The following is a 57,671-nucleotide window of genomic DNA, read 5'->3' as shown; positions in this document are numbered from 1 at the left end:
GCTTCACAAGCCAAATCATCAAGTTATGCTAGGATATGGTGCACCATCCCTGGACGAAATTCAAAAAGGTGTAAGTTTATTAGCTACTGCATGGAAAAATATCTTAAGTAATTAGCATTTCACTAAGCTATTTGATTTAGTAAGTTGGATGTTTAATTCTGACAAGCCTTCTTGAGCTATCCTGCCCCGTTAGTTCATTAAGGTTCGTGTAATTATAAATTTTTCTTCATAACTATCCTATGTTCATTAACTACATAATCGTTTTTTCGATAAAATGCTTCTGCAGGCCCACCATTCGCAGTTAATAAATAAAGACTTTTACTCTCTCTCTTTTGTAGTTCGTCTTCTAAAGAATGAAGTATTTTCGAACCATAACCTTTACCTTGTATTTCACTATTCACACTAAGTTCTGCTAAATAAAAAGTTAAACCTTGGTAGGATCTCTTACTATTTCCAGCAATAAAACCAACTAGATTGTTATCAATATGAAATAAAAAACCAAGAAATTTAGGAGTATGTAATAAGTCAGTAAGTCTCTCTTTAGCAGTTTCGTATGTCCAACTTTCATTCCATGGTTCACTATTAAAAATGTTCAAGTAGAGTTCGATACATTGCTCTAAATTCTCTGGTGTAATGGGTAACATTACCTCTGTAATAATCATGCTTTTTTTTTTTATATAATTTTTTTTATTCCATTCCTGGTCAGATTTCTTTGCTAAGGGACAGAGCAACGAATAAACAATCACACGATTTGTTTTTTTGCTTGTTTATCAAGAAGAATAATGAGCATTTCACTCGGTTTCTTTTTCTTGATCATTCTATTAATTGAATAGCGTTGTCCTAAGTAACCTCTAATTTGTTTGTCGTGATTAAAAAGCCTAGTGTATTTAGGGTTGTAATACAAAGCCGTAAACCAATCGTATTCTTTTAGAATTTCAAGGTGTTTGTCCGTATGTTTGGTACTATTATGCAATGACATTGATGCAACGAATAAAAAATCTAATGCTAACGATAATAATTCACCCATATGAACGTGCCTCCACTCTCTAGTACCCGTCAGTTTATTAATCTAAATTAGATGGTTTTTTTAAATAAGAACTAAGTATGTAGCCACAATCTGAACAATAGTAAGAAATAATCTTGGAAGGTTTATTCCTTAAATTATCATAAGAAAACATTTGAACAAATTTTAACCCGGTTCCAAGAGCTCCTTTCTTAATATTGTTTGAGTTACATTTAGGGCATTGTTGGTCGTTCATTCTCTTTTACACACTCCTCATTTGGATAATATTACTAATTAGAAGAATAACACATTAATTCATTTTTTTACTACTCTTTAGGAGTATTAATGTTTACCGCACAGTTCGAATACACTGTGCTTGGGGAACTATCCTGCCCCGTTAGTACCATAAGAAAAAGCTATCTTAAAGACAGCTCGATCTTCAGCTAACGCACCCGTTAGTTCATTAAGCGATAGGGGCTGCCTTTACGACAACCTCTTTTTTCCTTTAAAAATTGTCATAAAAAAGCATTTGAATAATTAAATTTACATTCTCTTTGACAAGAAAATCCAACTTGTCCAAATGGTAATAATTATTACAGAAATCATTACACTAACAATTTCTATTGTGGTTAAAGTTAAAGTGTTAAATTGGATTAGCACCATTAAAGCTATCAATACAACCAACACGATATATAAGGAATGATACATTCCTTTTTGTCTAATCGCTTCTGTTCGTTCATCTTTATCTTTAAATTGTGGATAAAGGTAACTAATTGCAAATCCCATATATGCTAAGGCTCCCCAATTTAGAAGTTCTACCACCGATACAGCATCAGTCATTAAAGAAAGAATAAGTCTAACTATAAAAATAAATGAAAATAATAAACCCACTATTAAATAGTTCTTTTGAGATGCCATTCTAAAACCTCCTAAATTTTAAAATTCATCTATAATCTTCTTCATCTAAGATAAAAATTTTTTCCACACTTGTTTGAAATATTTCAGCGATAATCATCGCTAAAGGAAGAGATGGATTATATCTACCCTTTTCAATAGAAATAATGGTTTGTCTGGAGACCCCTAACTTTTCGGCTAACTTATCTTGGGAGAAACCGAACTTTTTTCTATGTTCAGTCAACTTATTTCTCAAATTCATCACCTCTATTTCATATAGTATACTGTAAAGCTCGCTTTACGTAAAGTAAGCTTTACATTTATTTTGAATTACTTATTAAAAATCCTTCTCTTAAACAAAATAAACTGTACCATTTTCTTTGAAGGTACAGCCTGAACATATATTAAATCACTAACCTGCCCCGATAGTTGCATAAAGAAAAGCTGCCTTAAAGACAGCTCTGATCTTCAGCTAACGCACCTTTAGTTGAACAAGCAGTGCTTTTAACCTTACCCTTTTAAACCTTTTTTATCGCAACAAAGATGTTCGTGGACAAGGAGTTCTAGAACACTTTCAATATCTATCCATTTTATAAAGTGGTCAGCTTCAATTGATTCTTGTATTTTATCTAACAATTCTGCCCAGTAAAAATATCCGTCATTTATTAGTGGATCATTATTAGTGGATTGAAAATATCTCTTTGCATTGCCTATAAAAGAACCTATCGACACTTTATAACCCGTTTCTTCTTGCATTTCACTTTCCAGGCATTCTTGACAACCTTCATTACTTTTAATTCCACCACCAGGTAAAAAATAATGTCCTTTGGAATTTTTGACAGTTAAAATTTTATCCTTTTCAGAATTGAAAACTATTGCATAAACTGCACCCCAATTGTTAGACAACATCTAACAATTGGAGGTGCAGTTTTTTTGACTAAATATACGATGGACGAAAAATCACATGCATGGAGCATTTCAAACAAGAACTAGAAGAATATATCCATTACTACAATCATCAACGAATCAAGGTAAAATTAAAAGGCATGAGCCCAGTAGAATACCGGGTTCATGCCCTCAAGGCTGGCTAATTAAATAAAGTGTCTAACTTTTTGGTTTACTTCAAAGCAACTCCCTTATTGAAGTAAACCACCCTTTAGTTGAAGAAGAAGTCATCATTTTAATAACTCAGTCTTATACCTATATCGTACATTTTCAGGAATTTGGTTAAAAATATGCAAAGGGATTCCTACTTTATCTTTAATTTCTATTTCTTTTCTCGAATCAAAGTATGTAAGGAATCCCCAATAAGAAATGAAAAAGTTATAAGTTGGTTCGTAAATAAACTCCATCCAGCCCTCTGCAATATGTTTATCTTTTTCATTGAATATATTAATTCCTGAGAAGTTTTCCACTACCCCATCTAAAAAAATAGCATCATCTTCTTCTATACAACTTTCAGACCAGTCAAATTTAAACTTATTTGCCATTATTCCATAGATTTTCAGGTCATCGCATAGTTGTTTTTCTACTAACATTCTTAATTTAGGTCCCATTTTGTCTGAGTATCCTAAGTCAGTGTAATTTGGTTTCAAATTTTCCCACTCCATATATATGTGCTTTGTTACTTTACACTGCTTACTTTACTGATTAAAACCTTCTTCAACTAATCTGCCCCTTTAGTTCCATAAGAATCAAACAATCTTGAATTCCCAGAGTTTAAATTTTGTAATATTTCGATCTGAAATTTATCGGCTATTTTAAACGTAAATTTATAAATGAAGTATCCAAGAATAGCACCTAATACATTACAAATTACGTCATCAATATCAACTGTTCTTCCCCATCCACCTGCTATTAGTTCAATAAATTGTATAGATTCTATACTAATTGATATAAAAAATCCGAATAGTACAATACTTTTAAAATCCTTAACTTTATTCCATATTATCGGTGATAATACACCCAAAGGCATCAATAATAATATATTTCCACCCACATTTCTAATAATTAGTCTAATCATAAACACCGTATCACCATCATATGCAATACCTATTTGTTTAATATCGTTTATAATTCCAACAAATGGAGTAAGATTTAAGCCAAACTTAATATTTTGCATATTAAAATCAATCCATAAAGCTAATGGAAACAGTGTAACGGAAACAACCATAAGTATGTATAAAACAAAAAGAAAATTAATAACTTCTCTTAACCAATATACTTGTTTTTGTTTTTTAAATTTAAACCCTATTAAAATACCTCTTCCAGCTAAATAACATATAACTCCAATTCCAATAATCAAACTACCATTAATTAAATACACTCCATCGACCCTTCCTTCCAGCTCAAACAAACCTTATTTTACCATAAAATATTACCTTGGTTAGAAACTAATTCTGCTCGTTCATTATCACCAATAAATCCAAAATCTTATTGCGTTTCTTAATGAACCATCCTGCCCCGTTAGTTTAAGTACATTTCTTGACAATCTTAATAGTGACACTAACATAAATATCCAATAAAAAAATCATCTCACCTCTAAGAAATCTATAGTGGTGAGATGATTTTAATCAATCTTTTTTATAAAACTACACTTCGTGGGAATCTTACGGCAATGATACGTCAACAGGGTTACTCAAGTGTAACAACAGATTATGTTTTCTATCTTTATGAAATCGGTTCAACAAAATAGTATTTCTCTTAACTTCCATTCAGAAATAAGGTAAACAAATTTTCAGCAATCGGGCGCGATTGTGAAAGAAAAAGTAAAAGGGCCACAACATTTTAGATATGTCTAAAATGTTGTGGCCCGATTTGTTTTCTATTTTCACTAACTCACCCGTTTCTGGAAGATAGCCATTTATGAATAATTGTTTCCTTACTTGCTATAAATTTCATAAGCAAAAAATCCAAATAAATAGCCTATTCCAGCTCCTAAACTAACTGTAATTACTAGAGGGATTGGGAAAAACATGCCAAAAATCACACCGATAGCACACCCAAAAAGCATCCCAATCGGTATTAAACTATCTAATAAATTTTGAGCACCTTTTGATTTTTTCTTAGCTAGGTTGCCTTGGTTATATTTATGTTTAAGCCTTTCAATTACATATACTACAATTCCTCCCACTATTACAACAGGCGCAATTGCCATGACTAACCCCATGTTAGAATCTCCTTTCACTTTTTAATCAGATCCTACCTACTACTGTGTATTGATAATAAAGTTTGATAATTATAAAGTTACAATTGCTTATTTAGGAACCAACACAAAAACTCCATTTGCCTAAAGTTTGATCAAAATACAAAGAAATGGAAAGATAGAATTAATTCGTGAAATTTATTCCTCTTTTTTGAGTAACAATCTCAATAGTAAGTATCGGGTTTTATTTCTAGCTTATTAAGGTTTTCACTGTTACAAGATGGAGAAATTCTTTCCTTAACTAGATCATCTACATAATCATTATGTTGAGAAGGGACTTGAATTCTTACAGTAACATCAAAAGAATGATTGTCATTGTATTTTATACCGGCTATTCGCTTCCATTTCCATCCTATCATATTATCACTATATTCTTTTTGAACTTTCTTATCTATGGTTAAAAAAACAATATCTGAAATAATGTCCTCTGTAGTGACATATATTTCTTGTTCTACTTTTGAAACCGATTCTGCTTTAACTGTTTGCAAAGGGGTAATGGCAAATAAAAAAAATCCTAATAAGATTAAATATCGCTTAGCCATCAAAATTTCACCTCATATTTCTGTTTACTTTTATTCTTTAGATAAACTCAATAGTCATGCCTTATTAAACTCCCTAAGTTTGATAGCTATATCTCTCGAATGCTAACCCTCCCCGCTAGTCCATAAGAAAAGGAGCTGTTTCCAGCCCCCTAAAGAAATATTGCACCTTATTATTGATAAAATCTTAATTCCACTGAATTAACACTTTGAGTACATATCCATAAAGAAATAAATTCTTTTGTGACTATCTCAATTAGATACGATGGATGCGACATCTTGAATCGCCCTTCGTCCTGCTTTACTAATGCCGGCAAGCTGAAAGAAGCCGTGATTTACTCCAAGATACCTTCTGCATTGTACCTCAACACCCGATTCCAATAAACGGCGATATAATGCCTCTCCCTCGTCGACAAGAGGATCAAATTCAGCAGTAATAATATGGGTTTCTGGAAGGCATTCGAAATCATCACGGTATAACAGGCTTGCTTCTGGATGATCAGAAGGCAGATTTGATAAATACGCCTCAAAACCACTTAGTAAAGCATCCCTTGTAATCACATAATCATCGCCAAATTTTTTATAACTGTTGCTTGTACCTTTGGCATCAAGCATTGGATAAATGAGAACCTGCCGTTTTGGCATCCAATGCCCTTGTTCTTTTAATCGTAGGCAGGTAACTAGAGCGAGGTGCCCGCCTGCACTGTCGCCAGCGATTGTGATGTTATCCGGATTTCCTCCCCAGGATGAGGCATGTTCACGGACGATGTGGGCAGCCTTGGCTGCATCGTCGTGAGCGGCCGGATACACATGCTCCGGTGCCAGCCGATAATCAACTGCGACGACAAGAATCCTGCCCAAATTGGACAACTGACGCAATTGACGATCGTGAGTTTCAAAATCACCGCTGACAAAACAGCCTCCATGATAAAAAATCAAAATCGGGAGATTAATTTGTTCCGATGGTCTGTATATACGAAGCCGTATGCTTTCAATAGTTTGTTCAAAAATATCCCCTACCGAAACTACTTCTCCGCCTAAGTCGATCGTACTCAAATATCCTTGCCTTCGCTCCTGGATACTTTGCTTCCTTGCCGATGGACGTCCACTCTCAATAAATTGGGCAACCAGTTTTCGAATACCCGGCTCCAGATAGTTTAAACGTGTCATTTTTAATCCACTCTCCGAATTTTTTTCACAGAAATTTATTTTTATAAAGTTTCAAACACACTTATTAATAAAGGAAATTTTGCTTGTTCCTGCACAATATTTAACTTCTTACACTGCGTCTGCACATATAGGGGTAATTCAACAATGTCTAGATAGCGGAAGAGAAGAATCTCCCCAAGAAATGGCTCCTATCCTATCTACTACCATTACAGTTAATGGCCCCTTCTTTGCAGCTGGTTTAAAAAACTAAATCCTTCAAGGAAAAGGGACATTACCTGAAAAAAATAGGTACTGTCCCTTTATCTGTTCTAAAATCAATTAAAGACCCCAAATTTTGAGGTGCACCTTCAAATAAATTCTTAATATCTTCAACGAATACCTCTCCTCTTAATATACGGAACCATTCGTTTTGATTGTAGGGTAATTCAACAACAACATCAAAAGGAGGGCTGTGCTTATTAAACAGCCCTCCTTTTTTGGTATCAGATTCAATAATTAAGCCTTTTTGGGTGATTGGGATGCACAGGCACCGAAACAAAAATTTTTGATTATAGTCAATAAATCAAGATCTTGTCTTGAATGATTATATTAAGTTTTCCTACCATGATTCCTAACAATAAATTGTTTAATCTTGCTTTCTCAATCAAATTCAGAACCCACTTACACCATGAAATTTCTTCTTTATCTAACATACTCCTTCTATTAAAAAGAATATAACTACCAAAATGTTTAGATGTCTTTTCTAACCTATTCTTCCCATGTGTTTGTTCAATTCTGGCTATATTTTCATCTCGCAAGGCCACGGTTTGTTCTAATTTAGAAATTCGGTCCTGAATTAGTTTTTTCGCATTTTCTTCATTGGATAACCAAATCGAATACATCTTAATAAGAAATTCATCACGAATGATGGGATCAGAGGGCGATTCAGTGACCCATTTTTCCAGAGTTTCTCTTCCCTTTTCTGTGATTGAATATATTTTCTTATCAGGTTTACCCGTTTGTTCAATATGCTCAAATTCCAAAAGCCCATTCTTCTCCATTTTAGTTAACAGAGGATATATTTGACTATGCTTCGCAGGCCATAATACCTCTAAATATCCAGCTAATTGATAGCCAGAACATGGATTTCTACCAAGCGAACTAAGTATCGCATATCCAAGAGTATTCATCTAATCCCCCTTCATTTATATATAGCGTTCCTTACTGACTTAAAACCAAAGGTTAAATAATCCTTCATTAACCCCTAAATTATACATATAATATATTCCAAAAACCATACTAATTGTACCCATTGTGAATACAAGTGTTCGACTAATTTTAGCACGTTTCATACTAAACACAAACGGGATACCAATAATCGTAGTGAAAAAAAGCATACCAATGACCGTTCCTACTCCAAATAAAAGGATATAAATAGCCGCTTCCCAAACACTCTTAACTGTACTCATCGTCAATATAACCATAGCGCCGCTTCCTGCAAGACCATGGACTAGACCAATAAACATTGATTTCAAATATGAAACATGTTTATGTTTGTGTTTATGCTCATGTTTACCACCATGTTCATGGGTATGGACATGTTTATGTTCATTTCCATCATGTGCATGCGTATGAACATGGATACTTTTGAAAGAAAGGATCGTTGTAACACCTAGATAAACAAGCATGATTCCTACTAAAAATTCTAAGGACATAGACCATTTCCCTGGTATTTCACCCTTCATAAGAATAAGAATAATACCAACTATAAATAATGTTATCGTATGACCTATTCCCCAAAATACTCCTGCTAGAGAAGCGTGCCATAACTTTTTGCTTTGACTTGCAATTGTTGATACTGCAATCACATGATCAGGCTCAATTGCATGCCTGATTCCCAAAACAAAACCTATCGTTAAAACTGAAAACAATGTAACATCCATAAATATTTCTCCTTCAAACTTTTTGTCACGTATAAAGTGAAACTTCCATAAGTGGCGTTTTTTCACAGCCTGATTAACCCGGATAAAAGCCCGGCAACCTTTTGATTGCCGGGTTCTAAGTATTAATACTTTCTTAGAAAACACGGTTTGGTTATAAACCACTCTTGACTAATAATTCGGTGACACTCAGTAAAGATTTCCTCTATTACTTGTGTCGAGTTAGCTAATACACGAACAGTAAATCCTGGTACAGATAATAAAGAGAGTCCAATTTTATATCGATCTGTATTCTCATTAATAGCCTGATATAACCGATCAAGGAGGTCAGGGCTTGTTTGTTCGCCAACCACAAGCATGGAACCTAAATGCGAAAACCCTTCCATGAAGCCAATCTTCTCTATATTTTGGGCAGCAGGATTCAATTGGATATGATCATAGGCCACAAGCTCATCGTCCATATAAATTTCATTGATGAATTGAAGCCGATTATAACTGAAACGATCTCCATCCGGAGACCACCCCGGGGTTAAAATGTCTGAATAAAGGAAAGTCGCCCCTTTCTCCATGCGAATGACATTTTTTTGTTTATAGCGCGCGTCCTGATACATAATTAGCGGATCCGGAATATATTCGAGATAACATCCAGACTTTAGAAAAATCTCTGTTTCCTGGTAGGCATGAGTGTTAGGTGTCTTATAAACCTTTGTTGCGGATTGTGTCGTTAAGGTTAGTCTCGCTTGCTTCTCGAGCGTAATTTGTATTTTATAGCGATCTCCGTCTAGATAGCCTCCACCGGGGTTCAAAATATAATAACAAGCTTGTCCAGAGTCATCATGATAAACCGGACGCATCACTTTCAATGCGCCCTGAAAATATACATTTTTCGCTACAGTCTTTCCATTCCGATCTTCGACATCTAGACACAAAACTCCAGTCCAGTCTTCCATTATTCCAATCCTTTTAATAATGCATTCTTCATAAGCCAGTTAATGACCTGGTCAAGCCCCGTGTTATCTTTTAAATTGGTGAAAACAAACGGTTTATTTCCGCGAAAAACCTTCGTATCAGACTCCATCACTTCGAGGCTTGCGCCAACGAAAGGAGCTAAATCCGTTTTATTAATGATGAATAAATCTGATTTAATCATCCCTTGGCCGCCTTTACGCGGAATTTTTTCGCCTTGAGCTACATCAATAATATAGATGGAAAAATCCACAAGCTCTGGGCTGAAAGTCGCCGCTAGATTATCGCCTCCACTTTCCACAAAAATGAGCTCTACGTCCGGATGCTTCTCTTTTAATTCATCGATAGCCGCAAAATTCATGGAGGCGTCTTCACGAATAGCTGTGTGTGGACATCCGCCTGTTTCAACCCCAATAATACGGTCTGCCGGTAGGACTCCATTTTGCATTAAAAATTTGGCATCTTCTTTTGTATAAATATCATTCGTCACAACGGCCATGCTGATTTCACCTTCTAAATGACGGGTTAGCCTTTCAACCAACATCGTTTTTCCGGCTCCAACAGGTCCGCCTACTCCAATTTTAATCGGTTCCATATAAAAACACTTCCTTCTATATTAAGACATGAAAATACGAATATTCACTCGCTCATGTTTCATTTGAGATAACTCTAAACCTGGTGAAATGATTCCAAAATCCTCTTTATCCAAAGTTTGAATTTTTTCTGTTGCCTCTATTAAAGCACTTTGAAACTCATGAATTGTCTTCTGTCCCGCGGTTTGTCCTAACGGAATCGCCCGAACGGCATTTTGAACAAGACTTGAAACAGTAGAATACAAATAATAGAGTATGGTAGTTGATTTCGGAACACCAAGATGGTGCCCTATCATCGTAAAAGCAATAGCTGGATGTCCAAAGGAGTGCTTCTCCTTAATCCGTTTTTGATATTGCGAGTGAACAGGAAACTCATATAAAGATCCCAGAAGGTTTACCATGCGTTCTCCCATTCTTTTGGTACCTTCTCTCGTTTCACGCGGCAAATTTTGAACTGTCAGCATTCGATCGATCTTCCACACCGTTTGTACATCCTCATTTTCCAAGGCATCATAGACAAGACGCGTTGCCAGCCCATCTGAATAGACGAGCTGTTCATTTAAATATACATGAAGCCACTTGGAAAACGATGCTTGATCATACACTTGATCTTCTTGAATATACGTCTCTAGACCATATGAATGACTAAAAGCACCAGTTGGAAAATTCGAATCACATAGTTGGAATAAAGAAAGAATATTAGGATTCATGGCTATGTCCAATATGACGAAAAGCCTGTTTTACTTTCCGATCTTCACGTGTAAAAGGAATTTGAAGCTCTTGCAGCAATTCTTCAACAAGATAATCATACTGAACGAGCATATCGTTCTCTTCAAATTGAGCTGGAAGGTGACGATTCCCCAATTGGTGGGCAATCGTTCCCATTTCATTTAAACTTCGCGGACTAATGACCAATAGATCATCGGAAAGGACATCTATGACAATCATATTTTTATCATCCATATATAAAACATCGCCCGCCTTAAGGTCACGCAGTTCTTTTAAGCGAATGCCAATTTCGTGGCCGTGGTCGGTGGTCACTCTTTGAATCCGTTTCACTAAATTAGCACTTTCCAGGTACACCTTTTCCATATGGCGTTTCACAATTTCTTCTCTGTCCATTGCTTCGATATTTGTAACAATTTTTTCAATGATCAATATTTTCACCTCAAAATAAGACTCAAAATAAGAAATAGCGTTGTCCCATCGGTACTATATCCACAGGTTCACAAGTAATGAGTTTCCCGTTTACTTTTACCTCATACGTTTGTGGATCAACCGTAATCTCAGGCGTTTCGGAATTAAGCTTCATATCTTTTTTCGTTAAGTTTCGAATACCATGAACTGGAAGAACCGTTTTTTCCAAGCCTAATTTCTCATGCACTTTATCATCAAAAGCGACTTGAGAAACAAAGGTAATTGAGCTCTTAGACATGGCTTTTCCATAAGATCCATACATTGGACGATAAATAACTGGCTGTGGTGTCGGAATGGACGCATTGGCATCACCCATTAAGCTTTCTACAACAAAGCCATTTTTAAGAATCATTTCAGGCTTCACGCCGAAAAATGCCGGTGACCAAATGACAAGGTCCGCCATTTTTCCAACTTCAATCGAACCGACATATCCAGAAATACCATGAGTGATAGCGGGGTTAATCGTATATTTAGCTACATAACGCTTCGCGCGATTATTATCAGAAAGCTCGCTGTCACCTTCCAACGCTCCTCGCTGTTTTTTCATTTTATCTGCTGTTTGCCATGTACGTAAAATAACCTCGCCAATTCGTCCCATTGCTTGTGCATCTGAGCTAACCATACTGAATACACCCATATCTTGAAGAATATCTTCAGCCGCAATCGTTTCGCGTCTAATCCGTGAATCAGCAAAGGCAAGGTCTTCAGGGATAGATGGGTTTAAATGGTGACACACCATTAACATATCCAAATGCTCGTCGATCGTATTAATTGTATATGGCAAAGTCGGGTTTGTAGATGATGGAAGAACATTCATAAAGCTCGCTGATTTAATTAAATCAGGAGCATGTCCGCCCCCTGCCCCTTCCGTATGGTACATATGAATAACTCTGTCTTTAATCGCCGCTAGCGTGTTTTCCAAAAATCCGCCTTCATTCAACGTGTCTGCATGAAGGGCAACTTGTACGTCATATTGGTCCGCTACTCGGAGAGCGTGGTCGATAGCAGAGGCTGTAGCTCCCCAGTCTTCATGCACTTTTAATCCAATTGCTCCTGCACGTACTTGCTCAGCTAACGCCTCTTCGTTCGCAGCTTGTCCTTTTCCAGTGAAGCCTACGTTAATTGGAAATCCTTCCGCTGCTTGCAGCATTCTATGAATATTCCATTCACCTGGAGTAACAGTTGTGGCTTTTGATCCTGCAGCAGGACCTGTGCCTCCTCCGATTAAAGTTGTAAGACCAGAAGCTAATGCAGTCTCAACCTGTGCTGGATTAATAAAATGTACATGGGAGTCGATTCCACCAGCTGTGACGATCATCCCTTCCCCAGCAATAATTTCTGTAGAAGCACCAATTACAATATCCACATTATCCATTACTAAAGGATTTCCGGCTTTTCCGATTCCAGCAATTTTCCCGTCACGGATTGCAATATCCGCTTTATAAATTCCGGTATAGTCTAGAATAACAGCATTTGTAATGACTACATCCGGAACTCCATCTTCGCGAGTTGCAAGAGGATGTTGCCCCATCCCGTCACGGATTACTTTTCCACCGCCAAAAACGACTTCTTCACCATATGTAGTATAATCTTTCTCAATTTGAATCACTAAATCTGTATCCGCTAAACGAATGGAATCTCCTGTCGTTGGACCATACATCCCAGAATATTGCTTTCTTGACATTTTGAAACTCATTGATTTCCCCCTCTTTCCACGGATCCATCTGTTTTATTATTTAACCCATACACACGACGTTCTCCACCAAAATCAATCAATTCTATTTCTTTTTCATCTCCAGGCTCAAAACGAACGGCAGCACCCGCAGGAACGTTTAACCGTTTCCCAAACGCTTCTTCGCGATTGAATTGAAGAGCTTCATTGATTTCATAAAAGTGGAAATGAGAGCCAATTTGAACAGGCCGATCTCCTGTATTAATTACAGACAGCTTTGTGACTATTTTCCCGGCATTACAAATAATTTCTTCTTCTTTTAAAAATAGTTGCCCTGGTATCATTTAAGCATGCCTCCTTGTCGATTCTTATCTGATTGGATTATGAACCGTTACTAGTTTCGTTCCATCAGGAAAAGTAGCTTCTACTTGAATATCGTGGATCATCTCTGGAATACCTTCCATAACATCTTCGCGCGACAAAATCATTGCACCATATTCCATCAATTGTGCAACTGTTCTTCCATCCCTTGCCCCTTCTAACACTTCATAGGTGATAAGTGCTACGGCTTCTGGATGGTTTAATTTTAATCCTCTTTCTTTTCGTCGCTTAGCAAGATCAGCTGCCACTACAATCATGAGCTTATCTATCTCACGCGGTAATAATTGCATCGTAAAGCCTCCTCATTTTTAAAATGACCAAGTATAGCGAAAATTCCATCAATTTTCGAGACCTTTCTCCCAAACCCATTGATGATTAGTTGAACCAATTGGGACGTATGAACTGTTTATCCCCCACCAAATGCTCGCCTGACTCCCCAAAGATATAAGGTAGACATTACACCCTGTTATCTGAGATAAACGGAAAAACCCCTTTTTATATGGCCTGCTTTTTTACTAATGGAGAATCAAATATTCATCAATAATGTTACCTGAATTATCTGCAATCAAATGTTCATGTATCATTTCATGATAAAAAATATCATTAAACGAATATCACTATTTTAGAAAAAAATGATATTGCAATTAACCTTATTTTCCATTTTCTTTACAAAAAAAATCAGATTTTACAATAAAATGAAGGATTGATTCCCTTGAAATATTAATATATCATAATATATATATATATCAAATTATATATGATTTTATGTATTTAATAGTTAAGTGAATGGACTTTGTAAGGAGGAGAGCTAAAGGATTATATTCAAAGGCGGGAGAACTCTTTCCGGAAACATAGGACTTGCAAAAATCCCCTATAAAAAAAGTCGGAAAAATGATTATCTTACATTTTTCGTTTAGGTTTTTACATTGCCCTTCTGCTGAACTAAAACTCTTAATGCATGATTAACAAGTTATGTGTCAGAGGATATTTTTTAAAACTGTAGAAAATGAAATGATTGTATCTGAACCTATTTTTCTAAATATCTTAATTGAGGGGTAGTATTATGCAAAAAGACAAACGTACTTCATTGACCGATGGAATGTTTCTTTCTTTAATGAAGTCATCACTGAAAGGAATCTCTCAAGTCATATTGATTGAGAATGCTGTGACTGGTTTCATTATTCTAATGGCGATCACGATTTACTCTTATCCTTTAGGGATTATTACTCTATCTTCCTCTATCATAGGAACGCTAATCGGAAAACTGGGAGGTGCTAATGAAAACAGTGTGAATTCAGGTTTATACGGATATAACTCCGTGCTAACAGGCATTGCACTAACATTGTTTTTAACTGGACCCTCTCAGTGGTTTATCGCTTTAGTTGGAGCTGCTTTAGCCGCAATCTTTTCCGCAGCAATGATGCATTTCATGAGAAACACAGAGATTCCCATCCTTACATTCCCTTTTATCATTCTGACCTGGTTTATGTTGCTTGTATCTTACAAGTTAAAGGCTTTCCAGTTAAGTCCGGGACTAGTTCCTCAAGACTTATCACACTGGACCTTAAACATCTCTGGAAAGGTTAATTGGCTGGAAGGGAGTTTTAATGGGATAGGGCAAATTTTTTTTCTAGATAGTACCTTAGCTGGCATTCTGTTATTTATTGGCGTATTTTGGGCCGGATGGAAATATGGCCTTTTTTCCATTTTAGGTAATGCTTTTGCATTACTCATATCATTCGCACTTGGAGGGGAACACTCGTTAATTATCTTGGGTCTTTATGGCTACAATGCGATTTTAACCAGCATTGCCGTATCTATAGTTTTTAAAGAGGACCATAATCGATTTGCGCCTATAACAGGGATCATCGCAGCTTGTGTGACAGTACCCTTAACGGCAAGTGTAGCTACCTGGCTTTTACCCTATGGACTTCCAGCCCTGACAATGCCTTTCGTTCTTAGTACCTGGCTTTTCCTAGGCGCGAGAAAAGTCCTTCCTAGGTTGTAATAAATTTGACTTTTCAGAATGGAGCATGAGGGGGCATTACTTCCAAAGTCCGCTACCTTTGCAACATTAAGTAACCATCTGGAAATCTGAAGTAATTCTCATGTTATGGCTTGACCAATAAATAAAATAAAAATCGCCCCTTTAATTCGCATTCCCTAACGCATCGTCAATTGCCTTGTAGCCATTGTTTAGATAGGTTTTTTCAAATGAACTTAATTCTCTATTCATCGAATTAGCTGGTTAGTTCAATTAGAAAAAGACTGCCGCTGCAACCCCTGTTATAATGCACCCGGTTAGCGAAAGAAGGGAGCAATTTGTTATCAATTTCGCTCCCCTTTATAAGCCTTATATTCTCTTGGATGATCCTTGAGATAGCTTTATAATCATACTTATGGTTGACAACATCTACAACAAAACCCTTCTTCTTCTATTCCCATTGATAATGATTAATCTTCAGAAACATAATAAGGGAAGCGATTAAGGAACACGTTTTATAAAGAAGATGAAACTCTACCAATTATATTAAAAGAAGAAGAGCAAGCTCAAATTCTTTCTTGCTCTTTTTCTTAAGCTATTATTCTATAACAAATATATCTCTGTGTACTTTTTCGTCCTTTTCCCAAGTAACGGAAGCTTTATAAATACTTTCTTTTTTTGGTGCATCACCTAAATAAAATGACTCATAAGAAAAAGGATGTAATTTAGTCTCTGTTCCATCTTCTGCTCTTCCTTCGTTAAAACTTGTAAGAGTTATTAGAGTTTTATCATTCTCTAATAGCGCGATTTCTTTGACAACAACTTTGTCATCATTAAGTTGTTTAATTGAGGCATCCCAGCCAGTTGGTTCACTTGGATCTCTATTTTCTTTATAACGTACTTTCCACATATTGTTTACTTGGAATAAAGATTGATGAAAAGTATGCTGCAAACGTTGATTTTATATATAGTAAAAACCCACTCATTTTGAAAAAAGATTGATCAAAATAAGTGGGTTTGGTTTTTAGGTGGAGTTAGTTTTTATAAAAAAGATTGATCATTTTGTGAACCTTAATCAACTAACGCACCCGTTAGTTTAAGTACAAACCTTCACAATCTTGCTAACCTGCCACGTTAGCTTAATAAGAAAAAACCTAATAATTAAAATAAATTACATAGGGCATATTAACTTTAAAATGGTAGGTCCTATATGAAAATAAAACGATTTATTATGATAATACTTTTAGTATCTAGTTTCACAATAAGTACAAACGTTTCTGCATCAAACAATAATAAGGAAAACGAAATACCTAATTTTCCCGAAGCAAAGAGCTTCAATAACAGATACTTCAGCTATTTTATTACGGATTTATACAACAAGGAAATAATGGAAGCTTTTCAAAGTTATTATAAGAGCAAGGGATTAAAACCTACTGGCTATGGTCCGTCAAGTGAAGACCCCGATTATGGAATGGTTTCTATCTATTTTGGTAATGATTTTAGCGATAAATTCTCATATATGCTAAAAGTGTCATTGTCACCTACAACAGATAAAAAAGTGTTAGGTAGAGATACTCTTTATTTTGCAGTTGAACCTAGTCGCCAATTGATGAAAGACTTACCGAAAGATTACCCTCCAATCAAGTTGGTGAAATATGAACACAAAGAGCCGTAAAAAAGGACACATTTGTGTTCTTTTTTTATTGACGGCTTCTAGAAATCTTATTTTATCCTTCTTCTTATGCAACTAACCTGCCCCGTTAGTTGAACAAGTACCACCTTTATTGCACATATCCATCCAGAAGCGTAACAAAAGAAGCCAACATCAATTGTTGACTTAATATTTATCGACATTTAAGTTTATTAAAATGTATACCCTATTATTCTAATTCAATTCTGGAATTCCTAATTAAGTTAACAACCTGCTATTCCTATGGGCTAAGCAATCTTTTACTAACAGAGATAAAACATTTAATAGTACTACTTATATATTTCATTTTCTAAGATAATCACTTTTTCCCCATGCGCTGCTTTCCCAATTTGTTTCGTATTTTCAACCAGCCGAAAAATATTATCACAGCATTGTTTGGCACCTATAACCAATAAAGGTACACCTATAAAATCAATTTTTAATGCTCTTGATAAATATCCCCCGATAGACATAGCAATAGGTACAGTTGGTGATGTATTGGAGAATACTATTTTTTCGTTAAAATGAAATTTCTCTTCTAGTAGTAAAGTCAATTCTTTTAATGCTGGAACAACAAGTTTGTCTCTTTTATGTCCAATTGTATAAACTGAGTCGCCCTCTTCATCGGTCCCGCGAAAAATCAGCTTTCCAAAATCTTCTTTCGTTAATTTATTAAAATATTTTACATTTAATATTTCTTCCGAAGTTAATTTTCTTTCCGATTGAGGTAATTGTTTTAAATGATATGCGGCAGCCAAAGACGTGGTATGTGTACCCCCATAATCATTATAGATATACATCATGACATCATCCCTAATAGTTTTTTTACTACTATTATGGTCATATACTCCATTTCCAATTCAGTTGGTTATTTTAGCTTTTATTACACCATATGTGTCAAATGCGACATACTCTCCTCTACAACTAAACTGCCCGATAGTTCCATAAAGAAAGAGGTGCCTTCAAAGACAACTCTGTTCTTCACCGCACCTGTTAATTTAAGTGTACTTATTCACAATAATAGCAACTACCTTTAGAAATGCTATTTGTATTTACATTTTACCGATTATATTTCCAACATTATCTAAGAAGTCTATATTTATGTTAGAGAAGTTTTTTTGATTATTATTGTTCATCAATATCCAAATTCTAGTTTTTTCATTGAGTATAACAATATCTGCATCTATTCCATTAACTTTTATGGTCTTCGTTTCAGTAACTATATCTTTTGGTATGACACCGTGTAAAAGAATATCTTCATTTAACTCATCAACAACACTAGAATATGAATAATCTCTATCTTCATCTTGAGAATAATATGTATCTTTCCAACCAAATATCCCTTTTTCAAACTGTACGAATGAAACATTATTACCAACTTCAAATGGCACAAATGTATAATTACCAATTCGGTAAAATTCTTTATCGCCAATTTCACTTTGAGCAACTTCAGTCTTAAATTCGCTATTTATGAATTTTTCAAATGCTTCATCGACAGTTTTAGAACTTAGATTTACGGTTTCTATACTTGCAAATATTGCATATATAAAAATCATTGATATGACTAAAATTGAGATTGTTTTTGTACGTTTCCCCAAATTATCTCTTCCCCCATTATTATTTTTCATTTCCACTCTTAAACTTCTTGAATTAACTTATTGTTATTTTATCAGTTGTTCTTGTTAAACTATCCTGCCCCGTTAGTTTAAGTACATTTCTTCACAATCTTTATAGTGATATTAGCATAAATATCCAATAAAAAATCATCTCACCTCTAAGAAACCTATAGAGGTGAGATGATTTTAATCAAACTTTATTACAAAGCTACAACAACCTCAATTTTTTCACGCACTAGTTAATTCTATAAAATGGAAAAAGGAACAATTTTAACTAGTTTTCTAGTTGTGAATAAAGTACTATTAAATTAGTAATCATAAAGTTAAAACAACAATAAAGAATGGGGATTTTTATGCATGAGTATAATGTGATTGACCATCCTAAACACAAGATTTTATTTGGGATTGCAATAGCATCTATAGGTTTATCTAATCTAGTTTCAAATCGTATCCAACCTTGGGTTCAAGAAGCCCTTAATGCCCCTATTGTTGCTACTATCTCTGTAAGTGGTTTGACTATATTTTACGCACTCTATCTATTGTTTAATCTCTTAGTCTGGAAAGTCCCTCTGTTCCGGAAAATCTTTAACTTTCCGAATTTAGATGGTGTATGGGAATGTTCCGGGCTATCAAATAACATTAGATTGAATGAGCAATTTAAGTGGGATGGAACTATAACTATAAGGCAAACATGGGACAAAATCTTGATTACTTTAAAAACTAAGAATTCTAATTCTAATTCATTAAGTACCACGGGTGGAATTAAGTACTATACAGGGATGGGATATAAGTTATCCTATCATTATGAAAATAATCCAAGTGCTAACTCAGAAAAGGATCTAAGAAAACATGATGGGTATTGCATTTTAACCTTTAGCGAGGATGGAAAAACAGCTGAAGGCTGCTATTTTAATAACATGAAAGATAGACAATCTTATGGGGATATGAAGTTGAAAAGGAGGAAAGAAAAAAAATGGCGAATTTTGACTACTTTAAAAGGCTGGATAACCTTAAAAAAAGAAGACAAGAAGATGGCGAGTTAATTAAGTCGGAATTTGGTGAGTATGAAGTAATAAAGGAATCCTATGAAGAACTAAAAGAGTCTTCCACTATAAAGTACGTAATCGGTGCAATGAATCCGGTTGATTTAAAGTATACCAATAATACGATTACAGAAGGGGAAAGAGTAAAGAATCAACTTTCAAAACTTAAAGACAGTGGTTTTAATGTTGAGTTTCGATATCAGGGATCAGTCACCAATAATACACATATCAAGGCCCACAGCGATATTGATGTATTAACGCTGCATTCAGGTTTCTATTCACTGGAAACCCCTCAAAAACCTACATATCCGTATGCAGGAGATCCGGTGAAGGATTTGTGTGAACTGAGAGAGGAATGTTATTCTATTCTATCAAGTGCTTTTCCGGCAGCAGAAGTTGATAACTCAGGCGCGAAATCAATTGGGTTACAAGGAGGCTCCTTGAGAAGAAAAGTCGATGTAGTACCATCAAACTGGTATAACACAAATTTGTATAACCAAACGAAAGAAGAATACCATCGAGGGATCATGGTCCTGGATTATCATAATAAAACACGATTAGCAAACACACCTTTTTACCATAATAAGCTTCTGAATGATAAAGATCTTCAAACAGCAACAAATTATAAAAAGGTTGTGAGATTATTAAAGACATTAAAGGCTGACAGTGATGCAAAAATAAATCTCAGTAGTTATGATATTGCTGCGCTTATGTATCACCAGGATAATTCTTCATACTTAATTGGCCAATCACCGTTGAGGATTATTACAAACTCCCTTTCATTTTTGAAAAATGTTTATGACAATGAATCATATAGAACTGGTTTGTTAGTCCCTGACAAATCAAGAGCTATATTCGAGAGGGCAACTGTTGATGATTTAGAATTAATGATATTTGAAGTAGATAAGGTGGCCCAGGATATCATAAATGATCTTTCAGCATCAGGAAATACAATTAATAAAGAAATTGTTGCGTAATAAAGTAAAGACCGGCTAATGAAACCAAGAAATTTATGCGAATTCTTGGGAACATGTTGTTAGATTAGCAATTGAAAATCGACAATTGAAAAATAAAAACATACAATTAATCTAAAAAGATTAATATCAAAGTTAAACAAACAGCTGCATACTCAATAGCCCTTACTCGTATTGAGTATTGGCTATTTTTTTGATGTAGCTTTGAAATAAAGTTTGCTCAAAAGTATCCCGCAGAACCTAATTTTAGGGCAAATAAAAAGAATCCATTTTGAGAAAAGATTGATTAAAATGGATTCTTCTCTTGTGAATTAGTATACATTTTTTTATAAAAAAGTTTGTTCATTTTACACAGTTTCATTTTCCGCAATCGCGCCCGATTGCGTAGCAGAGTACTTGTCATATTTTTGTTAACCAGTAAATTTTAGCCTTTATACCGTTTAATTAAAATCATAATTAATTAAATATTTTCCTGTATTTACTAGTCGTTCTGGTATTGTATAAATGTTAGTTGAAATGGCGCCGAAAATTATAGCTATAACCCAGAAAGTAATTTTTTGACCCAAAGTCAAATCTGAAAAACTAAGTATGATTGCCATAAGAAATAAAAATCCAGTAATAACATTCATTAAACAGCCTGAAATTGTTGTGAGTAATATTAAACCCTGTCCTAAAATTACTAATAAGAAACCAACAATCTTAAGTATAAATTTTATTATTGCTTTAATAATCATGTTTATCCTCTTTCATTGTTTAATGTTTCATCTTGTACTGATGGAACCTTATTTTACCATAAGAACCCCTTAATAATTACATCCATTCGGGTAAAACAGTGCATCTTTTTTCAAAACAGTTTAACTTTTTTACAAACGGTACATCTTTTTTATAAACAGTACTACTTTATTTGAAACTTACACATATCGTTATCCGATTTCCCAGAAAATAGATCCAGTGGAGTTATACCAATAAATACCTAACAAAATTACTAATAGCGGTATAACGAAAACTAAATAACTTTTTTTTCATTGGATTCTCTCCAAGTTAAAATTTAATGACGCGATATTTTACCTGAGTATTAATATTTTCAAGGTACTCGAAGGTGATATTCATCACGTCTAAGCATTGATATCCTTGTTAAACTCCCTCAGACAGAAAAAGGTGCTCCGAAGGAGACTGAATATCGTCAACATGATAAGCAGAAAACTCGTTTTTACTTATTTCTATTGTAAAATACTTCATTAATTCTCCACACAATGACCGTTCAGATACACCACTTAAAGGCTTTCTGTTCTTTCAGAAAACCTTCACCAGTCTTCCTAAAAATCCCAACAATCTCCTGTATTATAACGTACACACACTTACTTATAAACTAAAAATCCCCAAAATATCTAAAAACCTCATTTACTTATGGTACGGTTCTCCGTAATTTATCTTATAACGTTATTTAATTTTTATAGAAATAATCGACGATAACTAAGCAAGGGTTTTCCTCATAAAAATGTTTTATGGTATGATAATTAGATTGTTTATCTGACCTGTGACACATTTACATTCATCTAAGAAAAGAGGTATTTATGCACGCCACAGAATTATCCAAGCGACATTGGTTACTCATCTTAACACTTACTTTATTAACATTTGTTCTCGGGACAAGCGAATTTGTTATCATCGGGATCTTAACCGATATTTCCTCGAGTCTCCATATTACAAATGCAAAAGCAGGAACACTCGTTTCTGCGTTTGCGATTACGTTTGCCATTGCCACACCACTCGTGATGTCGGCAACAAGCCATTTTCCAAAGCGTAAATGGATGTTGTTTTTGATAGGTTCGTTCATCATCCTGAATGCTTTGTGCGTGATTTCGACAAGCTACATCATGCTCCTTGCACTTCGGATGATGACTGCGATTGTTACAGGAGTTTTAATTTCTCTTGCCATGATTGTTGCAAGTGAAACCATGCCTATCGCAAAACGTGGACTTGCTATATCATTCGTTTTCGGTGGTTTTACTCTTGCAAACGTGATTGGAGTACCAATAGGCACTGTCATCGCTGAAATGTACGACTGGAATGCAACCTTCCTGTTAACGACTTTTCTCGGTGGAATTGCGTTTTTGGCATCTTTCTTCATTTTGCCTACTATGGACAGTCCATTTCGCAGTTCGATGCGTGATCAATTTTCTTTGTTAACACACCCACGAATCTTAATGGCTTTTTTCATTCCATCTCTTGGATTTGGGGCGACGTATGCCGTTTATACGTATCTTGTTCCAATCCTGAAAGTAATGGAAGCACCAAGTAGTTCAATCAGTTTGATTCTGTTTTGCTATGGATTTATTTCCATTTTCAGCAACATACTCGCTGGTAAAATTGCCAACTACAATGCTATCGGACGTCTCCGGTTTGTTTTCCTCGTGCAAGCAATTGTTCTGATCAGTTTATATTGGACGACAAATAATTTTATCTTTGGATTGGTTAACATTGGCTTGATGTCATTAATGGCCATCCTTTTAACAACATCTACTCAGCTTTATTTGATAGATCTTGCCGGTATTTATCAACCAAAAGCTACAGGACTAGCGGCTTCACTGATGCCAGTAGCAAGCAATGTCGGTATCGCCTTTGGTTCCGCATTAGGAGGAATTGTTTACCATCAGGGAAATTTGATGAGTGTGCCATTGGTCGGTGGGCTGGTTGCTATCTGTGCAAGTCTTCTCACTTTCCTAAGTTATCGCTTAGACCAAAAACAAAAGAAAGCAGCATAACAGTATCAAGAACGTTGAGTTGTTCTTTGATACTTCTTTAAAAAGTAGAACTAGGTGCTTACCTCTAAAAATAAAGGCGACAATTGCAAAAGAACTTATCAAGACCAATGTTTCTGGTTAAAGGAAATTTTGATCTAAGAATTGAATTTTTGTTCTTTAAAATTACATTAGAAAACCTCATTTACTTATGGTTCGGCTAACCGTAATGTATCTAAATGAGGTCTTTAAGGAAAATAAAACACTCATATTAATTTTTTGCTAAGTCTATAATTAAATGTCTTTATAACACTCATACCTTAGTCTATTATTTTATTTTGTAATAAAGCTGGATATCATATGAGTGAATGAGTGTCGGGTGTCTAACATCTATACTAGTTTTAGCTTAATCTCATCTATGAAATCTATAAATATTCCCTCAATTTTTTCACATTAATATAATCATAGATTTCATTTTATTTTACTTTCCAAACTTTATCATATAAGACCTATTTAAAATCATGCTGAGAAGAAGTCATCTCTGTTCTCTCTCATAAATAGATTCCATTACCTACTAAACCAAATTCAACAGGTTCAGCAGTATAATAGTCCTGTGATAATTTAACTGCCTTTTTTAAAGTTTTTTACATTTTTGTTAGCTTTCACGGTAATATAGTATTGTTATATTTTCATTAATAAACTTTTATAAGAGGAGACAAAAAAATGAAAGAAATCGAATTTTCAACTAGTTTACTTTTCTTTTGGGTAAAAGGTAAAGTAGCGGTCGATAATAGATTTGTAAAAACAAACTTATCAAACACATTATTAGGATTTATCCCTGCTGGTAAAGACCAACAAAGTATCCCTTTTAAAAATATTTCTGGAGCAATGTTGTCTACCAAATACTTTATTAAACCAATGATTTTTGGTTTAATTTTATTTTTCATGGGATTGGGTTCTTTGGGCAATAGCTTTATCCTTGGTTTGATACTACTAATCTTAGGTATAGGGATTGCTGGTAATGGAATTCAAACAATATTAAACATTGAAAAGTCAGGAACACCCTATTTGATAAGTGTCCCATTTTTTGAAAAACAAAAAATGCAATTATTAAACACTAGTATACATAATGCTTTAGCAGAGGATACAGACAAAACTGATTTAAATATGTTTTTTGAAAAAAAATCTCAATAATACTAATAAATTTACCTGTTAAAAAAGTTCAAAACGCAGAAACGGATTATTTAAATCCTTTCTGCGTTATTTATTACCTACTAGTAAAAACAATGTAAGAACTTTCTTTAAACTGATTGATTTAGTGGTGACAATCCAAGGCTTCCCCATTGTTATTAATGTTTTTCAAGAGGATGCATTCCAGGCAATCTTTTGGAGTCGGTGGGGAGTATTTAGTCATTCAACTACTCCCGTACTATGAGAACGTCTAACCTTCTCCACCCGTTAATTGAACAAAGTGCAATCACCTTATTCAGCCATAGGTCTCATGCCATACATTTTTAATGGCTAATTATCAATAAAGTTTATGTTATTGTCTAGACACCATTTAATCGCAATTTGTTTATATCGTTCGTCACGATAAGAATACCATTGGTCCTCCATTTCAAAGTCAATGATTTTATCCTTAAACCTTCTAAAAGCGCCCTTCCCCTTAATTGAACTTAATAATTTATCTTGCTTTCTTTCATCACTAACAGTAAAGCAAAAGTCTTCTATGATCCCATATTCATTTACTTCATATTTTGTTGGGAGTTCCTTGTAATTCTCAAAGTTCTCAAATACATCATTAGCAATTTTTCTATCTTCTTGTTCCCACTCAGGTAAATGCCCGAATTCTTCTTCATCTTCAGCTGCTCTCAAGTCATCCAAAGTTACTGAAATGATTTCACCAGTTTTTACATTTAAAAATGTCCGAGACTCATCAAACTGCATTTCCAATTCTTCAAAAATGGCCTGAATCTTTACTGGATTTCTCAATTATTGATCACCCTTTAATTTTTTTACTAATGTACCTGTTAGTTCTTTTTTATTACCAGTAGTGTATTCTCATATAGTTCAATGTCACAGATACCTTAATTATTAAGTATGATAGTTTGGTCAAATTCAACATTTCTATCTTCTAATTCATTACCAACCAACTTGACAATTATTCCCTTACCAAAGATGAATATCCAAAAGATTACATAATGCCTTGGATTTTCATTTGCCTTCTTTATGGCTTTTTGGATATGCACTTTTGTAATAATTATTAAACCATATACCTACAAATTCATTCGTATAAACTTTCATAACATACTTATACTTGAAAAGTGTTTCCTCACGTTTTCCCTATCTTGAGCTTCAAAAAAGTTAGTACCAATCAAAATTACATCAGAACAATTATCATCACTTAAAGGCAAAATAAAATCTTTTTCAGTTCTTTATTTTTATTTTACCAGTTTCAGCTCCTGATATTGAAGTAACGCATCTGCTATCTGATTAAGATGGTCTTTACACCATTAGATTATCAATTATAATTCCCGAACAAATTAACAAGATCCCAAAAATAATATGTACTTTTTTTTCGTTTACTTTTGTATTTTCTAAAATTGTAAAGATGATTCCAATTAGGCCAATAAATACAACACTTCTTATAAAATAAGATGTATGTACAAGAAAAAGGTCAGGAAACTTTTGATAAAGACCAGATGTAACACCCATAACAAACAAAAAAAGAGGAATCCTTAATTTCCAATACATTCCTTCACCCCAATTAATAAGGAAATTATTTCCTTGTTTTATCATTAATCAATTCTTAAATGAGCTATTAAAACCCTTATCTCCTTTAATGAACTACACTTCCCCGATAGTTGCATAAAGAAAAAACTCTTATACAAAGCTCCAATCTTAAGCTAACGCACCTGTTTAGTTCATTTAGAAACTAAAGTGAAGGAGTTGTTTTTGTACCTTGGTGAAAAAACATTTTCCATCTTCCATATCTAAATTTCCAAATTGAACTTCGCAATGAATGTTGTTTTTTTACTTCGTTAAAAATTCGGTAGGTAGCTAACACTATTTCTTCAGACAATGGATGTATTTCAAAATCACTCATTGTCATCTTTACCTTACCTATTCCTTCTTCACCAATGCCCTCATCTTTGTACAAGAATTTACCAGAACTTCCAAATTCAAAAAAATTATCTGCAAGTAAATTATTAAGCTCTTTTTGTGATGTACGAATTTCTGGTTTTAACAACTTCTCTTTCAGTTGACGTAAATGTTCTCTTAACGAAGATTCACTTTCCATTTTCCACTTCCCTTTTTTACTGTCCATTATAAAAAAAGGCCGCCTCAGCAACCTTCTAAGCCTAAATTTTCATTGGTTCATGCTTTTTCTACTATTATGTGACTCTTCAAATATATTTAGAAATAGAAACCTAAACAAAAGTAAACCAAACAGTAATGAGTATAATACGTGGAATACTACATAAATGAAATTTGCACTTAATAAGCCATCATAAAAATAGTATTCAAATGAGAGTATGTCCGTACTTAATGACATTATTAAGGCACCTAATAGTTCAATTCTAGTTGTTGATTCTTTTAAAGAGAAATCGACTTTATGTATGTTAAATATCTTTTTAAAATCAGAACCGGTTTTAGTACCTTTATAAAGCCCTACTAATCCAGCAGCAATTATAAATGGAACAATTGACTCTATTTTATACATAAATACTAAGACATTAAATATGACAAGTCCAAAAATTATTTTATATTTCATTCCTGCTCCACTTATAACCGCAATTCTGACAAGTTGACATATTAAACTATCTCCTTTTTTATACATATCTCCACCATTATTTTAACATAAAATTACATTTTTTTATGCAACTATCCTGCCCCTTTAGATTATTAAGAAAAGCTGCCTTAAAAGACAGCTCAGATCTTCAGCTAACGCACCCGTTAGTTTAAGTACATTTATTCACAAAGTTAAAAAGTTGGTAAAACAAGAAACGAAATTCTTAATATTATTAAAAACTCCGTCAATTATGTAAAAATTTATTTGATTCTTTAGTATCTCTTTTAAATTGCCTATATTCCCAAAAGAACCTTATTAAATATGCGATTATTACACCAACAGGACCTCCCCAGGATGCGGGTCCATTAATAAGTATATAACTTGAAATCCATCCACAATATTCGCTGGTGTATCAGTTTTAATTAACTCCAAGATTTTACCGATTTTCATTTAGTACGCTCACGGGAAAACCAATACTTTGTTTTGATATTTCGATAAGTCCCAATGTCTTTGATCAGCTCGGCAATAAGATCATAACCGCAATATGTGTGCCTCAGCGTGCTAAATTCATCCAATGTGACATAATCATCACTCTTTAATTCAACGTGACACTCTCCACAACAAATTCCCATATCCAACACCTCCAAAAAGTATATTGATATATTCGTCGAAACTTGGTGGCCATCCTTCTTTCGTACAAAAAACAGGTCTATTGACGGTCCTTTAATGTTTGTTAGTTTTCAAAATTATCTAGACCTAATTATAAAAAACCTTAATAAATAAAGGAGAGTACATATTAGCCATGTATAATATGTACTCTCCTTTACTCTTTTAGTGAACTAACGCACCCGTTAGTTTAAGTTATTTATTTCACAATCTTACTTCCTAAGATTACTCTTTAAATTCAGTTACCGTAACCCCTTCAATTGTTACATTAAATGTTAATGTAACAAATCCCTCTGGAGGGTTAAAAGGTCCTGTATAAGTATCATATTTAACTTTTACGTTAAAATCATATTGAGAATAGCCACCTGTTTTTCGAGTTACTTCTAAAATTTCTGCGTTCCATAGTGCATAACTACGTTCAGGATATTTTTTTCTAATTGCTTCTTCTGCATAGGGATTTAATAATGCTAAAAATGCATCATAAATATCAGTGTGTTTTTTTTCGATTGCAGACGTATTTGTTTCTGCAAACACTTGATTTTGTACGGTTAATCCGAATGTCAGTATAATAGCAAAGATAAAAATTAATTTAAGTTTCATTTTTAGATACCACCTAGTTTTATAAGGTAGTCTGTCAATATTCCTAAAAAATATGTGCTTGTTCAACTATACTGCCCATTTAGTTCAATAAGAAAATGGAGCTGTTTCCAGCCCCATATAGAAGTAAAGCAACTGTTAGTTTAACAAATAAATTTAAAATGAAAGTTAGTTTTTAAGTTTATTCAGGTCAAATCTTGCTATTTCTTGATTTTCGATTGTTACAACTAAAAAAGCATTAAATGCATTCTCTTTAAGTTCATCTAATTTTTCTTTTGAAGGTACAAGTAGTGGAACTTGGGAATTTTCTTCGCTTACACCTAAATCGTAGTTAAGAGTATACTTACCCTTTTGGTCAGACTTAAGATCTGATGGAAAAGTATGACCGAACCCTAGACCACTCTCTTTATAATCTTCAGGATTATAAATATTGAAGCCTATTACGTCTTCAGACACCGATTTTAATTTTTCTTTGGGCTCAATCTTAAGTTCAATTCCTTTATCAACTTCTCCAATTCCTACTGTTTTATTACCAGTATTTTTAATGGTGAATTCATAAAATAAAGCTGTCGGTATCAGCTCATCTCCCTTTCCTTCTCCTTCAGTTATCTTAATTGAACCAAGTAAACTTTTATCTTTAACAATATCTACATTCGCATCTACTAGTTCCATAGAAGGTTTTCCCTTTATATCCATAACCAATGTATCGAATAATTTGCCATCAATATAAACTAAGAGCGCCCATTTCCCTGCTTTTGGTAGCGCGACATTCGAAGGCAAACTCGCATCTGCTCCATTAATTTTACCACCACCGACACCAGTCCTAGACCAAACCCCATCACTTAAAACAGGACTTATATTTGAAGTATCTTGGTTGTAACCAACGATTGTTAATTCACCTTTATCAATCCCCCAAAAATGCCACAACCACTTTTCCACTTTATTTGGTTTTAATGCTGGTCCTATTATGCCAAGTTTATTTTTGTTTCCAACCATATCACTACTACTTGTACCTGTATCAAATTCGGTAGCCGTCCTATCCCAATCTATCTTTTCAAAATCTTTTTCCGTTACAAAATTGGGAATATCTTCAGGCAGACTGAGTTTATTTGGATTTTGAGGTTCTTGCACCTTGGTTGATGTACAACCACTTACAACAAATAAACACAAAAATAGTGCAACAAAAAGGCTTTTTATTTTCAAGAAGATTCAGCTCATTTCTATTTTTCTCTTGATTATACCACTAAATACCAAATATTCAGAATAGTTATATTACGTATGATTTTGCACTATCCTGCCCCGATAGTTGCATAAAGAAAAAGTTGCCTTAAAGACAGCTCTGATCTTTAGCTAATGCACCTTTAGTTGAATAAAAATTATTTTGTTAAAAGCCAAATTACAAATAAAACAATAGTGATTATAGCCCAAATAATAACCTGTCTATTTTTCGAACCTCTTTTTTCTCTACTCAAATAACCATCTCCTTGATTTATTTTACCATAAAAATCCAATGTTTTTATGCAACTAAACTGCCCCTTTAGTTCTATAAGAAAAGGAGCTGTTTCCAGCCCCATATAGAAGTAATGCACCCTTTTGGAATTATGTGCTTGTTAGTAATATCAGAAAGTTAACTAGTTATTTCCTTTTAAGACTGTTTATTAAGAAATGAATAATGCCAACAATCAGAAAAATATAACCAAATCCAATTGACAATTCAGGATTATTCATTTGCGTAGTAAGTTCTTCTAATAGATCTTGAGCAAAACTTGAATAACCAATTGCTAAAAATAGTCCTCCTCCTAATAGATAAAGAATTGCTACACCGTATTTTTTCAATCTGAAGCTTCCTCTCAATTTACAATTTTCAACATTAAAAATTCATTATATTTCATCTTGTATTTCCTTAATGAACTATCCTGCCCCGATAGTTCATTAAGAAAAGCTGCCCTTAAAATATCTGTCCAGATAAGTGTAGACGATTCAAAGTTTCCTACGCTAAGGAAGGATCGGCTTTTATTTGTATTGGATAAGGGGGCCTGCGACTCCAAAACTTTTTAACGGAGATTTATCCCGATTAAAAAAAGAATTATAATATGAATAGGATAGAAGAAATAAAAGAAATATTTTAATCCAGTACCTTTTTTCCCATTGTAGAGTAATAATAGTGGCAGTGCAGAAATCATCATCCATTGGTAATCACTAAACGGAAATAAATGATTTATAATACCGTCCTTGACAACTCCCCATTTAGCGTAAGCAGTAAAGATAATCAAGTGAAAAATGATATATACAATAGTAATTCCTACTTTACTTCTACTTAAATAAAGTAGAATACCCAGCAATACAAAGAACATACCACCCTCAACAAAGAATATATTTCCTAATATTGCTCCATAAAATAAATGGTCTGCCTGAAAATTAATCACTATAATCTCTGAAAAAAGTACACATAAGATAGTACTAATCAGTTGCCATAAAATAAAGTACACATATAGTCTTACCTGCCTTTTATCCAATAAATAAATTACTAGAACAATTACAAATAAAGTTGCAAAGAAATTGTTTGTTATAATGACCCCTGTATGGCTATAGGCAATGTTAATTCCTAAATTAATAAAGGCCATAGCAACTCCTGAAAAATACAAACGTAACATGTATTTCTTTCTGTTAGATGTATGCTTGTATCCTAAAACAACACAATATATGAAAATTGGGATAGCCAACCTGCCAATCCATCTAAAATATTCTGGAGTATCAGGGATGAATTGCCCGGTATGATCAATAAACATAGAAACTAATGCAATTAGTTTAAGTAGTGTAGTAGTCATTTGAATACTCCCCATTTTGTTTCATGTAAATAATCCCCACTTTTATTTTTTTCTTTATTGTACCAAAAATAGAACAATTAACATCTTAAATTGACTACAATCTTATACTACAATCCTGCTCCTTTAGCTCCATAAGAAAAGAGCTGAACGTCACAGCTCTTTAAAGAACTAACGCACCCGTTAGCTTAATAACTTTATTTTCTTTTTAAATCTTCAAGAATAAACTTTTTATTCATAAGATAATCAATTAAAAATTGAAGAGCTTCAGATAACATCCGATTATTAGTTTTAACAAAATATCCCTTTTTCCTGTGAATTGATCAATAATCAATTTTTGGAAATTATGTTATTGTTGAGTAGAGGTGACCTATTTTGAAACTAAAAACAAAAGGAATTAAAAATAACGTTTACTTGTTTTTTATTTCTTTATCAGTAGTTTATTTAACTCTACGGTTTGTAATGTTGATTCTACTTTCTTTAAAATTTGCTCTTATCTCTCCTGATGGAAAAGAGTTTATTATGGGAACACTGATCCCTGATTTCTTCTTTTTAACTATTTATTGGATAGCTTCATTCTTATATTTCAGAAATACAAAAATTCAACTAATTATAAGTCTTGTCATATTTATTGTCCTTGTCATTTCTATTTTACCTAGACTTTACATTGCCCAAGAGTATCATATAATAGAAGATCGAAATTTAAAGGATGACTACGCAGTAAGCTATCATACTTACAAAATCATTGGAGAAAAATACAGAGGAAATTCAGTTCAAGTATATAAAAAAGTCTTCCCTTTTACTTATAAACCTCAATCCGAATATAAAGACAGCACAGATCAAGCTGGCGATATTATGATGGAATTATATCGTAAAAATTACAAAATAAAAGATGGGAACACTTTGACTATTGGAGATTTCGAAATCCCATTAAAATAAAAAAATCGATTTCCTTTACATTAAGAAATCGATTTTTTATTTTTCTTAATAAACTAACGCACCCTTTAGTTCAATAAGAAAAAGCAATTCTTACTCAAGAATCGTACCCCATTGACTAAAGACCTAGGATATTACATAATTTGAGTACTATTTTTTCTCGTGGTATGGTTCTCCTTTACTGGTCTATTTGCGGTTACTGACTTACCCTCATAGAATAATGACATTTTCTCTAGATCTTACTTGTTTCTAATAAGAAAAAGAATCTGTTATTTCTCCCAAATTAATACTGCACGTTCTAAAATTGAATCCCAAGAATCTTTTCCAGCAGCGATCTTTTCTATATCATAATCTACATAATATACAGCATCAATTTTTTCACTTTCAGAAAATTCCCAGATATAATCCTGTTCATTAAGATTCTTCTCGTTATTAATTAGGCTTCTTGAAGGGGAATCAGCAATTGTTTCTTTATAAGAGATAAAACTCACATTCTTTTTCTCTCCGTCAATTTCAAGTGGCATAGGATGGGTCTCATTAACACTAGCATAACTTTTACCGTAATAATGAGAAACCAATTGATTATCATTTTGCATTTCAATTTTAATTAGATTTTTCGAGTATGGAATAAGCCTTTCATAATAAAAAGTATATGAAAACGCTCCTAATAAAATTATAGCCGTAGCAAAAATGGAAGCAATTGAAATTATCACTTTTTTCTTACGCCATTTTTTATTGATTTTTTCAAAAATAGATGCTTTATTTTCTGCTGGAATATAGAGGTCATGTTTCATTACTTCATATTCTTTTTGACATTTTTCACATTGCTTTAAATGCTTGTCTACCATTTCTTTTGTATCTTGACTAACTACCTCATCAATATAAAGAGGTAAAATATCTTGAATGATTGTGCATTTAATCTCTTTCATGATTCATCTCCTCCATATACTCAACAATTTGTTTTCTCGCTCTGTAAAAGGTCACCCTTGCCCATCCTGCGCTCTTTCCAAAGAGTCTCCCTATTTTCTCATAAGGTAATTCTCCAAAAGTGCGTAGTGAAAAGACTTCCTTATATGGCTCATCCATCAAGTGAAGAAACTGATGAACAGTAAAGGCAACTTCCTCATTCATCAAATGCTTTACAATTTGAACTCCTGTACTTGGTTCGTCTATTAAATCTGAATCTATTTGTCTTTTCTTTTTTTTGTAATATGAAAAATATGTATTTTTTGCGATTGTAAAAAGCCACGCTCGAATATCTTTAGAACCATCGAATTTTTCAATTGCTTTTAATGTTTTAAAAAAAGCCTCTTGCGTAATTTCTTCAGCTATACTTTCATCGTGACTTAATGATTTGATAAACAAATAAACTTCTTGAAAGTATTCTCGATAGATTTCCTCAAAGTCCAACTCTTTTCACCCCTTTCACTTATATAACTCCTAGAATTTAATTACGTTACAAAAAATATTAAATATTTTACACTTTGAGCAATTATATTATTTTCTCGATTACCAATCTCCAAATAATTCAGGAACAATTTAATATATTTAATTTTCATCAAAATAAAAATAGGCATATTCGAATGAAGAATATACCTATCTCTCTTGTTCATTCACAATAACCTCATTTACTTATGATACAGTTTATCGAAACTAATATTAAACTGTATTACTTCTTTTTCTTCAACCATATATCTCTATTGTTAAATAGATAAAATTAACACCGTATTCAACTAATAGGCCCCTTTAGTTCATTAAGTTACTTTTTCATTTCAATTTTTGAATGTATGATAATATAAAAAATCGCACATTTAAAAGTTCACATAATGTGATTTCTTTCTAATTTATATTAATCCTCTATATTTTGCTGCTCTTTTTAAGTCTTTGATATCCTCATTTGAAAGTTTTTTTCTTCCAGAAAGATGGTCAAGTATTTCTTTATAAGTAAATTCTTTTGTTTTATTTGCCTTTTCTTCACTCATATCTGGATCAAAAACACTACCAAAGGTGCCCCTTGAAGAAGCCTGATAAAAGATCGTCAGGTAACTATTAATAAAAAGACTAAAATGTGCCTCTCCCCTCAATAAATTAAGGTCAAGTCTCAGATAAAATGGGAGAGCGATTATTAAAAGGGCATTTTAAGACAAAAAATACGGACAAAACCTGTAATGACATGAATTGTTGTATTTCGTTTTTCTTAAAAAATCCGCAAATACTCCGATTACAGCCGATTATCCCTGATTAAATGGCTTGACTGGCATGTAAGCACCAAATGATAACGCTTCCCTTCACTATCTCGGCCTTTTCCTTGTGAATATCCTCTCTTCCCTTGAATCTGAATCTCAGCATGTTACGATAAAATGACTAAAAAATACGAACGGAAATACGAACGATGAATTTTTAGGAGGGCATAATGTTGAGAGATAAAACTGTGGCATTTTTAGGAGCCGGTTCGATGGCAGAGTCAATGATTTCAGGAATTGTGCAGATGGGGAGCATACCAGCAGAGAGAATTTATGTGACAAATCGCTGCAATCAATTACGACTCAAGGAAATGAATCACGTGTATGGAGTTCATGCGGTCCATAAGGATGCATTGCCATATGAAGAAATTGATATCTTCATTTTGGCAATGAAGCCCCAGGGAGCAGCAGATGCTCTCAATGCATTGAAAGATAAAATAAAAGCGGATCAAGTTGTGATTTCTGTTTTAGCGGGCATTTCCACTGAATTCATGGAAAGTCATCTACAGCTTGGACAGCAGGTTGTGCGGTTGATGCCAAATACGTCGAGCATGATCCGGGAGTCGGCAACTGCGTTATGTCCGGGAAGACATACAGCGATGGACAATGTGATAGCAGTGAAAGAACTGTTTGGCTGTTTGGGAAAAGTGTTCTTAATTGAAGAAGAGCAAATGGATATTTTTACAGGAATTGCAGGAAGCGGACCTGCTTACTTCTATTATTTAATGGAGCATATGGAATATGCCGGCGTTAAAAAGGGTATGGATGAAGCGATGGTCCGTGAGATTGTCGCCCAAACGATTTTAGGCGCAGCCAAGATGATTATGGTGAACGACGAGACACCTGCAAGTCTCAGAGATAAAGTCACTTCACCAAATGGAACGACAGCATCCGGACTTGAGGCTTTGCGAAAAAATAATGGCGGCAGAGCCATTTCACAAGCGATTCATCATGCAGCGAAACGTTCGAAAGAGATGAATGAAGAGATGTCAGCAGCGTACAGGAAATCGACTAATTCCCGAGAGTATTGTGGCACTTCAGTACCATAAGAGGAAGGTATCCAAGTTAACTATCGCCATGGATCCTCCTTAGTAAAATATATGTAACAAAAGATGTGGTTATCAAATGATAATCCTATCAAATAGTTAGAATAAATAAAAACGTAAGAAAAACGGAGGACAACATGAAGAGAATCCTTAAGATCGCTAGTGCTTTTATCGGAATTCTTATCGGAGCAGGGTTCGCCTCAGGACAAGAAACCATGCTTTATTTTGTAAGCTTCGGGAAATTGGGCACAATTGGAGCTATCATTTCAGTCGCTATTTTTGCATACCTTGGAATGATTCTGATGAAGATTGGCAGTCGTACACAAACAGATTCGCATCAGGAAGCAATTTATAAGATTTGTGGTCGCTTTCTCGGCGTTATCATTGATTATGTTCTGAACGCCATCCTATTTGGTATAGGAATTGTCATGATTGCGGGGTCAGGCTCAATCTTTAACCAGCAATTCGGATTACCTTCCTTTATAGGCACCATTCTTATGACTGTGCTTGTTATGATAACAGTTATGCTGAAAGTTGACCGTGTGATTAAGGTAATTGCAACCCTCACACCATTTCTGATTCTTGTCGTACTTTTTCTATTTATTTATAGTATGTTTACAATGAATTCATCGTTTACGTCACTTGAACCACATGCAGTGGAACAAAATTCAGCTGCGGGACATTGGCTTATATCTGCAATAAACTATATTTCAATAACCATAGCAATGGGGGCTTCCATGACACTTGTTATGGGTGGAAATGAACCTGATGAAAGGATATCATCCATTGGAGGACTTGTCGGAGGGGCTGTTTTAGGTCTACTTGTTATGATTAGTCACCTTACTATTTTCTCACATATTCATACTGTATCGGACTTAGATATGCCAATGCTGGGAATCGCCAACAGTGTTTCACCTCTCTTAGGTATTCTGTACTCTCTCGTTCTGTTCGCTATGATTTTCAATTCGGCAGTCAGCATGTTCTACTCATTTGGAACACGCTTTTCAAATCCGCATACCACAAAATTTAAAGTAATCGTCTTTTCATCACTGTTGATAGGATTTATAGCAAGCTTCTTTGGCTTCACTAAACTTGTTTCCTCCCTCTATCCAATCTTTGGCTATATGGGAATTGTTCTTATTATCGTTCTCATCATTACTCCATTCCGAATGAGTCGATTAACGAAAGAAAATTAAATGGATAACTGTAAGCTCTCTGGTAAATGATATTTACACAATTCTAATGCATCTGTATGTTCTTCTTACACAGCTATTGTTTTTGGATGTCGCTTCCTATAAATAATAGGATAATCATTTTCCTCATATTTCTCTTAAATTGTATAAACTAGCTTTCTTCATTAATTGAAAATTGGGCATCAATTCCCTTTTTATTTCCACGAGCATCAAGCCGTTGCCATTTATTAAGTGAATAAAGATTATTGCTAATGAAGCATACAAGAAAAAGGATTGCAGTAAGACGCGGGGATACTTCCTCTTTGATAGCTTTATTCCTTTCGAAAAATAGACTACTGAACTTTGCCTTACCGCCCCGAATATTTTACCATAAGATATGGTCATGATAAGATCACTCTCGTACTATATTCACGCTGAATTTAAAATAATGTGTTTAATTGAATATAATGTTTGACTCTTATCAAGAGAGGTGGAGGGACTGTGCCCTGTGAAGCCCGGCAACCGTTAGTTAATTAACTGAAATTGTGCCAATTCCTGCAAAGCAATGTGCTTTGGAAGATGAGAGAAAGAATTGAGGATTGTTTAACCAACCTTTCTACACATGAGTAGAAAGGTTTTTTTGAGGAAAAAAACCTTTCCTTTCCCCTGTATACTTCGGACAAACTAACATACTAGAGCTGTTGCCAGGGTCTTACAGTTACAACAATCACTCTAAAAGGTTATACAGCTATTGCTGGGTAAATGGTGCAGATATTTTAGGTAATTTGTTATATTATTTCTAATCAGACGGCTCTGTTAAATTTAAATACGAAAAAATGAAACCGAAGTATAATGGAATTTCCCCTTTTCTTTTATTCTATAAGCTTCAGTTAGTTTAAACTTTTTAATTGTTTCTTAGCTTCTTTCACGATAGTTGTTGTTATCACCATATCGAAAGTCATCAATTTTTTCACTAATATCATACCATCCTGGTAATTCTTCATTTGTGAAATGTTCACGGATTACGTTGTATATCTCATAAGCAATTTCAAGAACATCATCTTCATCATTTAATATTTTTCTTAATAATTCATAAACATAATATTTTACACATTCTTCGTGTAAAGGTTCCTACAAACTTAATTCTCTTATAGCTCTTGAAAAATAATCTTCAACTTCAAAAATATTTAGTGGTTCATTAAATGAAGATAGAATACTTAATGACTGTGTTGAAAAATCATTCTCCTCTTAGTGAATAAAGAAAATCCGCCTTAAAAACAGCTCCGACCTTAAGTTAACGCAACCGTTACTTGAATAAGAACAGACTACATTTGCTATGAATCTCGTCCAACAATAGTTTTCCAGCCTGTTTTTTGTTTCTCAACAGGGAAAGTTAATTCAGTTAATTTACCATTATTAACAATTTCGACAGTTGCCTCAAACTCAGTTTCACTTACTTTTTTAAGCTCTACTATTTTAGTATCAGTAATATCATCGTCAATATTTGAATATTGCTCTTTTTGATCAACTTTATCTGGAAATCTTATATCATCAGAGTATTTTACCATTGATGTTATATCCTTTGTTTCTAAAGCCTCTAAATAATTATTTACAAGGTTTGCAACTTCTTTATCATTGGTTAAAGTTGTTTCAGTTGAGCAACCAACTAAAAGGATTAATAATAAAATTCCTAAAACTATAAACTTTCTCATTCTATCCCCCCATCTTTTTTGCAATTATAAATATGTTAAATTATACCATTAACACTTAAGCTAAACTGCCCTGTTAGTTCCATAAGAAAATGGAGCTGTTTCCAGCCCCATATAGAAGTAAAGCACCTGTTAGGTCTATAAGAAATCATATATTTATTAGACAATAAATTTAGTAAACCACGCAATATATCCTGCCCCTGGAATAAAAAATACTTGAGCTAGTATCGTTCCTAATAAACGAGAAGTAACCATCATAAGAGATACACTCTTGAGATTAAGGTAACTTCCCTTTTGATTTATTACGTCATCCGCAAGAATAGATATTTTAGGGTCAATAAAAATTATAAGTAAAATTGTAGCTATTCCATTTATAAGACCCGATGCCATAATAGCTGTTGTTGCTCTTTCTGGTGCTATTAAAGCAGCATATAACGCTGATAACACTCCAATCGTATAGATTGCAGTTATTACCATATTAATTAAGAACAATCTTATGGGAATATCTTTCAATCTAATACCCTTTAAGTATGAAAACCTTGGTAAATGAATGTGTTTTATCCCACGCTTAATGTATTCGAAAGTTAACCCCTTTTTTATCAAAGATGGAATAGAACCTCTTTCTTCAGCTAAATGAACAATAGCCCTTGAAAAAATTGCAATAAAAGTAGGAAGTAAAAGAATACCTATAATTGTTCCTAATGTTGATGAACCAATAATGACTCCATATTGGTTTTCAACAAACGCTAGTGTATTTACTTTTGGAGCATTATCAACCAGGCTCCCTGTAAATGGTTGCTGCATCATATTCGCTAATCGAGAAATCATAACCATCAAGTTAAATAAGGATAGAGCTGAAGCTAACAATCTTACTCTTGCACCAGATAATCTGACTGCATATGCAAGTGTTTCGATAGAATGGATAATAAATATAAATAGAGATATAAGAATTAATTTTTCTGTTAAGAGTTCCAAAACAAATTACCTACTTTAATATATTTCTTCCCATATTACCACATATATTTCCAGTTTGTGTTATGGAACTATCCTGCCCCGATAGTTGCAGCCGCAGCTACCTCCGTTGTTCAACTTAAGCTCCCTATAGTTCAATAAGGTCAATGAGTTTGACTGATAAGAAGGCCGTTAATTGCATAACTTATTCAATTATTAGCAGGATCAGTTCTGGTACAAATCTTTTTTAATTTTCTCATTAACTATTTCATTAGCTGAATAAGGGTATTTTTTTACTTGAATTTGAATGATTTATTTTGATGGATGCATTGCTTTTATTATTAATAAGAAGTTGGTAAAAAAGCATTTATTGATCTAGGAACTCGCCTTCCATATGGGATCTAGCGAGTTTTTTGGGTTATTGAATTACTTTTTATTTTTTCTTTATCATCAAAGGCAATTTCAATAAAGAAGAATAATAGAACGGCACTGATTTCTGTTGTCACTGGAATGGCAATACTATTCATGAATTCATCTACTGTGTGTAATGACAGCCAAGTAAATGTGCAATCAATGACCATACGTGTAATAAATAATTTATATTTACCTAACACATATAGTGATGATAAGTTGATGAAGGCAATAGAGAATAAATCAAATATAAAACCGAGAAAAAAGAAAAACAAAACAAAAATTAAGAGTGAATAAAGAGATTCATACTGCACCCCGAATAAACTGAAAAAACCTGCAATGCCTAAGAAAAAACTCCCTAAAACAAAAGAAATGTACAGGATAACAAGGAATGTTAAGGCTGTAACGACAAATATCTTATTAAATAAATTCATGTCTCGGAATGAATCATTATCATTATCTTTATTCATTGTTTAGTAACAAATCCTTTTTGGAAATTAAAATGGACAATATTTATTACCTAGCAGTATTATATATCTTCATTTACTAACCTTACCCTTATTTATAAGGGTGTTTTTATTACAATTTGAAAGTATGATTATATAAAAAATCGCACATTTAAAAGTTCACATAATGTGATTTCTTTCTAATTTATATTAATCCTCTATATTTTGCTGCTCTTTTTAGGTCTTCTATATCCTCATTTGGAAGTTTTTTTCTTCCAGAAAGATGGTCAAGTATTTCTTTATCAGTAAATTCTTTTGTTTTATTTGCCTTTTCTTCACTCATATCTGGATCAAAAACACTACCAAAGGTAACCCCTTTAACAAAAGATTTAACTGCATCCTTTAAAACGTTTGTTTCCTTTTTATCTTCCATATTATCCCCTCCTATATTCTATACGAATTAATTGTATATAAGTTCCATATACACTGTCTATAAAAGGATATTCTTCAAAAAAACTGCACCTCCAATTGTTAGATGCTGTCTAATAATTGGGGTACAGTTCAAGCAGCAACTCCCTTATTGAAGTAAAGCACCTGTTTGTTCACAAAGATCTCTATTAAAAATTAATCAAAATAAACGGGTTCTTGAGGATTTTTTAAATTCCTAAATGCCATCTCAATTTGTGTTTTTGTATTCCGAGCTTTCGATAACGTTGGTAGTTCATTTTCAGCAAAAAACTCAACTGCACTCGTTTCTATGCCTTTTATTGGTCGTCCGCCAATTATTTCACATTGGATAAACATTTTATAAACGTGATAAAGCGAAGGAGGATGCGGGTGACACTTCTTATCGAGTACACCCAACAATTTGATTGCTTTTACTTCAAATCCTGATTCTTCTTTTACTTCTTTAATGGCTACTTCACTTGGAGTTAATCCGATGTCACCCCACCCACCAGGTAGCGCCCATTCACCATCAGTAGTTTCTCTGACCATTAATATTTTTTTGTCCCTAAAGACCACAGCCCTAATATCTACCTTAGGGGTTGCATAACCCGTTTCTCTTGCAAATAAGTCTTTTATTACTGTCCTATCCATATCTGTTTGTTGTGACAATATTTCAATGCTAATGTTTCTTATTAATTCAAATCTCTCTAAGTCATAAGCATCTTTTGAATAAGTTAATCCTGCTTGTGCAATGGATTGAAGTTGTTTCGCCCAATTAAGCCATTTAGGTTCCATTTACATCACCGCCAATTTTATAATTCCTAATATTACCACACGGACCTCAAAATTGGTAAATTCTAAATGGACTATCCGGCCCCGATTGCATAAAGAAAAGCTTCCTTAAAGACAGCTCTGATCTTTAGCTAACGCACCCGTTACTTTAAGTATATTGTTTCACAATGCTTCAAAACATGAAGTTTACTCTTTCTTTTAACCTTACTGAATAAAGGCGATAATTTGAATGCCTATTCCATTAAAACGATTTACTTCTCCAATCACTGTTTATAAATCTCAAAGGAACAAGTATATCTATATCCTGTGGGGAAAAATCTATTCCTGTTAATATTTCAAGCCCTAATGACCCATATAGAACGGGAGTTATACTTAATTTCTGGTTCAATGTCCTAGATATATTGATAAATTCCTTATAAAAATTTTCACTAGTCAAAATACTAACCTCCAACCTACAAGAATAACCGCAACTGCCCTCACATTAAACTGCCCTAATCTTTGAATAACTTACAGTTTTCAAGTTGCACCCTTTAATTTCCTTCCTTACTCCAGAAACTGGTCCAATTGTTGAAAAAAGATCAAACAGCACTCTTCAACTATCCTGCCCCGTTAGTGCCATAAGAAAAAGGCTGCCTCAGCAACCTTCCTTATTGAAGTAAAGTACCTGTTAGTTTAACAACTAAACTTAATTTTTTTTCTCTTTTTCGAAATAGAAACCTGTCCCATTTTCTTGTGGTACAAACCCTTGTAGAGCTGAACTATTTTCTACCAAATTTTGCTCTTCTGCTGTTATAACTGTGGTAACATTTTTTCCTTCAGCAACCATACCTTCTCTACGATCTTGTTCCTCTCTAGTAACAAGTTTATATGTATCTGTTTGTTTTGAGGAAACTTCTGCAGATGCTTCTGTCTTTTGCAAGTCTTTCGCAAAACCGATTGATACTGCCAAAACTCCTGCAAAACCAAGGGTTAAAACTAATTTCCCTTTCATATAAAAACCTCCCAATAATTTCTATCTGTTCCAATAACATATTTTACCACAATTAAAACTATGTTACTTTTAATTTATTTCATCAACACTAAACTGCCCCGATAGCTGCATAAAGAAAAAGCCGCCTTAAAGACAGATCTGATCATAAGCTAATGCACCTGTTAGTTTAAGTGTAATATATCACAAAGGAGTGGTTTGTATCAGAAGAGCTGTGAATACTCTTTATTTATAGTAGTCTTCTTGAAGCATTCCCATAAGGACTTCATCAGAGTATTTATTTTTTATATAAAGGGATTGCCTCAATGTCCCTTCTTTTTTAAATCCTGCTTTTTCATATGCTTTTATGCCACGAATGTTATGAGAAAATACCTCTAATTCCAAACGATTTAATTTAAGCTCCTCAAAAGTAAATTTTTGTGCAAGTTGAGTTGCTTCAGTACCATAACCTTTGTTCAAATTATTTCTACTATGTAGTGATATTCTAAAACCTGCCTTTTTATTGTCTTGGTCAATTTCCAAGATAGCTAAATCACCTATTATTTTACTATTATCCAATAAACAAATGGCAAAATCATAACGTGTGGGGTCTTTGCTAAACTGTTTATAACTTTTAATGATTTCATCAAGTGTAAATGACTTACAGGTGCCAGTCATATATAAAAACTCTTCATCCTGACAAGACTTATGAATACTTTCCATATCTTCAAATTTAATAGGTCTTAAGTACACAAATCTTCCCTTTATCACCAACAACTCCCTCTTCCTCCTTATTTCTTTTTCAAAAATAGCATATGTTGTAAATTCTCTAACATTAGCAAATCTCCTTTAAGATTTTATTCAACAAACTGCCCCTTAAGTTGCATAAGAAAATGGCTGCCTTGGCAACCTTCCTTATTAAAGTAAAGCACACGTTAGTTAAAGAAAGATATACCAAATGAATGAATTTCCAGTTGTAAAAATGAGTCATAAACCACTTCCGATGAAAACAATCCGCCAGACGGTAATCAAATATTTGTTCTATACAATATAGAACAAAGTGTTATACTATAACTAGAACAGTGAGGAGGTACTCTTATGCTTATTCAAATCGAACCCACATCGGATATCCCAATTTATACACAGCTATCCAATCAATTGATTGAACTAATCGCACGCAGTCAATTAAAAGGGGGCGATGTATTGCCTTCCGTCAGGTCATTGGCTTCAGACCTTGGCGTTAATATGCACACGGTCAACAAGTCTTACCATAAGCTTGAAAGAAAAGGAATTATCCGTATCGTACCGAAGTCCGGAGCCATTATTAATCCACACATTCGAGATGGCATATCCAGCGAACATCGTCTTAGGATTGTCGAGGAACTGAAGACGGTTATCGCTGAGGCAATCGTGCTAGGCATGAATACAGAGGAAATCCAACAACTCGCTTCATCCATACTTTCAGATATTAAGGAGGAATAAAACCTATGTCATTATCTATTTTTCTTATTACACTGGCTTTCATCATTTTGCTGCAATCCGCCATTCCATTCTTATTGAAACAGACGATTGTTTTTGGCGTTACAATCCCGGAAAACCATACGAAAGAACCAGCAATTTCTTCGTATAAACGTTTTTATTCAGCAACAATACTTATAACCGGTTTCATTGCATTAATTGGCTATTTCTTCTGGGCAAATAACAGTACACTTTCCGAAGATCAAATCGTTCTTGCCGGTTTAGCCATTCAGTTCGGTGTTCTTTTTTTAAGTATGACGATGTATCTTTATTTCCATGCAAAAACAACGAAATTGAAACGGACCCATAACTGGGGTGCAGGATTAAAACAAGTTCGAATAGCTGATCTAGCAAGCCATGCAAAAGATGAAATGCTTCCGTCCTATATATTTGTACTTCCCTCGCTCATTACAGTTGGACTAATGGTTTATACGGCAAGCCGATACAGCCAGTTACCCGACATGATTCCTACGCATTGGGATGTAACTGGCCAACCGGACGCCTTCAGTCCCAAAACACCATTCTCCACCATTTCCATATTGCTCATTCTATTGGTCATCCAGGGAATGATGCTCGGAATCAATGTGATGACAAAACGATCGGGCATTAAGCTGACTTCTGCCAAAAAGAAATCTTCACAAATTCAGCAACTAGCATTCCGCAAATATTCAAGTTGGTTTTTGTTTTTGACGACTGTACTAATTACAATTCTTTTTGGCTTCATACAACTGGTAATCATTCAAGGGGAAATTGGTAATGCTGCTTTTATGGCAGCGATACCACTCGGCTTTCTATTAATCATGCTTATTGTATCCGCCGTCTATGCCTTCAAGGTAGGACAAGGTGGCTCTCGTATTCGTGTAACTGCTGAAGACGAAGAAACGATTGGTACCACCTATGTCGACGACGACCAGTACTGGAAGGGAGGCATCTTTTATGTGAATAAAAGTGATCCTTCTATCTTCGTCGAAAAACGGTTTGGAGTTGGTTGGACTATCAATTTTGGAAATCCAATCGGCTATGTATTCTTATTTGGCCCAATACTACTAATATTGTTCATTTCAATCTTTTTATGATGTGGGGGAGTACCTTTTCCCCAAAAAAATAATTATTATATTGTTTCAATCAAAAAGGTAAACACGATGGCTGATGAACAAATTGTTATTGGTGCTGAAACGCAGCACCCACTTAATGGAAGACTGTCTACCATTGAAGATGCCATCGTTGCAACTAATTTCTTACGAGAAGATTTAAGTTTGATTCAAACCAAATATTTATTATAGGTCATAGTTTAGGAGGAATGTTAGCTCCACGAATTGATGCAGAAGGTGGGAATTTTGCTGGGGTCATTATTATGGGTGGTTCTCCACGTAAATTTGAAGAAATTCTATTGGATCAAAATAATGAAGTTTTAAATTCGTTGAATAAGTTTTTTTAAATGATTACAAAGAAACAAATATCGGCATTACCATCCAAGTTTGAAAACATCTATCACCTAAGTGATCAAGAAGCAAGCTCCACCCCTGCTTTAGGGAAATACACCAGATCCTGCTACTTCAAAGAAACGGGATAACATCCATCCTTAATTATCTCAACGTGTTGGATAAACCAGTATTCATTTTGCAAGGAGATAAAGATTTCCATGTATCATTAGGAAAAGATTTTGTGGGTTACAAAAAAATATTGGTGATATGCCAAATGTAACATTTAAACTTTATCCAAACCTGAATCATTTGTTTATGTCTTCTGTTTATGGAGAGATACGAAAAGTAAAAAAAGAGTATAAGGTTGCATAACATGTAGATCAACAAGTTATAAATGACATTACCAACTGGATTCTTTCAATTTAGAACAGGGGCTTTAGTTGAATAAGGGGAAGAAAATCACCTTGACTTAAGGAGTTTTTCTTCCCTTTATTTGAATCAGTATTAAATATTAACAGAGCCAATAATAAATTCACCCAAAATCGTTGATTCTCAAATCCTCTTTTTTGTTCGACTATTTCTTTAAAAAGCGTAAACATGGTCTAGAGCTTTGTCAAGAAAGGGATTCAGCAACCTTTTTCCAAATTTGAACGTTGTTTGACGCTTGTCATCCACATAGACTTGGTCAATATGAACGTGGACCATTGAATATTCTTTTGTATCATTTTCTTTCTATATTTCATTTTGTACCTTTTTCTTTTTATCATCTAACTTCATATAGTGAGTAGACTTCTTAAAAGCATATTGAACCAATATGCTTGAAGAACCCTCTTCATTGATTTATCTTCTTTTTGTCTTTGCTTTTTACAATAATTTTATAAGGTTCATCACCTAATATTGGTGATATTTCGTCTGATTTTAAAAATTCACCGATCATTGAATCGATTTCAGTTCCAAGTTCTTTAGCTGCTGGATCAGAACTTAAGATAGAGGTACTTATTATAAAGCTCAACGGGTTACCCTTATAACTCACCCCAGTAACCTTAAACTCCTTTTTCGAGATAAGTCCTTCAGCAATCGCAGGTGTAATTTGTGTTCCTTTATCCGTGCCTTTTGTGATCTTGATATCCTCTGTCTCATTATCAAGTAATGTTTTTTCTTTAATATCTTCTTTATTCAGATCATAATCATTTAGTACTGGCTCTTTACTAACTTTTACTGAATAGGCATCGTAGCCTTTTGATTTTAAAATTGCTTGCGCAGTTTTTTCGATATCATCTTTTACTTCATTAAAATAATCATCAGAACCCTCTACCCTTACGTCTACCTCCTTTTTAGGTTTATAACTGATTCCTGTTCCACTAATTTTGTAACCTTTTTCTTCTAATTCATCAAAAGTTAGATTACCTATTGGTTCAGATTGAAAAATTGAGCCTAAATATGGAATGTTTGATATCACTTTTGCCATTGCCGGAGAAACAAAAGCTGAACTTATAAACAATCCAAGAAATAATACAGCAACACCACTAAGAAATATTATTCTTTTTCTAAGACTCCATTTTTTTCTATCATTTTTGCTTTCAGGTTTAAGTTGATTATGCCGTTTATAATCTTTTTTTGCATTCTCCACTCCTAATAGAACCCTATTAGTTAATTCCTTTGGAATCTCTATTTTATCCATCTCTTGTTTTATCTTATTGTCCATACATATCTGACCTCCTAGTTTTTTTGCGAAGGCGTTTTAATGCTCGATATAAAACTGATTTCACCGTGCTTAAGGGGGTATTTAAAATTTCTGAAATCTCACTAAAAGTGTATTCTTGATAGTATTTTAGTAGTAGAACAGTTTTTTCATCTTCATTTAATACTTCTAATAAATCTTGTAGAGTTAATGATAAAGGGATATCTTCCGTTCTGTTAGAAATAAAATCAACAACTTCTGTATTTAAATGAACCACTTTATTATTTTTTCTTAACAAATCAATTGCACAATTTATTGTAATTTTTATGATCCAAGTTCTAAAGAGCTTCAGATCATTCAATGTATTAAATTTCAGGAAAGAACGGTATGCTGTTTCCTGAACGATGTCTAGTGCATCATCCTTATTTTTCACATAAACATATGCCATCCTGTATATCTCATGTTCATACTGCTGAAACAATACTAAAAAATCTTGATCCTTACCTTGATTTTTGTAATTAGATTCAATTATGTTGATCACCTTCTTTATATATATATACCTATTAGACGAATAACTTTCTATTTTGGCCGAAAGTTTTTTTGAAATCAAACACTTAGGCATTATGATGAAAAAGCGTATAAAAAAAAGCAAAAAGTAATTCTACTATTAGACAGAACCTTAGCAAAAATAGTAAGCAACTTACATATAAGCGACCTTATAGACTGAAAAAAGAATCTTCGATTGGAAGATCCTTTTATACTTCTTATTAAATTAAGCACCCCTTAGTTCATAATGGAGTCGTATAGCCTTTTTTAGATTAACCTACTCTATTTTCTCCCAATCACTTTTTAATAGGCCAAATGTAATTAGATCTTCATAATGGTCATATAACCATTGTCCATCCCGTTTAATTCCTTCTTGAACAAATCCCAACCTTTGTGGAATAGATATACTTTTTAGGTTATTAACTGCAACCTGAATTTCAATTCTATTTAAGTCCAACTCTTTAAATAGGTAGTTCACTAATGAACTTACACTCTTAGTTATTATTCCATTCCCTTGTGCTTCTTCTGACAAGAAATAGCCGATACTTGTAGCTTTGTTCTTCCAATCAATAAAATGAAGACCAATCATTCCAACTAATGCTCCATTATATCTAATGCCAGCATCAAAACCACTATTATTGGCATAATTGGTTATCCAAATGGGTATGATAGGCTCAAAATCCTGTGCAGACTTTCTTTTATCTACCCAAAGTAGCCATTTCCGTAAATGTTCTCTGTTATTATCTACTAATTTGAATAATTCCTCTTTGTGCTGCTGTTGAAGTAACTCAATTCTTATTTGATTATCTACTTTGAATGAGAACATTCTAAAACCGCCTAATTTTCCCCTATTTTAACACATTTTTTATTATATAAAGGAAGCTCTGATCTTCAGCTAACGCACCCGTTTAATAAGAAATGAGGAACTCAATTAACGTTAATTCCTCAAACACAATGCCTTTTATTTTTTACACTCAAAGGAATATTCACTTGTAAGATTATTATGGATTTCTAATATGACTTCCCCACCAATTTCATAGCAGCGAGTACTAGCTAAGTTTATTTCTTTAGTATTGAAATAACTAGATTCTATCGTTAAAACAGCGACTACAAATAAAGCGATAACTAAAATCCATAAAACTCCTGTAAAATGCTTATTTTTAAATGTAATCATTTTCATAACACCCCATTAAAATTGAACTAAACTGCCCAATTATTTAATACGTTTGAAACGATTATAAGTTCCATTTCTTAATAAATTTTCCAAATTAACGAAAATGATTACACCTTTGAAGAGGTAAAGATGATTCAAGAAACCAAGAAAATATTCAAAGATCCTAAGCCACTTGCATCAGAGTGCCGGTTGTTACTGGCCACTCTGAACCTGTTTATATTGAATTCCAACGAGTTGCAACTGTTGATGAAATAAGAAAGGTATTATCTTCGGCTCCAGGCGTTATCTTGCAGGACTCTCTTAGTAAACAGCTATATCCGATGCCTATCCACGGGAAAACAGATACGTTTGTTGGAAGAATTCGAAGAGATCCTGACAATCCATATGGTTTTCACCTATGGATTGTATCAGATAATTTATTAAAAGAAGCAGCTTGGAATTCCAGATTGTAGTGACAGTGATGGAGAAAGATATCATTTAATGTCTTGGCCAATTAAATTGAAACAATTATAACAACGGAAAAGCGAAAAGCCCCTTCAGAAGTTTTTCTGAGGGGCTTTATATAACATATGAGTCTTTTACAATTATTGAAGTGGACTAATATCTAAAGTTCTTTCTGAATCTGCCCCTTTAGTTCCATTAAGAAAAAACTGCCTTAAAGACAGCTCCGATCTAGCTAAGGCACCTGTTAGTTTAACAGGTTTATATTATCCCTGACATAATATCTTTTGGAACATTCTCGGTTGATGTTTTTCAAAACCTTTTATCAATTCTTTTCCAAAAATAGTGATGGTCTCTTCCCAAGGGTGCCCTAAAAATCCCCATTCAAAATTCTTGTGGATAAAAAAGTAATAATCACCGTTTGGAAAAATAGGTACTGTCCATTCATTAAATTCACTTTTTGGAAACTCTAAATGGGGGTTTATCCAATAACCTGGATGCTGCCAATCTACCGCATACATATATTCACTCTTCTGTGTGAGTTCTTGAAAAACAAGTAATGACTTATCCTCTAAGTCATTATAAATCTTATCATAAGTATCTGAATTTCCGGACCAATTTAAATACGTGGATACATCATATGTGATAAATGGATTTGGAACTTCAAAAGAGGGGAAGTTTGATAGGCTTGGTTCAAAATTAAGTCCATCATTTATCCTATTCCATACCTCTTTATATTCTAATTCGGATAATTCAATCCAATTTTCCATTTGAATAGCCACCTTTATAATGCTTTTATTGGGGGTTATTATATCATTTCTTCTTCAACGAATCTGCCCCTTTAGTTCCATTAAGAAAAATCTGCCTTAAAGACAGCTCCGATTTAGCTAAGGCACCTATTAGTTGAAGAAAAAAGCTTTATATAGTCCAATTGATAAGCAATCCTGCTTGTGCTAATCCACCACCGAAACCATATAATAAAACCTTCTCACCATTACTGAGCTTTCCTTCAATTACTCCTTTATCTAAAGCTAATGGTATTGATGCTGAGGAAGTATTTCCATACTCCACTAAGCTATATAATGTACGCTCAATTGGAAAACCACTTCTATCACATATCGACTCAATCATTCTTAAATTTGCACTATGCGGAACAAACCAATCAACATCATTCAAATGAAATTCAGTATTTTTCATCACAGTTTGCATTCCTTTTGGAACAGTAGTAACAGCCCATTTATAAACCTCACGTCCATTTTGTACAAGGTTACCACTATTATTTAAGTCTTCACCATTTATACGTGTCGATAGGTTTGTACTATATAAATGTTTTCCGCCTTCTCCTTCCGAATATAAATGTGAAGAAATAAAACTTGGTTGTTGTTCATCATATTCTACAAGAACTGCTCCTCCACCATCTCCAAATAAAATACAAGTCGCTCGATCTTCATAGTCCATAATTTTAGATAAAGTATCAGCTCCAATAACAAGAATTTTCTTGTTTAAACCAGATGTTACTAATCCATTAGCTACATGCAACCCATAAGTAAATCCTGCACAAGCAGCGTTTAAATCAATAGCTCCAGTATTCTTAATACCTAGCTTTGCTTGGACTAAAGAAGCTACACTTGGTGTGTTGAAATCAGGTGAAAAGGTACAGACAATAATCATATCAACATCTTCGACTGATTTATCATACCGTTCCATTAAATCCTTTACAGCTTTATAACTTATATCACTAGTAAACTCTTCTTCATGTGCAATTCTTCGTTCTTTAATACCAGTACGTTTAAAAATCCATTCATCATTGGTTTCAACCATTTTTTCTAAGTCATTATTTGTTAACCTTTTTTCTGGAACATATGAACCTATCGCAGTAATGCGTGCTTTGGATTTGAACATAGAATAACCACCTCGTGTTATGAATTGCATCAATTTTATAACTTGATATTAATACCTGGTAATAATTATAAAGTAAAAAACATCTTATGCAACTATCCTATCCCTTTAGTTGCATAAAGAAAAATTTGCCTTAAAGACAAACAGGATCTTCAATCAGAAATCTTTCGATTCTATGTTTATTGTGAGTTATTAATTGATTTCTTTTCGTATCGATTTGAAAAGTATAGAGTAAGGATAACACCTAATAAAACAATTCCTATACAGATATAAAGTGGAAAATCCCAACGTATGTAAGCAGTTGTTGATGCTCCTAATACCGTGATCCATTCAAAAACTAAAAATGGTTTAATGTATTTATTCAATTAACAACCCCCTCTCTTTATCCATATATTGTTAATTCATTTTAACATACCTGGAATTAATAAACTCTAACAAAAAATAGGCCATGTTTCTTTTAAAGGATCTGTTGTTTTAACTGCTGGTGGGATTTGAGCTACTTGAAAAGGAAAAAAGAGATTAATTTCTTTTTTATCCTTTCCAGTTCATTTGTTCCTCCACATTTTGTTTTAAACAAAACAAAAGACATGTTCGCCTTATGCAACTTACCTGCCCTTTTGACTTCATAAGAAAAAGAGCTGCCGAAGCAAAGCACCCGTTAATTGAAGAAAAGTTTCAAGAAGTTCTTTGTTTCGAACTGTTTCGGTCAATTGTCTTAATTTTTTTAATGAAATAATAATGTTTATAGAGGGCGAGCACTACCAAAAGGATTTTCACTAAAAGGATGTCCACATAAAATACAGAAATTATGATGAAGAAATCGGCAACTAAATTGATTCTGATTTTCTCTTTTCGAGTCATACCTTTTTTTTGTAGGAATGCTTCAACGTATTTTTCATATAATGAGGTGCTTTTGAACCAGTTTTCAATCGACTTGGAACTTCTCGCAAAGCAAAAAGCAGCGAATAAGTAAAACGGTCCGCCCGGCAGAACAGGTAACACAGTCCCTGCAACACCAATCACAAGGGATATGAATCCAAGAAGGAAAAATAGGATACTTTTTACTTTTTTAATTGTAATCACCTTTTTACTTATATTCTATTCCCTTATAACGTAAAGAGGAAGTCCAATTCATTCAACATCACTGATCAGCAACTCCTGGTAATGAAGTATAGCACCAGTTCGTTGAAGATGATGATTGCTTTAAACAAACTTCATTAGTATTTCTAACAAGTGAAAAGTTGTCTACATTATAGTGACCGTGAAGGTTTTCATTGTGATGAAGGATTATTTGTTTTGCAGATAAGTTTTTGGAATCAGAAGTAGAATGTCCGTCGCCAACTATTGTTACATCAAAATGATTGATTGTTGTTGTTCTAAGGCTTGTGGTTGTTTTATTAAAAAAATTTAACAGTACCATAAACGGTAGTTTGTGGAACAGGATTTATAAAGATAGTTCAAGAGGAATTATATTATGAAACAGGGGATATCCCTCATTTTTTTGTTTTATAAAAATTTCTTTTAATTTAAGCCAAATACTAAACTACTTTGTCTAATAGGTATAAGGGAAAAAAGTAGAGAGGATGAATTTCGATTATTAGATTAGTAAAAAAAGCCCAAAAGGGTGACGATAAAGCCTTTTTAAAGCTTTTCCAAAAATATGAACAAGATATTTATCGAATGGCTTATGTATATGTCAAAAACAAAGAGGATACATTAGATGTCGTTCAAGAAGTAGCATATCGATCATTTAAAAAAATAGATACATTAAAAAAACCAGAGTATTTTAAAACATGGTTAATCAAAATCACCATTAGTTGTGCTATTGATTGTTTAAGAAAAAACAAAAAGGTGGTTCAACTAAAAACAGAATATGAAGAGATTATTAGTTCAGATGTTGAAGATATCCCCCTTTCATTATCACTTCATCAATTATTAGATGAGTTAAATGAAAATGAAAAAAGTATCGTTATTTTAAAATTTTATGAGGGTTATTCATTTAAAGAAATAGCTGAGTTGTTAAATATTCCATTAGGGACATCAAAATCAATATTATATCGTGCGTTAGATAAACTTCGGAAACAAGTTAAGGGGGCTGATATTTGTGAAAAATAAAGTAAAACAAGAATTAGAAAGAATTGAAATTCCAAAAGAATTACACATGAGGGCGAAACTTGGTGTAAAAAGAGCGAAATCGGAACAGCCAAAAAGAAAATTCAAAAAAACAGTTGCAATTCCATTGGTAGCATCTTTATTTCTTGTATTTTCAGTTGGAGTAGGGGCAGCTACTATTCCAAGTTTTAATAGTTTATTATCTATTGTTAGTCCCCAAACTGCGTTATTTCTCCAACCTATTGAAACTAGTAGTGAAGATGATGGTATTAAAATGGAAGTGGTCGCAGCAATGAATGATGATGAAATGGCAGTCATTTATGTTACAATGCAAGATTTGACTGGTAATAGAATAGATAAAACTCTTGATCTTTATGATTACTCATTGACTGAAGGTCATATGTTTAATAGTCAAATTGTAGATTACGATGAAACCACTAATACTGCTACCTTACGAATTCAAGCCAATGGAGGCGAGGCTCTTAACAATAAAAAAATAAACTTTCATATCAGTTCTTTCCTAAGTCATAAACAAACATTTGAAGAAGTCGAGTTTAATGCTAATCTTATGGAAGTAAAAAACAATACGCCCCAAACGATATCATTGGATATGAATAATATTCCAGGTGGCGGTGGGGAGATTTTTGGAGAATTAGAGAAACAGGGAACAGTACAGGTTTTAAAGCCAGACGAAACTGAGCTCTACCTTCAAAAAATAAAATTTATGCATATATCAAATTTAGGTTTTATTAACAATCGCCTTCACATCCAAACTAAATGGACAGGGGATGATATAGATAGTCATGGAGATTTTTATTTAATTGATACTTCAGGAAATAAAATACACGCTTCCAACATTTCTTTCGGAGTAGATAAATTAGGTAATACAAATTACGGAAACGAATATATAGAATACATCTTTGACATTGATAATTTAGACATTAATAGGCTAAATTTAATGGGGAACTTTGTATCCAATGGCAATCATACAAAAGGTAATTGGAATACTACGTTTAAAATACGGTCTGTAGGTAAAGAAAAAAATGTGGACTTTAGTAAGAACTTTGGGACGTGGAGGGCGAATAGAATTACAGTTTCACCATTGGGAATAACTTTGTATGGAAACGGAGATTTTAATAATTCAAGTAAAATCGTAGTAAGTGCTAAAATGAATGATGGTAGTGTTCAAACATTGGATTCTATGACCAGTTTTAGTGAGAACAAAAAGGTTAAAGCAAAATTCTTATCTTCTTTGCCTTTAGATATTTCAAAAATTGAATCAATCAATATTGATGGTACAGAAATAGATTTTTAATGATTAATGGAAAGTAAGAAAAGGTATATGTATAGTAACTTGGTCCTTAATGAATGCATTTAGTAGAGTAAGACAAAATAAAAAGTCGATTCCTTCAATTATTGGAAATCGGCTTTTTTAAGTGAAATATTTGCTTAGCGTACAAAATTTCCGAAATGTTGGCTGTACCCCTTCTTCTAGTGGCTTTTCTCCACATAGGCCTTCTGCTGGTGGTGGTGGTCCTTGCATGCCTCCGTCTTCTAGTGGTTCATCACCAAACGTAATAATCTCCACTGTCCTACCAGCAAAACGCGGAAAACATACGCTAGGGAAAATATTGTAGAAAACAATGGTTATCCAGGTCCTTCTTTTTGAAAACATCTAAATCTCTCATAAAAACATACTTTCATTTTAATTCCGATTATCAGTAATGCTTATTTTCAATTTCCCCCCATAAAGTTATTAGCAATTAGTTTTACCGTTTTTAATTATTAGAAAGTATTTAAGCACTTGTTACCAATCTCTTTATTTTTTCGGCAAAAGATTTACTAATACCTTCTTCCGCGAACATTTTGGTGTGTGGGTAGACAGTTTCGTTCATATCAGTTGAATAAGAAAATTACTCACAAAACAAAGAACCTTCAATCCAAAATGGATCAAAGGTTCTGTGTTTTAATTCCAATTACATTCTATTATTTACTCAATTCCTTAAGTAAACTTTTTATTGGTGATTTCAATCTTTGCCTTTTAAATCTCTTCACCATAGATTTAAACATACCTTTGTTTCTACATCCAAAGAATTAACTATGGGCTAGCTCTTTTTCTTTTAGACCAAGCGTCGCTGCTGTTGAAGCATGAATTTCTTGCAGAAGCTCTGGATTTTCCATTAGTGACACGCCATAAGAAGGAATCATTTCTTTGATTTTTGGTTCCCACTCTTTCAGATGTTGCGGGAAGCATTTTTTCATTACTTCTAGCATAACGTGAACAGCAGTGGAAGCACCTGGTGAAGCACCTAGTAATGCTGCAATCGAGCCATCAGCGGAACTAACAACTTCCGTACCAAATTGAAGCGTTCCTTTGCCGCCTTCAGGAGTATCTTTGATAACTTGTACACGTTGGCCAGCTATTACTAAATCCCAATCCTCGCTCTTAGCGTTCGGGATAAACTCTCGTAACTCTTCCATTCGCTGTTCTTTCGATAACATAACTTGCTGGATCAGGTATTTTGTCAATGACATCTCTTTTGCACCTGCCGCCAGCATTGTTAAGACATTATTCGGTTTTACGGAAGTTATTAAATCGAACATTGAACCTGTTTTTAAGAACTTCGGTGAGAAACCGGCAAATGGTCCAAATAACAACGATTTTTCATTGTCGATATATCGTGTATCAAGATGCGGAACAGACATTGGTGGAGCACCAACTTTAGCTTTTCCGTATACTTTTGCTTGATGCTGCTCAATTACTTCTGGATTATTACATACCATGAAAAATCCGCTTACTGGGAAACCGCCAATGTGCTTCCCTTCAGGAATACCAGATTTTTGCAGTAAATGCAGGCTTCCGCCCCCGCCTCCGATAAAGACAAATTTTGCAGTATGGCGTTCTACGTTTCCGCTATCGACATTACGCACTTTTAATTCCCATGAGCCATCGCTAGTAGCTTTAAGGTTATCAACACTATGTTTATATTTTATATCGACGTTTTTAGTCTTTAAGTGGTCAAACAACATGCGTGTTAAAGCACCAAAGTTTACATCCGTTCCAGAGTCGATTTTGGTTGCCGCTATAGCTTCATTAGAAAGGCGATCTTGCATAATAAGCGGAATCCATTCCATCAGTTTTTCCGGGTCATCAGAAAACTCCATCCCTTTGAAAAGAGGATTTTTTGAAAGCGCTTCAAAGCGCTTCTTTAAGAAGGTTACATTCTCATCCCCTAACACCATACTCATATGAGGTAATGGCATGATAAAATCCTGAGGATTTTTTATCAGCTTGCTGTTTACAAGATAAGACCAAAACTGCGTTGAAAGCTGAAACTGCTCATTAATTTTAATAGCTTTGCTAATATCTATAGATCCGTCCGGTTTTTCAGTTGTGTAGTTAAGCTCACACAGTGCAGCATGCCCTGTTCCCGCATTATTCCACTCGTTAGAGCTTTCCACCCCTGCGTCTTCAAGCTTCTCAAACACTTTGATTTCCCATTCCGGCACTAACTCTTTCAGGAATGTCCCCAACGTCGCACTCATAATACCGGCGCCAATTAAGATGACTTCTGTTTTAGTTTCACTGTTGCTCATGATAACCTTCCTTACTCCTTATATTTGCAGAAAGGATGTAGATGCTCCTGTTTAGGCGTCAAGCCAAGGCGCGACCCAGTCACAAACCTTTTCTGCCTCGTTATAACCATATCATAGTGTATTACAATAATTAATAGAATAAACTATATTGCTATTATATAGTTTATATGAAGAAATGCACTTAAACTAAACTGCCCCCTTAGTTCTGTGAGGCATGGCGATCCTTCTTAATGAAGAATAAAGCCTATATAATTAAGGCCTGACACAAATTGCACCATAGCAAAAGTGAGCCTTTGACGGGATTCAAACACGTTCCCTACGTAATTTCAAGCAGGAATTTCACCTTATCTTATTGCGAAACCCTTGCCTTGCTATCCGGTTGTTTTCCGGCGCTCTTCTAATTATACAAATTTTAGGTCCAAATGAGAACATAAAATTATAGTACAATCCGAAATAAAAATTGGAAACAAAATGGGCGGATATAAGCAATTGAAAAGAGCCAAAATTATTTAGGAACCTTCAGCCATAACAATTCCAATGATAATGAGAAGTAACCCTATTAAAATTGCTCCACTGCCTATTGAAAAAATGAAATCAAATATAAATGAAATAGTACTTAATGATTTATTATCATATGTTTTAGCTTCATATACAAAATAAAAGATTGCTAAAACAATAAATATTAAACCCA

68 protein-coding genes, 4 pseudogenes and 1 riboswitch (2 of these 73 cut by a window edge) are annotated in these 57,671 nt (G+C 33.9%); of the genes and pseudogenes, 19 read left to right on the top strand and 53 right to left on the bottom strand.

All coding sequences use genetic code 11. The features are described from left to right. Positions 1–115: the final stretch of a PLP-dependent aminotransferase family protein gene (locus tag ACQKKK_RS20625; protein WP_427618685.1), read on the top strand. Its footprint begins 1,256 nt before the window's first position; 115 of the gene's 1,371 nt are visible here — the last part of the coding sequence; the start codon falls outside the window, past its left edge; it ends in the stop codon at positions 113–115. A gap of 97 nt (positions 116–212) precedes the next feature. Here ACQKKK_RS20625 and ACQKKK_RS20620 read toward each other — a convergent pair whose 3' ends face one another. The 5 genes from ACQKKK_RS20620 to ACQKKK_RS20600 form a co-directional block, all read right to left on the bottom strand. Next, positions 213–644 carry a GNAT family N-acetyltransferase gene (locus tag ACQKKK_RS20620; RefSeq protein WP_427618683.1) on the bottom strand — a complete coding sequence of 144 codons (432 nt, stop codon included), beginning with the start codon at positions 642–644 and terminating at the stop codon, positions 213–215. Positions 645–742: 98 nt separating this feature from the next. Next, the gene (locus ACQKKK_RS20615) at positions 743–1,027 is read right to left on the bottom strand and encodes a hypothetical protein (RefSeq protein WP_427618681.1); all 285 of its coding nucleotides are present in this window, start codon (positions 1,025–1,027) and stop codon (positions 743–745) included. Between the two features lie 519 nt (positions 1,028–1,546). Further along, positions 1,547–1,921, bottom strand: coding sequence for a hypothetical protein (locus tag ACQKKK_RS20610; RefSeq protein ID WP_427618679.1), 375 nt, complete (start codon positions 1,919–1,921; stop codon positions 1,547–1,549). Positions 1,922–1,946: 25 nt separating this feature from the next. Then, positions 1,947–2,153 (bottom strand): helix-turn-helix transcriptional regulator, encoded by a 207-nt coding sequence (locus ACQKKK_RS20605; protein WP_367235301.1) that lies wholly within the window; start codon positions 2,151–2,153, stop codon positions 1,947–1,949. 254 nt (positions 2,154–2,407) lie between these two features. Continuing rightward, a complete protein-coding gene (locus tag ACQKKK_RS20600; protein ID WP_427618677.1) occupies positions 2,408–2,803 on the bottom strand; it encodes an NUDIX domain-containing protein in 396 nt (131 codons plus the stop codon). 65 nt (positions 2,804–2,868) lie between these two features. Between ACQKKK_RS20600 and ACQKKK_RS20595 the strand changes: the two are divergent. Then, a pseudogene (locus ACQKKK_RS20595) lies at positions 2,869–2,988 on the top strand (IS3 family transposase); the annotation flags it as partial. 84 nt (positions 2,989–3,072) lie between these two features. On the opposite strand, the gene ACQKKK_RS20590 reads toward ACQKKK_RS20595, so the two are convergent. The 5 genes from ACQKKK_RS20590 to ACQKKK_RS20570 form a co-directional block, all read right to left on the bottom strand. Beyond that, positions 3,073–3,492, bottom strand: coding sequence for a hypothetical protein (locus ACQKKK_RS20590; protein WP_427618675.1), 420 nt, complete (start codon positions 3,490–3,492; stop codon positions 3,073–3,075). Between the two features lie 71 nt (positions 3,493–3,563). After that, the gene (locus tag ACQKKK_RS20585) at positions 3,564–4,223 is read right to left on the bottom strand and encodes a VanZ family protein (protein ID WP_427618673.1); all 660 of its coding nucleotides are present in this window, start codon (positions 4,221–4,223) and stop codon (positions 3,564–3,566) included. A gap of 555 nt (positions 4,224–4,778) precedes the next feature. Continuing rightward, positions 4,779–5,066, bottom strand: a complete 288-nt coding sequence (locus tag ACQKKK_RS20580) for a hypothetical protein (RefSeq protein ID WP_427618671.1) — start codon at positions 5,064–5,066, stop codon at positions 4,779–4,781. A 200-nt stretch (positions 5,067–5,266) separates the two neighbouring features. After that, positions 5,267–5,644: a hypothetical protein gene (locus tag ACQKKK_RS20575; protein ID WP_427618669.1), complete on the bottom strand. Its 378-nt coding sequence runs from the start codon at positions 5,642–5,644 to the stop codon at positions 5,267–5,269. A 249-nt stretch (positions 5,645–5,893) separates the two neighbouring features. Continuing rightward, positions 5,894–6,811: an alpha/beta hydrolase gene (locus ACQKKK_RS20570; protein WP_427618667.1), complete on the bottom strand. Its 918-nt coding sequence runs from the start codon at positions 6,809–6,811 to the stop codon at positions 5,894–5,896. Positions 6,812–6,833: 22 nt separating this feature from the next. On the opposite strand from ACQKKK_RS20570, the pseudogene ACQKKK_RS20565 reads away from it, so the two are divergent. Next, positions 6,834–7,061 (top strand): annotated as a pseudogene (locus tag ACQKKK_RS20565) (TetR-like C-terminal domain-containing protein); the annotation flags it as partial. A 304-nt stretch (positions 7,062–7,365) separates the two neighbouring features. On the opposite strand, the gene ACQKKK_RS20560 reads toward ACQKKK_RS20565, so the two are convergent. From ACQKKK_RS20560 to ACQKKK_RS20520, 9 genes are all read right to left on the bottom strand, one after another. Beyond that, a complete protein-coding gene (locus ACQKKK_RS20560) occupies positions 7,366–7,980 on the bottom strand; it encodes a PadR family transcriptional regulator (protein WP_427618666.1) in 615 nt (204 codons plus the stop codon). Between the two features lie 39 nt (positions 7,981–8,019). After that, positions 8,020–8,733: a sulfite exporter TauE/SafE family protein gene (locus ACQKKK_RS20555; protein WP_427618664.1), complete on the bottom strand. Its 714-nt coding sequence runs from the start codon at positions 8,731–8,733 to the stop codon at positions 8,020–8,022. Positions 8,734–8,855: 122 nt separating this feature from the next. Further along, positions 8,856–9,680: an urease accessory protein UreD gene (locus ACQKKK_RS20550; protein ID WP_427618662.1), complete on the bottom strand. Its 825-nt coding sequence runs from the start codon at positions 9,678–9,680 to the stop codon at positions 8,856–8,858. After that, positions 9,680–10,291, bottom strand: a complete 612-nt coding sequence (ureG, locus tag ACQKKK_RS20545) for an urease accessory protein UreG (RefSeq protein ID WP_061461647.1) — start codon at positions 10,289–10,291, stop codon at positions 9,680–9,682. Before ureG ends, ACQKKK_RS20550 begins: the two co-directional genes overlap by 1 nt. Positions 10,292–10,312: 21 nt before the next feature. Next, the gene (locus tag ACQKKK_RS20540; protein WP_427618659.1) at positions 10,313–10,999 is read right to left on the bottom strand and encodes an urease accessory protein UreF; all 687 of its coding nucleotides are present in this window, start codon (positions 10,997–10,999) and stop codon (positions 10,313–10,315) included. Then, positions 10,989–11,447: an urease accessory protein UreE gene (gene ureE / locus ACQKKK_RS20535; protein ID WP_427618657.1), complete on the bottom strand. Its 459-nt coding sequence runs from the start codon at positions 11,445–11,447 to the stop codon at positions 10,989–10,991. The genes ACQKKK_RS20540 and ureE overlap by 11 nt, the downstream gene beginning before the upstream one ends. 22 nt (positions 11,448–11,469) lie before the next feature. Further along, entirely contained in the window at positions 11,470–13,182 is a 1,713-nt protein-coding gene (ureC, locus tag ACQKKK_RS20530) for an urease subunit alpha (protein ID WP_427618655.1), read from the bottom strand. Then, positions 13,179–13,502, bottom strand: coding sequence for an urease subunit beta (locus tag ACQKKK_RS20525; protein WP_427618653.1), 324 nt, complete (start codon positions 13,500–13,502; stop codon positions 13,179–13,181). Before ACQKKK_RS20525 ends, ureC begins: the two co-directional genes overlap by 4 nt. Positions 13,503–13,526: 24 nt before the next feature. Next, a complete protein-coding gene (locus ACQKKK_RS20520; RefSeq protein ID WP_061465959.1) occupies positions 13,527–13,829 on the bottom strand; it encodes an urease subunit gamma in 303 nt (100 codons plus the stop codon). Between the two features lie 773 nt (positions 13,830–14,602). On the opposite strand from ACQKKK_RS20520, the gene ACQKKK_RS20515 reads away from it, so the two are divergent. After that, the gene (locus ACQKKK_RS20515) at positions 14,603–15,547 is read left to right on the top strand and encodes an urea transporter (RefSeq protein ID WP_427618651.1); all 945 of its coding nucleotides are present in this window, start codon (positions 14,603–14,605) and stop codon (positions 15,545–15,547) included. 574 nt (positions 15,548–16,121) lie between these two features. Here ACQKKK_RS20515 and ACQKKK_RS20510 read toward each other — a convergent pair. Next, positions 16,122–16,433: a hypothetical protein gene (locus ACQKKK_RS20510; protein WP_427618649.1), complete on the bottom strand. Its 312-nt coding sequence runs from the start codon at positions 16,431–16,433 to the stop codon at positions 16,122–16,124. A 300-nt stretch (positions 16,434–16,733) separates the two neighbouring features. Here ACQKKK_RS20510 and ACQKKK_RS20505 point away from each other — a divergent pair, with 300 nt between their 5' ends. Then, positions 16,734–17,198 carry a hypothetical protein gene (locus tag ACQKKK_RS20505; protein WP_427618647.1) on the top strand — a complete coding sequence of 155 codons (465 nt, stop codon included), beginning with the start codon at positions 16,734–16,736 and terminating at the stop codon, positions 17,196–17,198. Between the two features lie 305 nt (positions 17,199–17,503). On the opposite strand, the gene ACQKKK_RS20500 is transcribed toward ACQKKK_RS20505, so the two are convergent. Beyond that, positions 17,504–18,016: a DUF3189 family protein gene (locus ACQKKK_RS20500; RefSeq protein ID WP_427618645.1), complete on the bottom strand. Its 513-nt coding sequence runs from the start codon at positions 18,014–18,016 to the stop codon at positions 17,504–17,506. 249 nt (positions 18,017–18,265) lie between these two features. Next, positions 18,266–18,847 (bottom strand): hypothetical protein, encoded by a 582-nt coding sequence (locus ACQKKK_RS20495; RefSeq protein ID WP_427618644.1) that lies wholly within the window; start codon positions 18,845–18,847, stop codon positions 18,266–18,268. A gap of 335 nt (positions 18,848–19,182) precedes the next feature. Between ACQKKK_RS20495 and ACQKKK_RS20490 the strand changes: the two genes are divergently transcribed. Together ACQKKK_RS20490 and ACQKKK_RS20485 are read left to right on the top strand one after the other, a co-directional pair. After that, positions 19,183–19,872 carry a hypothetical protein gene (locus ACQKKK_RS20490; protein WP_427618642.1) on the top strand — a complete coding sequence of 230 codons (690 nt, stop codon included), beginning with the start codon at positions 19,183–19,185 and terminating at the stop codon, positions 19,870–19,872. Beyond that, entirely contained in the window at positions 19,803–20,849 is a 1,047-nt protein-coding gene (locus ACQKKK_RS20485) for a hypothetical protein (protein WP_427618640.1), read from the top strand. The genes ACQKKK_RS20490 and ACQKKK_RS20485 overlap by 70 nt, the downstream gene beginning before the upstream one ends. 437 nt (positions 20,850–21,286) lie before the next feature. Here the strand turns inward: ACQKKK_RS20485 and ACQKKK_RS20480 are convergent, their stop codons facing one another. Next, entirely contained in the window at positions 21,287–21,580 is a 294-nt protein-coding gene (locus ACQKKK_RS20480) for a hypothetical protein (protein ID WP_427618639.1), read from the bottom strand. 840 nt (positions 21,581–22,420) lie between these two features. Here ACQKKK_RS20480 and ACQKKK_RS20475 point away from each other — a divergent pair. Together ACQKKK_RS20475 and ACQKKK_RS20470 are read left to right on the top strand one after the other, a co-directional pair. Next, the gene (locus ACQKKK_RS20475) at positions 22,421–23,611 is read left to right on the top strand and encodes an MFS transporter (protein WP_427618638.1); all 1,191 of its coding nucleotides are present in this window, start codon (positions 22,421–22,423) and stop codon (positions 23,609–23,611) included. 699 nt (positions 23,612–24,310) lie between these two features. Continuing rightward, positions 24,311–24,781, top strand: coding sequence for a hypothetical protein (locus ACQKKK_RS20470; RefSeq protein WP_427618636.1), 471 nt, complete (start codon positions 24,311–24,313; stop codon positions 24,779–24,781). Between the two features lie 327 nt (positions 24,782–25,108). On the opposite strand, the gene ACQKKK_RS20465 is transcribed toward ACQKKK_RS20470, so the two are convergent. From ACQKKK_RS20465 to ACQKKK_RS20425, 9 genes are all read right to left on the bottom strand, one after another. Continuing rightward, complete coding sequence (locus ACQKKK_RS20465) at positions 25,109–25,579, bottom strand: UPF0158 family protein (protein WP_427618635.1); 471 nt, start codon at positions 25,577–25,579, stop codon at positions 25,109–25,111. Positions 25,580–26,522: 943 nt separating this feature from the next. Continuing rightward, positions 26,523–26,888, bottom strand: coding sequence for a DUF4440 domain-containing protein (locus ACQKKK_RS20460; RefSeq protein ID WP_427618698.1), 366 nt, complete (start codon positions 26,886–26,888; stop codon positions 26,523–26,525). Positions 26,889–26,957: 69 nt separating this feature from the next. After that, a complete protein-coding gene (locus ACQKKK_RS20455) occupies positions 26,958–27,428 on the bottom strand; it encodes a hypothetical protein (RefSeq protein WP_427618633.1) in 471 nt (156 codons plus the stop codon). A 398-nt stretch (positions 27,429–27,826) separates the two neighbouring features. Continuing rightward, a complete protein-coding gene (locus tag ACQKKK_RS20450) occupies positions 27,827–28,012 on the bottom strand; it encodes a hypothetical protein (protein ID WP_034306238.1) in 186 nt (61 codons plus the stop codon). A gap of 259 nt (positions 28,013–28,271) precedes the next feature. Then, positions 28,272–28,646: a DUF3888 domain-containing protein gene (locus tag ACQKKK_RS20445; RefSeq protein WP_427618632.1), complete on the bottom strand. Its 375-nt coding sequence runs from the start codon at positions 28,644–28,646 to the stop codon at positions 28,272–28,274. Between the two features lie 165 nt (positions 28,647–28,811). Then, positions 28,812–29,846, bottom strand: a complete 1,035-nt coding sequence (locus ACQKKK_RS20440) for a hypothetical protein (RefSeq protein ID WP_427618631.1) — start codon at positions 29,844–29,846, stop codon at positions 28,812–28,814. 173 nt (positions 29,847–30,019) lie between these two features. Continuing rightward, on the bottom strand, positions 30,020–30,217 hold the full coding sequence (locus ACQKKK_RS20435) for a hypothetical protein (RefSeq protein ID WP_427618629.1): 198 nt from the start codon (positions 30,215–30,217) through the stop codon (positions 30,020–30,022). 61 nt (positions 30,218–30,278) lie between these two features. Further along, a complete protein-coding gene (locus ACQKKK_RS20430) occupies positions 30,279–30,479 on the bottom strand; it encodes a hypothetical protein (protein WP_427618628.1) in 201 nt (66 codons plus the stop codon). A gap of 218 nt (positions 30,480–30,697) precedes the next feature. Then, entirely contained in the window at positions 30,698–31,471 is a 774-nt protein-coding gene (locus ACQKKK_RS20425) for a TraX family protein (protein ID WP_427618626.1), read from the bottom strand. A 372-nt stretch (positions 31,472–31,843) separates the two neighbouring features. Here ACQKKK_RS20425 and ACQKKK_RS20420 point away from each other — a divergent pair, with 372 nt between their 5' ends. Next, positions 31,844–32,407 (top strand): hypothetical protein, encoded by a 564-nt coding sequence (locus ACQKKK_RS20420; protein WP_427618624.1) that lies wholly within the window; start codon positions 31,844–31,846, stop codon positions 32,405–32,407. A gap of 266 nt (positions 32,408–32,673) precedes the next feature. Here ACQKKK_RS20420 and ACQKKK_RS20415 read toward each other — a convergent pair whose 3' ends face one another. From ACQKKK_RS20415 to ACQKKK_RS20405, 3 genes are all read right to left on the bottom strand, one after another. Continuing rightward, positions 32,674–33,333 (bottom strand): zf-HC2 domain-containing protein, encoded by a 660-nt coding sequence (locus ACQKKK_RS20415; RefSeq protein WP_427618622.1) that lies wholly within the window; start codon positions 33,331–33,333, stop codon positions 32,674–32,676. Beyond that, entirely contained in the window at positions 33,320–33,814 is a 495-nt protein-coding gene (locus ACQKKK_RS20410; RefSeq protein ID WP_427618620.1) for an RNA polymerase sigma factor, read from the bottom strand. Before ACQKKK_RS20410 ends, ACQKKK_RS20415 begins: the two co-directional genes overlap by 14 nt. A 434-nt stretch (positions 33,815–34,248) precedes the next feature. Further along, complete coding sequence (locus tag ACQKKK_RS20405; protein WP_427618618.1) at positions 34,249–34,386, bottom strand: hypothetical protein; 138 nt, start codon at positions 34,384–34,386, stop codon at positions 34,249–34,251. 431 nt (positions 34,387–34,817) lie between these two features. Here ACQKKK_RS20405 and proC point away from each other — a divergent pair, with 431 nt between their 5' ends. Both proC and ACQKKK_RS20395 read left to right on the top strand, forming a co-directional pair. Beyond that, entirely contained in the window at positions 34,818–35,696 is an 879-nt protein-coding gene (proC, locus tag ACQKKK_RS20400) for a pyrroline-5-carboxylate reductase (protein ID WP_427618616.1), read from the top strand. Between the two features lie 134 nt (positions 35,697–35,830). Then, complete coding sequence (locus ACQKKK_RS20395) at positions 35,831–36,889, top strand: YkvI family membrane protein (protein WP_427618614.1); 1,059 nt, start codon at positions 35,831–35,833, stop codon at positions 36,887–36,889. A gap of 451 nt (positions 36,890–37,340) precedes the next feature. Continuing rightward, positions 37,341–37,451, top strand: a riboswitch (SAM riboswitch). 748 nt (positions 37,452–38,199) lie between these two features. Here the strand turns inward: ACQKKK_RS20395 and ACQKKK_RS20390 are convergent. The 7 genes from ACQKKK_RS20390 to ACQKKK_RS20360 form a co-directional block, all read right to left on the bottom strand. Continuing rightward, a complete protein-coding gene (locus ACQKKK_RS20390) occupies positions 38,200–38,577 on the bottom strand; it encodes a hypothetical protein (protein ID WP_427618612.1) in 378 nt (125 codons plus the stop codon). Between the two features lie 156 nt (positions 38,578–38,733). Beyond that, entirely contained in the window at positions 38,734–39,549 is an 816-nt protein-coding gene (locus ACQKKK_RS20385) for a lipid II flippase Amj family protein (protein WP_427618611.1), read from the bottom strand. Between the two features lie 377 nt (positions 39,550–39,926). Then, positions 39,927–40,406, bottom strand: coding sequence for a YrvL family regulatory protein (locus ACQKKK_RS20380; protein WP_427618609.1), 480 nt, complete (start codon positions 40,404–40,406; stop codon positions 39,927–39,929). A 181-nt stretch (positions 40,407–40,587) separates the two neighbouring features. Next, positions 40,588–40,815, bottom strand: coding sequence for a hypothetical protein (locus ACQKKK_RS20375; RefSeq protein WP_427618607.1), 228 nt, complete (start codon positions 40,813–40,815; stop codon positions 40,588–40,590). A 191-nt stretch (positions 40,816–41,006) separates the two neighbouring features. Beyond that, positions 41,007–41,624, bottom strand: coding sequence for an NUDIX hydrolase (locus tag ACQKKK_RS20370; RefSeq protein WP_427618605.1), 618 nt, complete (start codon positions 41,622–41,624; stop codon positions 41,007–41,009). A 682-nt stretch (positions 41,625–42,306) separates the two neighbouring features. Next, on the bottom strand, positions 42,307–42,612 hold the full coding sequence (locus ACQKKK_RS20365) for a hypothetical protein (RefSeq protein WP_427618603.1): 306 nt from the start codon (positions 42,610–42,612) through the stop codon (positions 42,307–42,309). Between the two features lie 222 nt (positions 42,613–42,834). After that, on the bottom strand, positions 42,835–43,359 hold the full coding sequence (locus tag ACQKKK_RS20360) for a GNAT family N-acetyltransferase (RefSeq protein ID WP_427618696.1): 525 nt from the start codon (positions 43,357–43,359) through the stop codon (positions 42,835–42,837). 327 nt (positions 43,360–43,686) lie between these two features. Between ACQKKK_RS20360 and ACQKKK_RS20355 the strand changes: the two genes are divergently transcribed. The 4 genes from ACQKKK_RS20355 to ACQKKK_RS20340 all read left to right on the top strand — a co-directional run bounded on the left by ACQKKK_RS20355 (position 43,687) and on the right by ACQKKK_RS20340 (position 45,544). Beyond that, entirely contained in the window at positions 43,687–44,070 is a 384-nt protein-coding gene (locus tag ACQKKK_RS20355) for a GntR family transcriptional regulator (RefSeq protein WP_427618601.1), read from the top strand. A 5-nt stretch (positions 44,071–44,075) separates the two neighbouring features. Beyond that, positions 44,076–45,182 (top strand): DUF1648 domain-containing protein, encoded by a 1,107-nt coding sequence (locus ACQKKK_RS20350; RefSeq protein WP_427618599.1) that lies wholly within the window; start codon positions 44,076–44,078, stop codon positions 45,180–45,182. A 66-nt stretch (positions 45,183–45,248) separates the two neighbouring features. Next, complete coding sequence (locus ACQKKK_RS20345; RefSeq protein WP_427618597.1) at positions 45,249–45,389, top strand: hypothetical protein; 141 nt, start codon at positions 45,249–45,251, stop codon at positions 45,387–45,389. Positions 45,390–45,406: 17 nt separating this feature from the next. Continuing rightward, on the top strand, positions 45,407–45,544 hold the full coding sequence (locus ACQKKK_RS20340) for a hypothetical protein (protein WP_427618595.1): 138 nt from the start codon (positions 45,407–45,409) through the stop codon (positions 45,542–45,544). A gap of 818 nt (positions 45,545–46,362) precedes the next feature. On the opposite strand, the gene ACQKKK_RS20335 is transcribed toward ACQKKK_RS20340, so the two are convergent. The 4 genes from ACQKKK_RS20335 to ACQKKK_RS20320 form a co-directional block, all read right to left on the bottom strand. After that, positions 46,363–47,235 carry a DUF4030 domain-containing protein gene (locus ACQKKK_RS20335; protein ID WP_427618593.1) on the bottom strand — a complete coding sequence of 291 codons (873 nt, stop codon included), beginning with the start codon at positions 47,233–47,235 and terminating at the stop codon, positions 46,363–46,365. After that, positions 47,225–47,752 carry a sigma-70 family RNA polymerase sigma factor gene (locus ACQKKK_RS20330; RefSeq protein ID WP_427618591.1) on the bottom strand — a complete coding sequence of 176 codons (528 nt, stop codon included), beginning with the start codon at positions 47,750–47,752 and terminating at the stop codon, positions 47,225–47,227. Before ACQKKK_RS20330 ends, ACQKKK_RS20335 begins: the two co-directional genes overlap by 11 nt. 282 nt (positions 47,753–48,034) lie before the next feature. Beyond that, positions 48,035–48,583, bottom strand: a complete 549-nt coding sequence (locus ACQKKK_RS20325; RefSeq protein ID WP_427618589.1) for a GNAT family N-acetyltransferase — start codon at positions 48,581–48,583, stop codon at positions 48,035–48,037. A 135-nt stretch (positions 48,584–48,718) separates the two neighbouring features. After that, positions 48,719–48,931, bottom strand: coding sequence for a hypothetical protein (locus ACQKKK_RS20320; RefSeq protein ID WP_427618587.1), 213 nt, complete (start codon positions 48,929–48,931; stop codon positions 48,719–48,721). Between the two features lie 99 nt (positions 48,932–49,030). Between ACQKKK_RS20320 and ACQKKK_RS20315 the strand changes: the two are divergent. Beyond that, positions 49,031–49,383 (top strand): annotated as a pseudogene (locus tag ACQKKK_RS20315) (Asd/ArgC dimerization domain-containing protein); the annotation flags it as partial. 255 nt (positions 49,384–49,638) lie between these two features. Here ACQKKK_RS20315 and ACQKKK_RS20310 read toward each other — a convergent pair. The 5 genes and pseudogenes from ACQKKK_RS20310 to ACQKKK_RS20290 form a co-directional block, all read right to left on the bottom strand. Beyond that, on the bottom strand, positions 49,639–50,142 hold the full coding sequence (locus tag ACQKKK_RS20310; protein ID WP_427618585.1) for a DUF2716 domain-containing protein: 504 nt from the start codon (positions 50,140–50,142) through the stop codon (positions 49,639–49,641). A gap of 148 nt (positions 50,143–50,290) precedes the next feature. Then, positions 50,291–51,274 carry a ketoacyl-ACP synthase III gene (locus tag ACQKKK_RS20305; RefSeq protein WP_427618583.1) on the bottom strand — a complete coding sequence of 328 codons (984 nt, stop codon included), beginning with the start codon at positions 51,272–51,274 and terminating at the stop codon, positions 50,291–50,293. Between the two features lie 176 nt (positions 51,275–51,450). Further along, the gene (locus ACQKKK_RS20300; RefSeq protein WP_427618581.1) at positions 51,451–51,636 is read right to left on the bottom strand and encodes a hypothetical protein; all 186 of its coding nucleotides are present in this window, start codon (positions 51,634–51,636) and stop codon (positions 51,451–51,453) included. 310 nt (positions 51,637–51,946) lie between these two features. Next, positions 51,947–52,354 (bottom strand): YbaN family protein, encoded by a 408-nt coding sequence (locus ACQKKK_RS20295; protein ID WP_427618579.1) that lies wholly within the window; start codon positions 52,352–52,354, stop codon positions 51,947–51,949. Positions 52,355–52,412: 58 nt separating this feature from the next. Then, positions 52,413–52,658 (bottom strand): annotated as a pseudogene (locus tag ACQKKK_RS20290) (hypothetical protein); the annotation flags it as partial. Positions 52,659–52,858: 200 nt separating this feature from the next. On the opposite strand from ACQKKK_RS20290, the gene ACQKKK_RS20285 reads away from it, so the two are divergent. Then, positions 52,859–53,386 carry an RNA polymerase sigma factor gene (locus ACQKKK_RS20285; RefSeq protein WP_427618695.1) on the top strand — a complete coding sequence of 176 codons (528 nt, stop codon included), beginning with the start codon at positions 52,859–52,861 and terminating at the stop codon, positions 53,384–53,386. Then, positions 53,376–54,698, top strand: coding sequence for a hypothetical protein (locus tag ACQKKK_RS20280; RefSeq protein ID WP_427618577.1), 1,323 nt, complete (start codon positions 53,376–53,378; stop codon positions 54,696–54,698). Before ACQKKK_RS20285 ends, ACQKKK_RS20280 begins: the two co-directional genes overlap by 11 nt. A gap of 779 nt (positions 54,699–55,477) precedes the next feature. Here ACQKKK_RS20280 and ACQKKK_RS20275 read toward each other — a convergent pair. Next, on the bottom strand, positions 55,478–56,980 hold the full coding sequence (locus ACQKKK_RS20275; protein WP_427618575.1) for a malate:quinone oxidoreductase: 1,503 nt from the start codon (positions 56,978–56,980) through the stop codon (positions 55,478–55,480). A 509-nt stretch (positions 56,981–57,489) separates the two neighbouring features. After that, positions 57,490–57,671: the 3' portion of a hypothetical protein gene (locus tag ACQKKK_RS20270; RefSeq protein ID WP_427618573.1), read on the bottom strand. It continues 25 nt past the right edge of the window; only the last 182 of its 207 coding nucleotides appear in the window; its start codon lies off the right edge, out of view; it ends in the stop codon at positions 57,490–57,492.

This window comes from Peribacillus sp. NPDC006672, from assembly GCF_050274955.1.
GTDB lineage: Bacteria > Bacillota > Bacilli > Bacillales > DSM-1321 > Peribacillus.
Note: the sequence above shows the minus strand (reverse complement) of the source record. Positions and strands in the feature narration are given on the sequence as shown.

Coding starts and splice junctions, on each gene's coding strand:
- ACQKKK_RS20620 (WP_427618683.1), bottom strand. CDS start 644: ATGTTACCCATTACACCAGAGAATTTAGAGCAATGTATCGAACTCTAC.
- ACQKKK_RS20615 (WP_427618681.1), bottom strand. CDS start 1,027: ATGGGTGAATTATTATCGTTAGCATTAGATTTTTTATTCGTTGCATCA.
- ACQKKK_RS20610 (WP_427618679.1), bottom strand. CDS start 1,921: ATGGCATCTCAAAAGAACTATTTAATAGTGGGTTTATTATTTTCATTT.
- ACQKKK_RS20580 (WP_427618671.1), bottom strand. CDS start 5,066: ATGGGGTTAGTCATGGCAATTGCGCCTGTTGTAATAGTGGGAGGAATT.
- ACQKKK_RS20575 (WP_427618669.1), bottom strand. CDS start 5,644: ATGGCTAAGCGATATTTAATCTTATTAGGATTTTTTTTATTTGCCATT.
- ACQKKK_RS20570 (WP_427618667.1), bottom strand. CDS start 6,811: ATGACACGTTTAAACTATCTGGAGCCGGGTATTCGAAAACTGGTTGCC.
- ACQKKK_RS20560 (WP_427618666.1), bottom strand. CDS start 7,980: ATGAATACTCTTGGATATGCGATACTTAGTTCGCTTGGTAGAAATCCA.
- ACQKKK_RS20555 (WP_427618664.1), bottom strand. CDS start 8,733: ATGGATGTTACATTGTTTTCAGTTTTAACGATAGGTTTTGTTTTGGGA.
- ACQKKK_RS20550 (WP_427618662.1), bottom strand. CDS start 9,680: ATGGAAGACTGGACTGGAGTTTTGTGTCTAGATGTCGAAGATCGGAAT.
- ureG (WP_061461647.1), bottom strand. CDS start 10,291: ATGGAACCGATTAAAATTGGAGTAGGCGGACCTGTTGGAGCCGGAAAA.
- ACQKKK_RS20540 (WP_427618659.1), bottom strand. CDS start 10,999: ATGAATCCTAATATTCTTTCTTTATTCCAACTATGTGATTCGAATTTT.
- ureC (WP_427618655.1), bottom strand. CDS start 13,182: ATGAGTTTCAAAATGTCAAGAAAGCAATATTCTGGGATGTATGGTCCA.
- ACQKKK_RS20525 (WP_427618653.1), bottom strand. CDS start 13,502: ATGATACCAGGGCAACTATTTTTAAAAGAAGAAGAAATTATTTGTAAT.
- ACQKKK_RS20520 (WP_061465959.1), bottom strand. CDS start 13,829: ATGCAATTATTACCGCGTGAGATAGATAAGCTCATGATTGTAGTGGCA.
- ACQKKK_RS20515 (WP_427618651.1), top strand. CDS start 14,603: ATGCAAAAAGACAAACGTACTTCATTGACCGATGGAATGTTTCTTTCT.
- ACQKKK_RS20510 (WP_427618649.1), bottom strand. CDS start 16,433: ATGTGGAAAGTACGTTATAAAGAAAATAGAGATCCAAGTGAACCAACT.
- ACQKKK_RS20505 (WP_427618647.1), top strand. CDS start 16,734: ATGAAAATAAAACGATTTATTATGATAATACTTTTAGTATCTAGTTTC.
- ACQKKK_RS20500 (WP_427618645.1), bottom strand. CDS start 18,016: ATGATGTATATCTATAATGATTATGGGGGTACACATACCACGTCTTTG.
- ACQKKK_RS20490 (WP_427618642.1), top strand. CDS start 19,183: ATGCATGAGTATAATGTGATTGACCATCCTAAACACAAGATTTTATTT.
- ACQKKK_RS20485 (WP_427618640.1), top strand. CDS start 19,803: ATGGCGAATTTTGACTACTTTAAAAGGCTGGATAACCTTAAAAAAAGA.
- ACQKKK_RS20480 (WP_427618639.1), bottom strand. CDS start 21,580: ATGATTATTAAAGCAATAATAAAATTTATACTTAAGATTGTTGGTTTC.
- ACQKKK_RS20475 (WP_427618638.1), top strand. CDS start 22,421: ATGCACGCCACAGAATTATCCAAGCGACATTGGTTACTCATCTTAACA.
- ACQKKK_RS20470 (WP_427618636.1), top strand. CDS start 24,311: ATGAAAGAAATCGAATTTTCAACTAGTTTACTTTTCTTTTGGGTAAAA.
- ACQKKK_RS20460 (WP_427618698.1), bottom strand. CDS start 26,888: ATGGAAAGTGAATCTTCGTTAAGAGAACATTTACGTCAACTGAAAGAG.
- ACQKKK_RS20455 (WP_427618633.1), bottom strand. CDS start 27,428: ATGTATAAAAAAGGAGATAGTTTAATATGTCAACTTGTCAGAATTGCG.
- ACQKKK_RS20450 (WP_034306238.1), bottom strand. CDS start 28,012: ATGGGAATTTGTTGTGGAGAGTGTCACGTTGAATTAAAGAGTGATGAT.
- ACQKKK_RS20445 (WP_427618632.1), bottom strand. CDS start 28,646: ATGAAACTTAAATTAATTTTTATCTTTGCTATTATACTGACATTCGGA.
- ACQKKK_RS20435 (WP_427618629.1), bottom strand. CDS start 30,217: ATGGGGCTGGAAACAGCTCCTTTTCTTATAGAACTAAAGGGGCAGTTT.
- ACQKKK_RS20425 (WP_427618626.1), bottom strand. CDS start 31,471: ATGACTACTACACTACTTAAACTAATTGCATTAGTTTCTATGTTTATT.
- ACQKKK_RS20415 (WP_427618622.1), bottom strand. CDS start 33,333: ATGAAAGAGATTAAATGCACAATCATTCAAGATATTTTACCTCTTTAT.
- ACQKKK_RS20405 (WP_427618618.1), bottom strand. CDS start 34,386: ATGAGTGAAGAAAAGGCAAATAAAACAAAAGAATTTACTTATAAAGAA.
- proC (WP_427618616.1), top strand. CDS start 34,818: ATGTTGAGAGATAAAACTGTGGCATTTTTAGGAGCCGGTTCGATGGCA.
- ACQKKK_RS20395 (WP_427618614.1), top strand. CDS start 35,831: ATGAAGAGAATCCTTAAGATCGCTAGTGCTTTTATCGGAATTCTTATC.
- ACQKKK_RS20390 (WP_427618612.1), bottom strand. CDS start 38,577: ATGAGAAAGTTTATAGTTTTAGGAATTTTATTATTAATCCTTTTAGTT.
- ACQKKK_RS20380 (WP_427618609.1), bottom strand. CDS start 40,406: ATGAATAAAGATAATGATAATGATTCATTCCGAGACATGAATTTATTT.
- ACQKKK_RS20375 (WP_427618607.1), bottom strand. CDS start 40,815: ATGGAAGATAAAAAGGAAACAAACGTTTTAAAGGATGCAGTTAAATCT.
- ACQKKK_RS20370 (WP_427618605.1), bottom strand. CDS start 41,624: ATGGAACCTAAATGGCTTAATTGGGCGAAACAACTTCAATCCATTGCA.
- ACQKKK_RS20365 (WP_427618603.1), bottom strand. CDS start 42,612: ATGAAAGGGAAATTAGTTTTAACCCTTGGTTTTGCAGGAGTTTTGGCA.
- ACQKKK_RS20355 (WP_427618601.1), top strand. CDS start 43,687: ATGCTTATTCAAATCGAACCCACATCGGATATCCCAATTTATACACAG.
- ACQKKK_RS20350 (WP_427618599.1), top strand. CDS start 44,076: ATGTCATTATCTATTTTTCTTATTACACTGGCTTTCATCATTTTGCTG.
- ACQKKK_RS20345 (WP_427618597.1), top strand. CDS start 45,249: ATGGCTGATGAACAAATTGTTATTGGTGCTGAAACGCAGCACCCACTT.
- ACQKKK_RS20340 (WP_427618595.1), top strand. CDS start 45,407: ATGTTAGCTCCACGAATTGATGCAGAAGGTGGGAATTTTGCTGGGGTC.
- ACQKKK_RS20335 (WP_427618593.1), bottom strand. CDS start 47,235: ATGGACAATAAGATAAAACAAGAGATGGATAAAATAGAGATTCCAAAG.
- ACQKKK_RS20325 (WP_427618589.1), bottom strand. CDS start 48,583: ATGTTCTCATTCAAAGTAGATAATCAAATAAGAATTGAGTTACTTCAA.
- ACQKKK_RS20320 (WP_427618587.1), bottom strand. CDS start 48,931: ATGATTACATTTAAAAATAAGCATTTTACAGGAGTTTTATGGATTTTA.
- ACQKKK_RS20310 (WP_427618585.1), bottom strand. CDS start 50,142: ATGGAAAATTGGATTGAATTATCCGAATTAGAATATAAAGAGGTATGG.
- ACQKKK_RS20305 (WP_427618583.1), bottom strand. CDS start 51,274: ATGTTCAAATCCAAAGCACGCATTACTGCGATAGGTTCATATGTTCCA.
- ACQKKK_RS20275 (WP_427618575.1), bottom strand. CDS start 56,980: ATGAGCAACAGTGAAACTAAAACAGAAGTCATCTTAATTGGCGCCGGT.